Annotated in this window: 48 protein-coding genes and 1 pseudogene (1 of these 49 only partly in view); 32 read left to right on the top strand and 17 right to left on the bottom strand. The window is 72.7% G+C overall.

Going from position 1 to position 56619, the window contains the following annotated elements; genetic code table 11:
- On the top strand, window positions 1-359 hold the 3' portion of the coding sequence (locus tag ACIQU6_RS23855) for a hypothetical protein (RefSeq protein WP_403483698.1). The gene continues 187 nt to the left of window position 1, outside the view; 359 of the gene's 546 nt are visible here — the last part of the coding sequence; its start codon lies off the left edge, out of view; the stop codon is at window positions 357-359.
- A 78-nt stretch (window positions 360-437) separates the two neighbouring features.
- Here the strand turns inward: ACIQU6_RS23855 and ACIQU6_RS23850 are convergent, their stop codons facing one another.
- On the bottom strand, window positions 438-767 hold the full coding sequence (locus tag ACIQU6_RS23850; RefSeq protein WP_403483697.1) for an SHOCT domain-containing protein: 330 nt from the start codon (window positions 765-767) through the stop codon (window positions 438-440).
- Between the two features lie 176 nt (window positions 768-943).
- On the opposite strand from ACIQU6_RS23850, the gene ACIQU6_RS23845 reads away from it, so the two are divergent.
- Window positions 944-2050: a hypothetical protein gene (locus ACIQU6_RS23845; protein WP_403483696.1), complete on the top strand. Its 1107-nt coding sequence runs from the start codon at window positions 944-946 to the stop codon at window positions 2048-2050.
- Window positions 2051-2057: 7 nt separating this feature from the next.
- Here ACIQU6_RS23845 and ftsH read toward each other — a convergent pair whose 3' ends face one another.
- Complete coding sequence (gene ftsH, locus ACIQU6_RS23840) at window positions 2058-3989, bottom strand: ATP-dependent zinc metalloprotease FtsH (protein WP_403483695.1); 1932 nt, start codon at window positions 3987-3989, stop codon at window positions 2058-2060.
- Window positions 3990-4253: 264 nt separating this feature from the next.
- On the opposite strand from ftsH, the gene ACIQU6_RS23835 reads away from it, so the two are divergent.
- Complete coding sequence (locus tag ACIQU6_RS23835; RefSeq protein ID WP_403483694.1) at window positions 4254-4772, top strand: hypothetical protein; 519 nt, start codon at window positions 4254-4256, stop codon at window positions 4770-4772.
- Between the two features lie 84 nt (window positions 4773-4856).
- Here the strand turns inward: ACIQU6_RS23835 and ACIQU6_RS23830 are convergent, their stop codons facing one another.
- The gene (locus ACIQU6_RS23830; protein WP_403483693.1) at window positions 4857-5495 is read right to left on the bottom strand and encodes a TetR/AcrR family transcriptional regulator; all 639 of its coding nucleotides are present in this window, start codon (window positions 5493-5495) and stop codon (window positions 4857-4859) included.
- Window positions 5496-5618: 123 nt separating this feature from the next.
- Here ACIQU6_RS23830 and ACIQU6_RS23825 point away from each other — a divergent pair, with 123 nt between their 5' ends.
- Complete coding sequence (locus ACIQU6_RS23825) at window positions 5619-6548, top strand: alpha/beta fold hydrolase (RefSeq protein WP_403483692.1); 930 nt, start codon at window positions 5619-5621, stop codon at window positions 6546-6548.
- Window positions 6549-6620: 72 nt separating this feature from the next.
- On the opposite strand, the gene ACIQU6_RS23820 is transcribed toward ACIQU6_RS23825, so the two are convergent.
- From ACIQU6_RS23820 to ACIQU6_RS23810, 3 genes are all read right to left on the bottom strand, one after another.
- Window positions 6621-7376, bottom strand: a complete 756-nt coding sequence (locus tag ACIQU6_RS23820) for an SDR family oxidoreductase (protein WP_403483691.1) — start codon at window positions 7374-7376, stop codon at window positions 6621-6623.
- A 345-nt stretch (window positions 7377-7721) separates the two neighbouring features.
- Window positions 7722-8588 carry an NAD-dependent epimerase/dehydratase family protein gene (locus ACIQU6_RS23815; RefSeq protein ID WP_403483690.1) on the bottom strand — a complete coding sequence of 289 codons (867 nt, stop codon included), beginning with the start codon at window positions 8586-8588 and terminating at the stop codon, window positions 7722-7724.
- Window positions 8585-9028 carry a nuclear transport factor 2 family protein gene (locus tag ACIQU6_RS23810; protein WP_403483689.1) on the bottom strand — a complete coding sequence of 148 codons (444 nt, stop codon included), beginning with the start codon at window positions 9026-9028 and terminating at the stop codon, window positions 8585-8587. Before ACIQU6_RS23810 ends, ACIQU6_RS23815 begins: the two co-directional genes overlap by 4 nt.
- A gap of 132 nt (window positions 9029-9160) precedes the next feature.
- Here ACIQU6_RS23810 and ACIQU6_RS23805 point away from each other — a divergent pair, with 132 nt between their 5' ends.
- Window positions 9161-10000: a helix-turn-helix transcriptional regulator gene (locus tag ACIQU6_RS23805; RefSeq protein WP_403483688.1), complete on the top strand. Its 840-nt coding sequence runs from the start codon at window positions 9161-9163 to the stop codon at window positions 9998-10000.
- A gap of 8 nt (window positions 10001-10008) precedes the next feature.
- On the opposite strand, the gene ACIQU6_RS23800 is transcribed toward ACIQU6_RS23805, so the two are convergent.
- On the bottom strand, window positions 10009-11253 hold the full coding sequence (locus tag ACIQU6_RS23800; protein WP_403483687.1) for a HEAT repeat domain-containing protein: 1245 nt from the start codon (window positions 11251-11253) through the stop codon (window positions 10009-10011).
- 587 nt (window positions 11254-11840) lie between these two features.
- Between ACIQU6_RS23800 and ACIQU6_RS23795 the strand changes: the two genes are divergently transcribed.
- The gene (locus tag ACIQU6_RS23795) at window positions 11841-13520 is read left to right on the top strand and encodes an APC family permease (RefSeq protein ID WP_403483686.1); all 1680 of its coding nucleotides are present in this window, start codon (window positions 11841-11843) and stop codon (window positions 13518-13520) included.
- 206 nt (window positions 13521-13726) lie between these two features.
- On the opposite strand, the gene ACIQU6_RS23790 is transcribed toward ACIQU6_RS23795, so the two are convergent.
- The 3 genes from ACIQU6_RS23790 to ACIQU6_RS23780 all read right to left on the bottom strand — a co-directional run bounded on the left by ACIQU6_RS23790 (window position 13727) and on the right by ACIQU6_RS23780 (window position 19106).
- Window positions 13727-15148, bottom strand: a complete 1422-nt coding sequence (locus tag ACIQU6_RS23790; protein WP_403483685.1) for an FAD/NAD(P)-binding protein — start codon at window positions 15146-15148, stop codon at window positions 13727-13729.
- A gap of 453 nt (window positions 15149-15601) precedes the next feature.
- On the bottom strand, window positions 15602-15955 hold the full coding sequence (locus ACIQU6_RS23785; RefSeq protein WP_403483684.1) for a beta/gamma crystallin domain-containing protein: 354 nt from the start codon (window positions 15953-15955) through the stop codon (window positions 15602-15604).
- Window positions 15956-16304: 349 nt separating this feature from the next.
- A complete protein-coding gene (locus ACIQU6_RS23780; RefSeq protein ID WP_403483683.1) occupies window positions 16305-19106 on the bottom strand; it encodes an AAA family ATPase in 2802 nt (933 codons plus the stop codon).
- 249 nt (window positions 19107-19355) lie between these two features.
- Between ACIQU6_RS23780 and ACIQU6_RS23775 the strand changes: the two genes are divergently transcribed.
- From ACIQU6_RS23775 to ACIQU6_RS23735, 9 genes are all read left to right on the top strand, one after another.
- On the top strand, window positions 19356-20459 hold the full coding sequence (locus tag ACIQU6_RS23775) for an LLM class flavin-dependent oxidoreductase (RefSeq protein ID WP_403483682.1): 1104 nt from the start codon (window positions 19356-19358) through the stop codon (window positions 20457-20459).
- A gap of 214 nt (window positions 20460-20673) precedes the next feature.
- Window positions 20674-20880 (top strand): hypothetical protein, encoded by a 207-nt coding sequence (locus ACIQU6_RS23770; protein ID WP_403483681.1) that lies wholly within the window; start codon window positions 20674-20676, stop codon window positions 20878-20880.
- On the top strand, window positions 20853-23075 hold the full coding sequence (locus ACIQU6_RS23765; protein WP_403483680.1) for a hypothetical protein: 2223 nt from the start codon (window positions 20853-20855) through the stop codon (window positions 23073-23075). Before ACIQU6_RS23770 ends, ACIQU6_RS23765 begins: the two co-directional genes overlap by 28 nt.
- A complete protein-coding gene (locus ACIQU6_RS23760) occupies window positions 23068-25074 on the top strand; it encodes a TOMM precursor leader peptide-binding protein (protein ID WP_403483679.1) in 2007 nt (668 codons plus the stop codon). The genes ACIQU6_RS23765 and ACIQU6_RS23760 overlap by 8 nt, the downstream gene beginning before the upstream one ends.
- Window positions 25075-25133: 59 nt before the next feature.
- A complete protein-coding gene (locus ACIQU6_RS23755) occupies window positions 25134-26855 on the top strand; it encodes a hypothetical protein (protein ID WP_403483678.1) in 1722 nt (573 codons plus the stop codon).
- 134 nt (window positions 26856-26989) lie between these two features.
- A complete protein-coding gene (locus ACIQU6_RS23750) occupies window positions 26990-27913 on the top strand; it encodes a hypothetical protein (RefSeq protein ID WP_403483677.1) in 924 nt (307 codons plus the stop codon).
- Complete coding sequence (locus ACIQU6_RS23745; RefSeq protein WP_403483676.1) at window positions 27910-29532, top strand: nitroreductase family protein; 1623 nt, start codon at window positions 27910-27912, stop codon at window positions 29530-29532. Before ACIQU6_RS23750 ends, ACIQU6_RS23745 begins: the two co-directional genes overlap by 4 nt.
- A gap of 20 nt (window positions 29533-29552) precedes the next feature.
- Window positions 29553-30443, top strand: coding sequence for an ABC transporter ATP-binding protein (locus ACIQU6_RS23740; protein ID WP_403483675.1), 891 nt, complete (start codon window positions 29553-29555; stop codon window positions 30441-30443).
- Window positions 30440-31288 (top strand): ABC transporter permease, encoded by an 849-nt coding sequence (locus ACIQU6_RS23735; protein WP_403483674.1) that lies wholly within the window; start codon window positions 30440-30442, stop codon window positions 31286-31288. Before ACIQU6_RS23740 ends, ACIQU6_RS23735 begins: the two co-directional genes overlap by 4 nt.
- A 348-nt stretch (window positions 31289-31636) precedes the next feature.
- Here the strand turns inward: ACIQU6_RS23735 and ACIQU6_RS23730 are convergent, their stop codons facing one another.
- Together ACIQU6_RS23730 and ACIQU6_RS23725 are read right to left on the bottom strand one after the other, a co-directional pair.
- Window positions 31637-31879: a hypothetical protein gene (locus ACIQU6_RS23730; RefSeq protein WP_403483673.1), complete on the bottom strand. Its 243-nt coding sequence runs from the start codon at window positions 31877-31879 to the stop codon at window positions 31637-31639.
- A gap of 163 nt (window positions 31880-32042) precedes the next feature.
- The gene (locus tag ACIQU6_RS23725; RefSeq protein ID WP_403483672.1) at window positions 32043-32615 is read right to left on the bottom strand and encodes an RNA polymerase sigma factor; all 573 of its coding nucleotides are present in this window, start codon (window positions 32613-32615) and stop codon (window positions 32043-32045) included.
- A gap of 130 nt (window positions 32616-32745) precedes the next feature.
- Between ACIQU6_RS23725 and ACIQU6_RS23720 the strand changes: the two genes are divergently transcribed.
- The 3 genes from ACIQU6_RS23720 to ACIQU6_RS23710 all read left to right on the top strand — a co-directional run bounded on the left by ACIQU6_RS23720 (window position 32746) and on the right by ACIQU6_RS23710 (window position 34284).
- On the top strand, window positions 32746-32889 hold the full coding sequence (locus ACIQU6_RS23720) for a hypothetical protein (protein ID WP_403483671.1): 144 nt from the start codon (window positions 32746-32748) through the stop codon (window positions 32887-32889).
- Between the two features lie 586 nt (window positions 32890-33475).
- The gene (locus ACIQU6_RS23715) at window positions 33476-33661 is read left to right on the top strand and encodes a hypothetical protein (RefSeq protein WP_403483670.1); all 186 of its coding nucleotides are present in this window, start codon (window positions 33476-33478) and stop codon (window positions 33659-33661) included.
- The gene (locus tag ACIQU6_RS23710) at window positions 33658-34284 is read left to right on the top strand and encodes a hypothetical protein (protein ID WP_403483669.1); all 627 of its coding nucleotides are present in this window, start codon (window positions 33658-33660) and stop codon (window positions 34282-34284) included. The genes ACIQU6_RS23715 and ACIQU6_RS23710 overlap by 4 nt, the downstream gene beginning before the upstream one ends.
- Window positions 34285-34518: 234 nt before the next feature.
- Here the strand turns inward: ACIQU6_RS23710 and ACIQU6_RS23705 are convergent, their stop codons facing one another.
- Entirely contained in the window at window positions 34519-34872 is a 354-nt protein-coding gene (locus tag ACIQU6_RS23705) for a DoxX family protein (protein WP_403483668.1), read from the bottom strand.
- A 108-nt stretch (window positions 34873-34980) separates the two neighbouring features.
- On the opposite strand from ACIQU6_RS23705, the gene ACIQU6_RS23700 reads away from it, so the two are divergent.
- From ACIQU6_RS23700 to ACIQU6_RS23690, 3 genes and pseudogenes are all read left to right on the top strand, one after another.
- Entirely contained in the window at window positions 34981-35952 is a 972-nt protein-coding gene (locus ACIQU6_RS23700; RefSeq protein WP_403483667.1) for a LysR family transcriptional regulator, read from the top strand.
- Window positions 35953-36106: 154 nt separating this feature from the next.
- Window positions 36107-36440: pseudogene (locus ACIQU6_RS23695) on the top strand (GNAT family N-acetyltransferase).
- 171 nt (window positions 36441-36611) lie between these two features.
- Window positions 36612-37340, top strand: a complete 729-nt coding sequence (locus ACIQU6_RS23690) for a 1,4-alpha-glucan branching protein (protein ID WP_403483666.1) — start codon at window positions 36612-36614, stop codon at window positions 37338-37340.
- 327 nt (window positions 37341-37667) lie between these two features.
- On the opposite strand, the gene ACIQU6_RS23685 is transcribed toward ACIQU6_RS23690, so the two are convergent.
- On the bottom strand, window positions 37668-39014 hold the full coding sequence (locus ACIQU6_RS23685) for a hypothetical protein (RefSeq protein ID WP_403483665.1): 1347 nt from the start codon (window positions 39012-39014) through the stop codon (window positions 37668-37670).
- A 427-nt stretch (window positions 39015-39441) separates the two neighbouring features.
- Between ACIQU6_RS23685 and ACIQU6_RS23680 the strand changes: the two genes are divergently transcribed.
- The 9 genes from ACIQU6_RS23680 to ACIQU6_RS23640 all read left to right on the top strand — a co-directional run bounded on the left by ACIQU6_RS23680 (window position 39442) and on the right by ACIQU6_RS23640 (window position 49632).
- Window positions 39442-40806 carry a hypothetical protein gene (locus tag ACIQU6_RS23680; RefSeq protein WP_403483664.1) on the top strand — a complete coding sequence of 455 codons (1365 nt, stop codon included), beginning with the start codon at window positions 39442-39444 and terminating at the stop codon, window positions 40804-40806.
- A gap of 127 nt (window positions 40807-40933) precedes the next feature.
- The gene (locus tag ACIQU6_RS23675; RefSeq protein WP_403483663.1) at window positions 40934-42022 is read left to right on the top strand and encodes an acyltransferase domain-containing protein; all 1089 of its coding nucleotides are present in this window, start codon (window positions 40934-40936) and stop codon (window positions 42020-42022) included.
- Window positions 41994-43847: an acyl-CoA dehydrogenase gene (locus ACIQU6_RS23670; protein WP_403483662.1), complete on the top strand. Its 1854-nt coding sequence runs from the start codon at window positions 41994-41996 to the stop codon at window positions 43845-43847. Before ACIQU6_RS23675 ends, ACIQU6_RS23670 begins: the two co-directional genes overlap by 29 nt.
- Entirely contained in the window at window positions 43844-44953 is a 1110-nt protein-coding gene (locus ACIQU6_RS23665) for a 3-oxoacyl-ACP synthase III family protein (protein ID WP_403483661.1), read from the top strand. The genes ACIQU6_RS23670 and ACIQU6_RS23665 overlap by 4 nt, the downstream gene beginning before the upstream one ends.
- Window positions 44950-45792, top strand: coding sequence for an SDR family NAD(P)-dependent oxidoreductase (locus tag ACIQU6_RS23660; RefSeq protein WP_403483660.1), 843 nt, complete (start codon window positions 44950-44952; stop codon window positions 45790-45792). Before ACIQU6_RS23665 ends, ACIQU6_RS23660 begins: the two co-directional genes overlap by 4 nt.
- Window positions 45793-45817: 25 nt before the next feature.
- Window positions 45818-46921 (top strand): beta-ketoacyl-ACP synthase III, encoded by a 1104-nt coding sequence (locus ACIQU6_RS23655; protein WP_403483659.1) that lies wholly within the window; start codon window positions 45818-45820, stop codon window positions 46919-46921.
- Window positions 46894-47163: an acyl carrier protein gene (locus ACIQU6_RS23650; protein WP_403483658.1), complete on the top strand. Its 270-nt coding sequence runs from the start codon at window positions 46894-46896 to the stop codon at window positions 47161-47163. Before ACIQU6_RS23655 ends, ACIQU6_RS23650 begins: the two co-directional genes overlap by 28 nt.
- Window positions 47160-48404 (top strand): beta-ketoacyl-[acyl-carrier-protein] synthase family protein, encoded by a 1245-nt coding sequence (locus ACIQU6_RS23645; protein ID WP_403483657.1) that lies wholly within the window; start codon window positions 47160-47162, stop codon window positions 48402-48404. The genes ACIQU6_RS23650 and ACIQU6_RS23645 overlap by 4 nt, the downstream gene beginning before the upstream one ends.
- 124 nt (window positions 48405-48528) lie before the next feature.
- The gene (locus ACIQU6_RS23640; protein WP_403483656.1) at window positions 48529-49632 is read left to right on the top strand and encodes an NAD(P)-dependent alcohol dehydrogenase; all 1104 of its coding nucleotides are present in this window, start codon (window positions 48529-48531) and stop codon (window positions 49630-49632) included.
- Window positions 49633-49691: 59 nt separating this feature from the next.
- Here ACIQU6_RS23640 and ACIQU6_RS23635 read toward each other — a convergent pair whose 3' ends face one another.
- Entirely contained in the window at window positions 49692-50534 is an 843-nt protein-coding gene (locus tag ACIQU6_RS23635) for an IS5 family transposase (RefSeq protein ID WP_403483655.1), read from the bottom strand.
- Window positions 50535-50621: 87 nt separating this feature from the next.
- Window positions 50622-51650, bottom strand: a complete 1029-nt coding sequence (locus ACIQU6_RS23630) for a phosphotransferase family protein (RefSeq protein ID WP_403483654.1) — start codon at window positions 51648-51650, stop codon at window positions 50622-50624.
- A gap of 915 nt (window positions 51651-52565) precedes the next feature.
- On the opposite strand from ACIQU6_RS23630, the gene rph reads away from it, so the two are divergent.
- Complete coding sequence (rph, locus tag ACIQU6_RS23625) at window positions 52566-55163, top strand: rifamycin-inactivating phosphotransferase (protein WP_403483653.1); 2598 nt, start codon at window positions 52566-52568, stop codon at window positions 55161-55163.
- Window positions 55164-55408: 245 nt separating this feature from the next.
- Complete coding sequence (locus ACIQU6_RS23620; RefSeq protein WP_403483652.1) at window positions 55409-55765, top strand: hypothetical protein; 357 nt, start codon at window positions 55409-55411, stop codon at window positions 55763-55765.
- 185 nt (window positions 55766-55950) lie between these two features.
- Here the strand turns inward: ACIQU6_RS23620 and ACIQU6_RS23615 are convergent, their stop codons facing one another.
- Window positions 55951-56289, bottom strand: coding sequence for a hypothetical protein (locus tag ACIQU6_RS23615; protein WP_403483741.1), 339 nt, complete (start codon window positions 56287-56289; stop codon window positions 55951-55953).
- Between the last annotated feature and the right edge of the window lie 330 nt (window positions 56290-56619).

Raw genomic sequence — 56619 nt, 5'->3', positions numbered from 1 at the left:
TGCTGGTCGTCACCGGCCTGGTCTTCTGGATCGCGCACGTCTACGCCCGGCTCGTCGGCGAACTGGCCTCGTACCGGCATCTGACCTGGACCAGGGTTTCGCAGGTGGCAGGCCATGAGTGGCCGATCGCGCAGGCCGCGCTGGGGCCGGCGATCGCCGTGGCGATCAGCCCGCTGCTGGGGCTGGACCTGCCCGGTACCGCGTGGTTCGCGCTCGCGGTGGCCGTGGCCGAGCAGATCGGCTGGGCGAGCACGGCCGCGATCCGCGCCGGCGCCTCGCGCCGCCTGGTGGTGGCCTCGGCCCTGGTGAACCTCGTGCTCGGCCTGGTGATCGTGGTCCTCAAGGCGGAGTTGCACTGAGGAAGGTCGGCCACGGGGAGGTGCAGGACGGGCCCCGGTCGTCGGTGGGCGCGAGCGGCGTCGGTGCGTACCGCCGCCTCACCCGCCCGGTGCCTCCGGTGGCGTCGGGCCGCCGTGAGGTGCGCGGAGCACTGCCAGTCTCCGCTGGTACTCCTCGTCCTCGATCTCGCCGCGGGCGTACCGCTCGGCGAGGATCTGCTCCGCCCCGGCCGGCCCACCGGGCGACGGACCGCCCGGGCGCCAATCGGGGTGGCCACGGCTCTCCCCGCCCCTGCCGTACGCCCCTGGGCGGACCAGGGCGCGGAAGATCAGTACGGCGACCGTGACCACCAGCGCCCAGAACAAGACCATGCCGACCGTGACGGCGAGCCACCCCAAGGCGCCGCCACCGTGCCCGTACCAGAACATCGTGGGACCTCACTTCCGGCTCGAAGCGGAGCGCGGGCCCGTACGAGGACCCACGCGCGCACGGATGCCCTCACCTCAATTCTCACTCGCGACGGCGGACCGGGGCGCATGCTGGAGACGAGGGGCGGGGCCCGCCGCGGCGCCGCTCCCTCGGGCCGGCCGTCGTGGTGGTGGCGATGCGACTTACCTTCCTCGAACCGCTCTACGAACAGCCGGGCCCGTTCGCCTCCGTATACCTGGACACCTCCCGGGACGGCGCCGTCGCCGATCCGGAGGCCGCCCTCGCGCTGCGGTGGCGGCGACTGCGCGACGCCTTGGTGGCCGAGGGCGCCGATGCGGCATCGATCACCGCGGTGGCCGGCACGGTGGGGTCCGACGCCGAGGTGCCCGGCACGCACGGACAGGCCCTGTTCACCGCGCACGGCACGCTGGTGCTCCACGACGAGCTCCCGGCCCCGCCCGCCCAGGACACCGCGCACTTCGGGGCGTTGCCCGACGCCATGCCCCTGATCGCCCAACACGCGCCGGAGATACCGTACTTGGCCGCGTACGTCCACTACACGGGGCGGCACTCCACCGATGCCGACGCGACCGTCCACGTCGAGTGCGAGGCGGGTCGGTGGCCGATGACCAGGGTGACGCCCGGCGAACGGCTCGACGAGCGCGTCCCGGTGGCCGATTGGCCGCGCGTCGCGTGCCGGATCGGTCGACGACTGGCGGCCCAGGCCCAACGACTGGACGCCGAGACGCTGGTGCTCGCCGGCGACACCTGGGCGCGGGGCATCCTGGCCCACCGGCTCCCCGCGCGGCTGCGCGACCGGGTCACGACGGTCGAGGCGGGCGGCGCGCCGCGGCCCGGGCGGGCCCTCCTGGAGCGCCCGCTCGACCGGCTGTTCAGCGGGTGCCTGGCCGCCCACGACCGGGCCCTGGTGGGGGCGTTCCTCGCCGAACGGGCGCGCGGCGGGGCGGCCGTCGAGGGGGTGTCGGGCACCGTTGCGGCGCTCCAACGCGGCCAGGTCAGGGCGCTGTTCCTCGACGACCGGCGCCGCTCGGCGTCCTCGCTGCGCCTGTGGGCGGGGCCGGATCCGGCTCAACTGGCGCTGACCGAGGGCGAGTTGCGGTCGTACGGCGTGCGGGCGGTCCGCCGGGAGCGCGCGGAGGCCGCGCTGGTCCGCGCCCTGGTGGGGACGGGCGCTGAGCTGGTCCTCGTCCCCGCGCGGCTGCTCCGACTGCGGGGCGGCGCGGGCGCGTTGCTGCGGTACGCGGACCCCCGTCGGCGGTAGGCCCGCCTTACGGGATGCCGCTGCCCGTCCCCGTCCCTGGCTGCTGCCGCAGTACGTCGAGGACGACCGCGCCGTCGACGGTCTCGCGGGTGGTGAGCAGGTCGGCGAGGTGGTCCAGGGCCGAGCGGTGGTCGCGGAGGAGGGCGACGGCGCGTTCCTCGGCCTCCCGGACCAGGCGGGCGACCTCCTCGTCGATCAGGCGCTGGGTCTGCTCGGAGTAGGGGCGGTGCAGGCCCTCGCCGGGGCTCTCCTCGCCGAGCCGGTGGACGACGCCGGTGGTGGCGTAGCCGACCGGGCCGAGGGCCGGCGAGAGGCCGAAGTCGCGGACCATGCGGCCGGCGATCTGGGTGGCCCCGGCCAGGTCGTCGGCGGCGCCGGTCGAGCCCTCGCCGAAGACCACGAGCTCGGCGGCCCGACCGCCGAGCCGGACGGCCAACAGGTCGGTGAGATAGCCCTCGCTGTAGAGGTGCCGTTCGGCTTCCGGGAGTTGTTCGGTGGCGCCGAGCGCGGGGCCGGAGGGCAGGATGGTGACCTTGGCGACCGGGTCGGCGTACGGGCACAGCGCGGCCACGAGGGCGTGCCCGGACTCGTGGACGGCGACGGCCTGGCGCTCCTCCGGGAGCAGGGCGTTGGAGGTCTCCCGGCGTCCGAGCAGTACCCGGTCCCGGGCGCTGTCCAGGTCGTGGGCGGTGATGGCGGTGGCGCTCGCGCGCACGGCGTGGATGGCGGCCTCGTTGAGGAGGTTGGCGAGGTCGGCGCCGGAGAAGCCGGGGGTGGCGCGGGCGATGATGTTCCAGTCGACGTCGGGCGCCAGTTTCTTGCCGCGGGCGTGGACGGCGAGGATCGCCGCGCGTTCGGTCTGGTTGGGCAGCGGGACGGTGACGTGCCGGTCGAAGCGGCCGGGCCGCAGCAGCGCCGGGTCGAGGGCCTCGGGGCGGTTGGTGGCGGCCAGCACCACGATGCCGCTGCTCTGGTCGAAGCCGTCCATCTCGGCCAGGAGTTGGTTGAGGGTCTGCTCGCGCTCGTCGTTGCCGCCGAGCCGGATGCCGCCGCGGCGGCTGCCGACGGCGTCGATCTCGTCGATGAAGATGATCGACGGCGCGCGCTTGCGGGCCTCGTCGAAGAGGTCGCGGACGCGGGAGGCGCCGACCCCGACGAACATCTCCACGAACGCCGATCCGGTCACCGACAGGAACGGCACCGCCGCCTCACCGGCGACGGCCCGGGCGATCAGCGTCTTGCCGGTGCCGGGCGGGCCGACCATGAGCACCCCGCGCGGGCCCTGGGCGCCGACCACCGCATACCGCTCGGGGCGGCGCAGGAAGTCGACGACCTCGCTGATCTCCTGTTTGACGCCCTCGTAGCCGGCGACGTCGTCGAAGCGGGTGGTGGGCCGCTCGGCCTCGATGATCTTGGCGCGGGAGCGGCCGATGCCGCCGAGCCCGCCGCTCAGTGTGCGCGCGGCCTGCCGCCCGGTCCACAGGAACAGCGCGCCGAGGAGGAACAGCGGCAGCAGTACGAACGCCAGCGGCCCCACCCAACTGGCGCCGCCGCTGCTGCTGGCCGCGTTGATGTCGATGTTCTTGTCGCGCAGTTGGTTCTCCAGCCCGGTGTTGCCGAGCGCGGTGGGAATCCGGGTGGTGAACTCCCGGCCGTCCTTGAGCTTCCCGGCGACGCCGCCCTTGTCGTCGATGTCGACGGTCTTGACCTGCCCGGCGCTCACCTTGCCGAGGAAGGCGCTGTAGGAGAGGGCGGCGCCCGTGGGCTGGTGCAGCCGGCTCAGCAGCAGGACGAACACCGCGATCAGGATGATCGGCAGCAGCCACGGCCGCCAGGCAGGGGTCCGTGGCCCGGCGGGGGGCTTGGGCGGCTCCCGCGGCGGCCCCGGCTTCGCCGAACGCGTGGCATGGCGCCTCGGCAGGCGCACTGCGGTGATCACGACGGCTTCCCTACGGCTCCCGCTTCCATCGTGCTCCGGGATCGCGAGGACCGTTCCCGGCCTGCGCATGTTTCCCCTGTCCACTTTCCACGATCGGGCGTTCCGCCCCGTTCCGCAGGGCGGGCCGGCGACCGCGGTCCGTCGTGGTGTGGGAGGTGGCGCCCAGGTGTGGGACGCTCGAAGAGCAGGCGAAGGGGGTGCGTGATGCCTCTTGCTAAGCCCCGCCCGCCCTGGCGCCGAGCTCCTCTCCGGCGCGGCACGGACGTGGCGCAATCCTGGTTGGTGCTGGCCACGGGGGTGCTCATCGCCGTCGCGGCGCCGGCCGCGGGGGTGGCGGCCGGCAATGCGGTGGACGCGGCGGCGAACCGGCAGAGCGTCGGTTGGCACGCGGCCTCCGCGGTGATCGCGCGGGAGCCCGCGACCCGGATCAGCGGCATCGACAGCGGGAGCGCCACCGGCGACCGGGTGCGGACGACGGTGCGCTGGACGGCCCCGGACCACACCGTGCGGACCGGCGAGACCAACGTGCCGCCCGGCGTCCACGTCGGGGACCGGACGACCGTGTGGTTGGACCGGAACGGGATGTTGGTGCGCAACCCCAGCACCCCGACGGACTCCCTGGCCGAGAGCGTCGTGGCCGGCACGGTGGTCGCGTCCGGCACCGGGTTGCTGCTCTTCGGCGCGGAGAAGACCGGCGTCCGGCTGATCGACCGCCGGCGCTACGCGCAGTGGGAGAAGGAGTGGGCGGAACTGGACGCCCGATGGCGCCACCACCAGCAGTGACTCGACGCGAACCGGCCTGCGCCGCCGCCTACCCGGCGGCCGCGGACCGCCGCTGCCAGCCGACGTGACGCGACCGCCCCCGCCTCACTCCCCCACCCGCTCCGCCAGCGCACGCCCGCCGCCCGCCCGGAAGATCCGGTCCAGGTGCCGGTCCAGGATCCCCGCGGCGGACCGCGCGCTGCGCTGGCCGACGAGGACGCTGGTGCCGAGCCCCGCGGACAGCGCGAGCAGGCTGACGGCCTCCGCGCGGGCCTCGATGCCGGGTCGCGTGAGGTCCGACTCCCGGGCCCGCTCCAGGAGTTCGGTCAGGGTGTCCTCGGCGGCGTCGGGGTTGCGGATGAACGGCTGGGCGGCGAGCGCCTGGTCGGTGACGGACAGCACGGCGTACGAGGTGTAGACGAGGTGGAAGGTGCGGCTCGGCTCGTCGGTGGGCAGCGACGCCATCAACAGCGCCTCGATGGTCGCCCGCGGCCCGGGGTCGTCCCCCGCGGCCCGGACCTGGGCGGCGACCCGCTCCCCGAACCCCTCGGCCAGCCGCTGGAGGCCGTAGAGCAGCAACTTCTCCTTGGTCTCGAAGTAGTACTGCACCAGCCGCAGCGAGACGCCGGCCTCCGCGGCCACCTCCCGCATCCCCACGGCGTGCAGCCCGCGCCGCCCGGCCACCCGCAGCAGCGCCTCGGCGATCTCGGTACGGCGTTCGGCATGGTCCACGCGCTTCGGCATCGGTCGCGTCTCCCCTGGTCGACTGCATGGTCCTGGGCCGGCGGCCCCGGGCCGGCCAGCTTGATGATACCGCCGTACCAACAACGTGGTACGTTCGTATCACGAAGATCCGACCCCGTGGAGGTGGCCGTGTCCGAGACCATGACCCGCACCCAGGCCGACGTCGGCCGCTATGTCAGCGACGCCCTGCGCGAGCGTTACTTCGCGGCCTGCGACGCGCTTTACGCCCTGGGGGAACCCGCGAGCGCCCAGACCGACGTGGAGACCTCCTTCGGCACCACACACGTCTACCGGTACGACCCCGCGGACCCCGCCGCCGCGTCCCGCACCCCGATCGTCCTCGTGCACGGCGCCGGCTCCTGCTCCGCCATCTGGTACCCCAACACCCCCGCTCTCAGCGCCGAACGCCCGGTGTACGCGCTCGACACCCCCGGCGACCCCGGCCGCAGCACCCAGCGCGCCCCCATCCACCAACCCGATCGCGCTGCCCGGTGGTTGGACGAGGCTCTCGACGAACTCGGCCTGGACCGCGTCCACTTGGTCGGCACCTCGTACGGCGGCTGGCTCGCCCTGAACCAGGCACACCGCCGACCGGACCGCCTCGCCTCGGCCACACTCCTCGACCCGGGCGGGCTGGAGAAGGTGGGCCCGCGCTTCTTCGCCTGGATCTTCGCCAGCCTCTTCGCGACGTTCGCACCGAAGGCACTGCGGCCGCGACTGGCCTCCTGGCTGGAGCAACCGGTGCTCGTCGTCCCGGAGTTGCGCACCATGGTCCACCTGGCCGTGCGCGCCTACCGCATCCGCCGCCCGGCCCCGCTCCCCCTGTCCGACGACGAGCTGACCACCATTCGCACCCCGCTCTACCTCGTACTCGGCAAGCGGAGCCTCCTGGTGCACCCGCGGCGACAGGTCGAGCGCGTGCCGCGCCTGATACCGGGCGCCCGCGCCGAGATCGTCGCCAAGACCGGCCACGGACCGCAGATCGACCACGCCGACGAGGTCAACCGCCGCATGCTGGACTTCATGAACACGGTCGACGAGCCGGTCGCCTGACCGCCACCCCGACCGACGCCCCAGGGGCCGGCCCCCACACCGGCCCCAACCCCCGCCCTCCCCCGATCCCGCTCAGCGCGTCGTGTAGCCGCCGTTGACGAAGAGGGTCTGCCCGTTGAGCCACCAGCCCTCGGTCATCAGGAAGACCACATAGGGCGCGATCTCCTCGATCTTCGTCAACTCACCGTTCATGGACGAGGACTTGTGGAACGCGACGGAGTCGTCGGTCTCGGCCGGATAGAAGAACGAGGTGTCCATCGAGCCCGGGGCGATGTTGTTGACGCTGATGTTGCGCCCGAAGAGCTCCTTGGACAGCGCGCGGGTGAAGTGCTCGACCGGCGCCTTGCTGCCGGCGTAGACCGAGTACAGACCGGTGTAGGCGGCCAGCAGCGAGGTGACGACGGTGATGATCGAGCCGTCGCGGTCGATGCGCTTGGCGGCCTCGCGCATCATGAAGTAGGCGGCCTTGGAGTTCACCGCGAACATCCGGTCGTACTCGGCCTCCGAGGTCTCGGTCATCGGCTTCTTGACCACCATGCCCGCGGTGTTCACGCTCGCGTCCACCCGCCCGAACGCGTCGATCGCGGCGTCGAAGAGCCCCTCGACGCCGGCCACCTTCGTCAGGTCCGCCTGGTGGGTCACCGCGTCCCCGCCCGCCTGCTTGACCGCGGCGGCGGTCTCCTCCGCGTCGGCACGGGACGAGTCGCTGTTGTAGTGCACCACGACCTTCGCGCCGTGCTCGCCGAGATGCCGGCTGATCAGGCCACCCAGATTCCTGGAGGCCCCGCCGACCACGACGACCTTGTCCTTGAGCGTACGAGCGGGCATGACACATCTCCTCAGCGCAACGATGTCCGGCCCCACGCGCGCATGCCGGCGCACACCCGCGCCCGCACGCCCCGCGCTCCCCTCCCGCGGACGACGCGCGGCCACGCGGACGACGCTATGCAGGCACCCCGGTGATCGCATCCGCAGCCATCACCCGAGGTCACCCGCCCGGACCCCTCGACGCCCGGGCCGCCGGCCGGACTCCTCAGACGGGACGGCACCGGCGATCAGGCCGCGCGGGCGGACCGAGCGACCCTGAGGAGCTCCGAGAGGACCCTGACGCGACCGACCACAGCCAGCGCCCCGTTCTTCCTCGTGACGCGATCCATACCTTTTCCGTCATCATCAGCCCCCAGGCAACCCGCCGTTGGCCCACTGCGTCGCGTGGTCGCGGACGAACTCGGCGAAGGGGCGGGGCGGGCGGCCGGTCAGGTCGAGGACCGCGGTGCTGACCGCGTCCTCCCGGCCGCCCCTGATGTCGGCGTCCACCGCGGCGAGGGCGGCGGCGAACTCGGCCGGCATGCCGGATGCCCGCAGGCGGTGCGCCAACTCGTCGACCTCGACGTGCAGTACGCGGACCGGCCGACCGGTGTGGGCGGTCAGGATCGACGCGGCGTCCTGGTAGCTCAGCGCCTTCGGCCCGGTGAGCAGGTGGTCGTGCCGGTCGTCGGACTCCGGGTCGGGGTCGGTCAGCAGGGCGGAGGCGGCGGCCGCGATGTCCCGCGCGTCGATCCAGCCGAGCCGACCGCCGCCGGCGGCGGTGCGGATCTCGCCGTGCCGCCGGATCCGCTCGCCCAACGGGTGCGGGCTGAGGAAGTTCTGCATGAACCCGGAAGGCCGCAGCACGACCCACCCGGGCCGGGTCCGCATCCGGTCGGCCAGCTCCAACGGGCCGGGGGCGTCCGGCAGTACGGCGGCGGAGCCGAGCAGCACCACCCGGCGCACACCGAGCCGTTCCGCCTCGGCCAGGAACGGCCCCACCAGTGGCATCGGATCCACGGTGAGCAGCGGAGGCACCAGGTAGACCCGGTCCGTCCCGCGCAGCGCGGCCCGGTGGGTGGCCGGGTCGTTCCAGTCGAACCGCACCGCGTCGGGGGCGTCGGCCGACGGGTGGCGACTGGCCACCCGGACCGGTACGCCGTTGCCGCGCAGCAGTTCCGCCAGCGCGCTCCCGGTCTTGCCGGTGCCTCCGGTGATCAGTACGCCGGTCATCGCGTGGCCTTCGAGCGCAGCGAGTCGAGCAGTTCGGGCAGGCGGCCGGCCGCGGAGGCGGCGGCCAACGGGTTCCAGTAGTCCCGGTAGTGGGCGATCAGGCCGTCCCGGACGGTGATCACCGCGATGTAGTCCAGCCGGTGGGGCGCGCCGGTGCGCACCGTGAGCCCGTCGGCGGTGAACTCCACCACGATGGTGTCCGGCCGTTCCCGTGCGATGGACGGCGACCACGGGTACGGCCTGCACGTCCATCCGTTCCGGGTAGCCGGCCAGATAGGCGCGGATCCCCTCCCGTCCGGCCAACTGCCGTGGCGCGGCCCCCACGGCGAACGGGAACGCGGCGGTGCCGTCCTCCGCCCACAGGTCGGCGACGGCGTCATGTCCTTGGCCAGCAGCAGGTCCAGCAGCCGGCGGAAGGTCTCCTCGGGGGTGCCTGGCACGGTGGTCCTCCGGTGTTCGGCGGGATGTGACCGTTCCAGGCTGAGCGCGCGCCCGCCGCTGGGGAACGGACGGTTGATCCCCGGACTGCCGGTCCCTGGTTAAGCCGCGCGCCGCTGTGCCAACCTGACCCGGTGAGCAGAGGTGAACTGGCCGACTTCCTGCGCCGCCGGCGGGAGGACCTGCGCCCGGAGCAGATGCCGGCAACCGCCGTCCATCCGCCGGGCCGGCGCGCCCGACGCACGCCCGGACTCCGCCGCGAGGAGGTCGCCACCCTGGCCGGCGTCTCCACCAACTACTACGAACGCCTGGAACAGGCCCGCGCACCGCACCCGTCCCCGCGGGTGTTGGCCGCACTGGGCACGGCGCTGCGGCTCACCGCCGAGGAACGCGACCACCTGGCACGCCTGGCCGGCCAGACCCCGCCGGGCACGGGCACAGCCACGGACATCGATGAGACACCGGTGCCCGCCGACGCCCGTCAACTGCTCGACCGGCTCGGGCCGATGCCCGGCTACCTGGTCAACGAGCGACAGGACATCCTCGCCTGGAACGCCGCCGCGGCCGCCTTGCTCACCGACTTCGGGCGGCTGCCCGCCGAGGAACGCAACACCGTGCGGCTGTCCCTCCGGCTGGGCGGCACGCGCTGCTCGGCACCGGCCGGCGCGGAGGGCGAGTTCGCCAGGCAGTCCGCCGCCCAACTGCGCGCGGCCAGCGCCCGGCACCCCGGTGAGCGCGTACTCGGCGAGCTCGTCAACGAGTTCGCCGCGCACAGCCCGGACTTCGCCGCCAGTTGGCGCGACCACGAGGTACGCCCCGTACCGACGCTGCGCAAGCTCCTGCACCACCCCGAGCTGGGCGACCTCGACCTCGACTGCCAGACCCTGCTCCTGCCGGGCACCGACCTGCGCCTGGTCCTCTACACCGCGGAACCAGGCACCCCGAGCGCGGCCGCCCTCGCCCGACTCGGGTGACGGGCACCTCAGTCGGCGGTTCCCTGCGCCCGGCGGTGACGCCATACGTCAAGCAGGTCCCAGCGGTACGGCGAGTCCTCGTCGGTGGTGTCGAGGCCGCGCAACACTTCGTCGCCGCGGGGGTCGTCGCGGAGGGCGAGCTGGACTGCCGCTCGGACCCGTACGGCTTCGTCGTCATCGTCCAGGCACGCGGCAAGGGCATCCGACGGGCCGGGGAATTCCTCGGGGGCCTTGCCGAGCGCCCGGCAGGCTCCCTCGCGCACCGTGGCCTCCGCATCCCGCGTGCGGGCCGTGACCGCGGTCAGCGCCTCGGGGTTCCCTCGCCCCACCGCCCAGTGAAGTCCGGAGACGGCCCATCTCCGGACTTCGCGATCGTGGTGCCGGGTGAGCTCCGGCAGCGGCTGCTCGGCCCGGAGATCCACCGCCTCAGCCAGGCCTGCGGCCAGGGCCCGCATGACCCGCGAGTCCGCTTCGCGCGCCACCCAGGGGAGGAAGAGGTCGACGAGCGGGCCGTCGAAGGGCGCGTCGTCGCTCTCGTCGAAGAGGTTGACCAGGCGGAGTATCTCGGCGCCGAAGTGGCGTTCCAGCGGGTCGGGACGGTTCCGCAGGGCGGCTGCCTGAGCCCACACCGACGGGTCCTGCCGGGTGGAGAGCGCGAGCGTCGTTGCCGACCACACGGGCTGGTCGATGTCCGGCTCGGCCAGAGCGCGGTCCCTCAGCTCTCCGAAGGACCGCCTGATCCCGTGTTTGGGCTCCAACTCGGTGAGGATCGAGGTGTGCCCGTTGCGGACAGTCAGGCCGCCGAGCGACAGCTCTGTGCAGTCGTTCCCCCACCCGTCCCGGACCGCCTCGCGCTCGACCGGTTCGGACGCGCCGCTCCTGCGACGGAGTTCCGCCTCGGCACCCGTCACATGCCAATACCGGGCCAGGTCCAGGGCGTTACGCCCCTCGGCGTCGGCGAGGCGCAGGTCTGCTCCGTTGGCGACGAGCACGGATGCGATCTCGCAGGCGCCGCCGTCGATCGCACGCAGCAGAGCGGTACGGCCGTCGGCGGCGGCGCGGTTCAGGTCGACCGGGCGGGGCGCCGACAGTAGCGCCTCGACGACCGGCAGGTCGAAGGCGTCCACCGCCAGGCACAGAGCCGGAGTCCCGGCCCCGTCGACGGTGTCGGGGTCGGCCCCCGCATCGAGCAGCGCCAACGCTGCCTTGGCGTCCCCGCTCCGCACCGCGGCGACGAACGCATCCGCACCCATGCCTCTGTACCCACCCACAACTCGCCCCAGGGACAACGACGGCATCGCACCGGTGATGACGTGCTGGATCAGCATGCCGGACCCGAACGGGCAAGATCCAATCAGCGGGGCACTCGGCGGCGCAGCGGGCCCAACGGGGCGCTCGGCCAGGCAACCGAACCGCTCAGGGGCCGCCCCGGGCGCTCGGTCGCAACTCGTGTGTCCGAGCGGGACAGTTGGTCCCGTCTGCGGCTTGCGGAGCGGTGCAGCCAGGCGTCGCACCTCGCGCTCCGGGCCTGGCAGCGGCTCACGAGGAGGCTCGCGGCGGGCCACATTTCCCATAAATCGAATCTTTGAGCGATTTCCGGCCACCTCGACACCGCCGGATCCAGGCAGCGGGACAGCCTGCCATTTACGGGGTGAATCGGCGACACCGCCCCAGGAAAGCAGGCCAAAACGCCACCTGGCCAGCCAGGCAGTGACTGGGGTTCTGAGTTTTGATCGATAATCGATAATCGCTAGTGGTGCAACGCACGAACGGAAATGCGAAAAAGTTCATTTAAGGTGTGTCTGGATCTCTTCGCACAGCAGAACGGACGTAGCCCGCCATGGACATGAGCGCGGCCAACAAGAAAAACCTCAGTCTCTTCGCCCTGATCATGATCGGGCTGGGGTCGATCTTCGGCTCCGGTTGGCTCTTCGGAGCCGGACAGGCCGCACAGGTCGCCGGCCCCGCGGCGCTGGTCGCCTGGGTGATCGGCGCCGTCTTCATCGGCATGATCGCCATGTCGTACGCCGAGGTCGGCGCCGCCTACCCGTTGCCGGGTGCGATGGCGCGCTTCGGTTCGATCACGCACGGCCCGGTGCTGGGCTTCGTCAGCGGTTGGGCGGTGTGGATCGCGATCGCCTCCCTGATCCCCATCGAGTCGATCGCGGGCACCCAGTACATGTCCTCCTGGAGCTTCGGGTGGGCCAAGGGTCTGGTCTCCGACGGCAGCCTCACGGCCACCGGCACGCTGATGGCCCTGTTCCTGACCTTCGCCCTGTGGTTCGCCTGCTACTGGTCGGTGGCCCTGCTGGCCAAGGCCAACACGATGCTGACCCTGGTGAAGTTCGCCATCCCGGTGCTCGCGGTCATCGCACTGCTCGCCTCCGGCTTCCACACCGGCAACTTCACCAACCACGGCGGCTTCGCCCCCAACGGCTGGTCGGCCGTGCTGACGGCCGTCACCACCTCCGGCGTCATCTTCGCCTTCAACGGCTTCCAGGCAGTCGTCAACCTCGGCGGTGCCGCCCGGAACCCGGGCCGGGCCATCCCCCTCGCCCTGGTCGGCGCGCTCTCCCTGGGCCTGGTGATCTACCTCGCCCTCCAGGTCGCGTTCCTCGGCTCGGTCCCGCCGGAGAAGCTGGCCGAGGCCGCCGGGTGGCACGGGATCAACTTCGCCTCCCCCTTCGCCGACCTGGCCAAGCTGCTGATGCTGCACTGGGTCGTCACCCTGCTCCAGTTCGGCGCGTTCATCTCGCCGTGCGGCGCCAACATCGCCAACGTCGCCTCGGCCTCGTACATGGCGCAGAACCTCGCCGAGACCGGCTTCTTCCCCAAGAAGATCGCCGAGGTGCACCCCCGCTACGGCACCGCCCGCCCCGCGATGTGGGTCAACCTGGGCGTCTCCGTGCTCCTGCTGCTCACCATCGGCCACAGTTGGGAGGCGCTGGCCAGCGTCGTCTCGGCCGCCATGGTCGTCTCGTACCTGATCGGCCCCATCGCGGTGGGCGTGCTGCGCCGGACCAAGCCGGAGCTGCCGCGACCGTTCCGCCTGCCGGCCGCTTCGGTGCTCTGCCCGATCACCTTCGCCTTCGCCGCCTGCGCCCTGTACTGGTCGAAGTGGCCCAACACCGGCAAGGTGACCCTGCTCGTGCTGGTCTCGGTGCCGATCGCGGCCCTGGTGCTGCGTCGCCGGGGCGAGCGGAACCTGGCCCGGCAGTTCGCCGCGGCCTGGTGGCTGATCGGTTTCCTGGTGTGGCTGTCGGCGCTGTCGGCCCTGGGCAGCACCGAGTTCGGCGGCCGCGGCGTGATTCCCGGCGGCGTGGACATCGCGCTGGTCGGGGTGTCGGCACTGGGCTTCTACTTCTGGGCGGTGCGCGCCGGCGTTCAGGCCCATCGCGAGGGTCTGACGGCCCCCGATCCCGTAATCGGCGGCGAGGCCGGAGCGGGCTCGGATGCGGAGTCGGAGTCGACCGGGTTGCCGGGGCAGCGGTCTGAGGAACAAGGGGCGCTCGTCTCCTGAGCCACTCCCGTCCGCTCGGCAGCCGGTAGTCGACGAGCAGCCGCCAGACAGGTCACGACCTGGTCTGGCGGCTGTTTCTTTTGTGCCTGTGTCTGGGACGGTGTCTGTGTCTGGGACGGTGCCTGTGTCTGGGACGGTGTCTGTGGCTTTGCCGGTACCGGCTCTTGGTGCGGAATATCGGCGGGCCCGTTTCAACTGTTCCGGTTTCAGGGGGAGGCGAAGAGGCCCCGGTGGCGTTGCGGGTGCTCGTCCCGCTTCAGGAGGGCGACCGCCGATGCGGCAATCCCGTCTGCCTGGACCCGGATTTCCGGGATGGCCGTGGTCTCCAGGAGCTCGCCCCGCAGCAGGGAGCCGAGCGCCCAGAGGGGCGCCCTGACGTCGCCCCGGCCCGGGGCGGACAGCAGTCGGCCGTCCCGGGTCGCGCCGAGGCCCAGGCCGGTGGCGTGCGGGCGGGCGAGCCCGGTCTTGAAGAGGCTGTGCAGGAACGGGTCGTCGAGCGAGCCCACGTCCGACCGGGACCCGGTGCAGTTGACCACCGCGCCCACGTCGAGCGTGGTGCCGGTGCTCAGGCGTACGCGGACGCCCTCGCCGGTCACCGCGGCGTCCGTCAAATGGCCTGAAACGATCCGGAGTTGGCCGAGCTCGCGTGCCTGGCGGACGGCGGCCGCGGTCGGGGGTGGCATGCGGTGGCGGTGCACCTCCCACAGGCGCAGGTGCTCCTTGAGGAAACGGGTGCGGTCCGCCGGCGGCAGTCGGCGCCACAGGTCGGTGGTGAGGGGGCGCAGGCTGTCGAAGCCCGGCCGCCAGTCACCGTGCGCGCGCCGGCTCCGGGAGAGGTGCGTGAGGACCGTCCGGCGGAACGCGTCGAGCCCGGGAGGGCCGGCGACGACGGGCGGTGGGGACTGCGGCAGGGGCTCCGAGGCGTGTGGCTGCGGGAGCAGGCCGCTTCTGGAGACGGCGATCACCGTGCGGCCGGGCCGTTGGAGGCTGAGCGTCATGTCGGCCATGGTGAGTCCGGTGCCGACGAGCAGGACGTCGGCACCGGGCGGTACGGCGCAGAGCGCGTCGGGAGACCACGGCGAGGCGACGAAGCGGTGCGACGTGCGCAGGGTCTCGGGAGCCCATCGGCAGTCCGCGGCGAAGTTGCCCAGGGCGAGGACGGCGGCGTCGACGCGGAGGGTCCGGCCCGAGCTGAGGAGGAAGGACAGGGTGGAATCGTCGTGGTGCGCGGTCCCGATGGCCCTGGCCTGCACGCGATGCAGGCGGGCGCCGGCGCTGCGGCGCGCGGTGTCGTCCAGGACGTGCGCGAGGTAGCGCCCGTAGAGCACGCGCGGCACGAAGGCGTCGTGGTCGGCGTGTTGGGGGTGCCGGTCGGCGAGCCAGTGGACGAAGTGGTCGGGGTCCTCGGCGAATGCGGTCATCCGGGCGGCCGGGACGTTGAGCAGATGGCGGGCGTCATCGGTGCCGTAGGCGGGGCCCCGGCCGTTCTCGCGGGCGGGGTCGATGAGCCAGACGTCGAGCCGGAGTCGGTGGCGGTCGGCGTGTTGGAGCAATCGCGTGGCCGTCAGTGAGCCGGCGGCACCGGCTCCGATCACCGCGATGTCGCTGCCCGACTGATAGCTCTTCACCCGTCACCACTTCTGTGCCCGCTGGGTTGGCTGTCGTCCTCGTATGCGCCGTGTTCGCCCGGCCGCCTACGCCGCGGCCGCACGGATTGGACGGAGAATTCTGCCTCATGAAGCGGTGGGAGTCGAACCACCGGGGCCGGGCGAACGGGCCGTCTGGCGCGATTCGTTCGACGGTCGGACAGGCGCATGTGAGAGACGTGGAGTCCGGCCTTTGCGGGGTGCGCGCCCGCGGCTCCGCGCTCCGTCAATTTCCCCGGCCGATGCCGGCCGTGCCCGGAAAGGCGTGGCCGACATCGGCGGGTCGGGCGGGGCGAGCGGAATTCGCGTGGGCGGAATGCGGAAAACCGGCGCCCGCCCAGGAGGCAAACGGTGTCCAGGAATGGACGATCGGCGGGAGTGGCCATTCCTGACGATCGGCCCGTGGTCCCGTCAGCTCGTCGGCGCGCGGGCCGGTCAGAGGATTTCGATGGCGGTTACCTTCGGCGGGCGGTTGGGGAAGGTGATCTCGTGCCAGCGCTCGACCTTCACCGAGTCGCCGTTCTCGTCGTAGTAGATCAGGTCGTTGTTGCCCGTGGAGATCTTGTCGACCCACCAGCCGCCGAAGTTGGTCCTGCCGGCGTTGGCGTAGCAGTCCACGCTCTGGCTACCGCCGTTGTGCGACCAGATCTTCAGGAAGTTCACCCCGCCGCGGCAGGTGACGTGGTCGATGGCGAAGGCGTTGCCGGTCGGCACCGCGAGGGTGAGCGCGGCGGCCGCGGCAAAGGCCACGCCCACGGAACGCGCGGCCTTCTTCGTCTTTGAGATCACGTTTTCTCCCGTTCCCTTTCATACGGGCGTCGCGCCTACGGCCGCTTTACCGCAACCCCGGTCATCACGTGGAAATCGCGCGGGAACCACCTGCCATCGCGTGGCGATCGCAGGGGAACTCCCGTGGGAATCAAGGTGGTTGGCGCGGTGCGGGAAAGGGGCTTCGGTGACCTCTCGGTGCGGTCGTCACTTCGTGTCGGATCGGCCCGTCTCGCACTTACAGGACGACCATGCTTTAAAGATCCTTTACGCCGCAATCCGATCAGCCACCCCTGGCCGGAACGTGCCCCCGAATGTCCAGATCGGGGCCAGTTGGGGAATTTGAGCCAGTTCGCGGCTGGTTTTCCCTTCAATCGAACGTCTTGCCGTGGAGTTGGGTGCGGGAGGTGATGCCCAACTTGGGGAAGAGCTTGTACAGGTGGTAGCCGACGGTGCGGGGGCTGAGGAAGAGCCGGGCGGCGATGTCCCGGTTGCTCATGCCCTCGGCGGCCAGGCGGGCTATCTGGAGCTCCCGTGAGGTGAGTCGGCTGAGGTCGGTGGCCGGCTCGGCTGCCCGCTGGTCCGGGGCCCGGTCGCCGGCGGCGCGCAGTTCGCGGCGGGTCAACTCCGCCCAGGGATGGGCGCCGAGCATGCACAGATACGTCTCGGCCTGGTGCAGATGGTCCCGGGCGGGCTTGATCCGGCGGTTGCGGCGCAGCCACTCGCCATAGAGGAGGTGCGTCCGGCCGATGTCGAAGGCCGAGGGGTGCGAAGCCTCCAGGGCCTCGGTGAACAGCGCGTCCGCGTCCTCACCCGACGCCAGCAGGGCCCGGCACCTGAGCCACATGGCGCGCAGGTGCGGGAGTTGGTCGGGCACGGCCCGTTCCTCGAAGCTGTGCAGCGCGGCCCGGGCCGGTTCCGGGTCCCCGGCCCGCACCGACGCCTCGACCAGGTCCGGCAGCACCAACCAGCTCACCATGAAGTGTTCGGTGGGCCCACCCGGTGAGGCCACCTCGCCCAGCATGCGGGCGGCCCGGTCCGGCTGCCCCTCGGCCAGCGCCTGGAGCCCCAGCGCCCATTGCGCCAGCCCGATGGCCGAGTTGATGCGGCGCGGCGCCGACAGCGCCAGGGATTCCGAGGCCAGGGCACGACAGCGGTCGCCGTTGCCCTGGACGGCGGCGACCCAGGCCAGCATGGCGCGCAGATGACTGGCGGCGCCGAGCTGACCGGTGTCGTCGGCGAGGATGAGCGCCTCGGTGGCGTGGGAAGCCGCCGCGGCCCACTGGCCGGTGACGAGTTGCAGCGCCACCAACGGGGCGAGGGACATCGGCAGCGCACCGAAGGCGCCGACCTTGCGCAGCTCGTCGACGGCGCGCTGGTGCGCGTGCAGCATCTCCTCGGTCGTCCCGGTCAGGTACGGGAGGAACACCGGCGGCCACACCCACGGCCGGGGGTGCGCGGGGGACAGCCAGGCCATCCCGGAGACCGGAATATCGGGCGGGGAGGAGTGGCCCGTTGGGCGGGAGCCGTGGCCGAGACCGCCCAAGTAGTGGAAGTGGCGGGAGAAGTAGGCGCTGGCGGCGGCGCGTTCCTCACTGAGGCCGGGCAGGGCGTCCCCGCCGGTGGCGTCGTCGGCCTGCGCGACGGGACCGTGCGGCAGGCGGCCGATCGCGTCACCGATCTCCGTCAGCCGCGCCGGGTCGCCCGCCACCCAGGCCGAGCGGGCCGCCATCACCAGGAGCTCCCCGGCCAGTTCCGCATCGGTGGCCCCCACCAGGCGGGCGCCGTCCAGCAGCATCCGGCAGGCCAGGGCGGGATCGCTGCTGGCGTGCGTGATGGCGCCGCGCACCCGGGCGGTGCGCGCCCGCAGCGCCGGGTCGTCCGTCAACGTCTCGGCGCGGTCCAACAGCGACTCGGCCTGGGTGGTCTTCGCCGCCGTCCAGGCGCACTCGGCCGCCTCCACCATCCAACGGGCCCGGCGGCCGGGGTCGGAGGCCAGCGTGGCGGCCCGGCACAACGCCTGGGCCGCGGTGGCCACCCCGCCGGTGCGCCGGGTGCGTTCGGCGAGCGCGGCCAGCCGCTCGGCCACGGTGTCGTCGGTGCCGAGCGCGGCCGCTGCCGCGTGCCAGACGTACCGGTCGTCCTCCTCACCGACGGCGTCGGCCAGCGCCAGGTGGGCCGCGCGCCGGTCGTTGAGCGGGGCACCCTGGTAGAGCGCGGAGCGCACCAACGGGTGCCGGAACCGGACGTGTTGCTGGTCGAGGTGGAGCAGCCCTTGCGACGCGGCGGCGCTGAGCACGTCCATGGCCGCCTCGGCGTCGCCGGCGGCACCGAGGACGGTGGCCAGGTCCCCGTCGCTCTCCGCCGCGGTGAGCAGCAGCACCCGGTGGTGGTCGGCGGGCAGGCTCAGCGCGCGGTGCCGGAAGAGCTGGTGCAACCGCTCGCTGAGCGGCAGGTGTTCGGGCAGCGCGGCGCTGCCGTCCAAATGGTCCGGGCGCAGCGCGGTGGGCAGCTCCATGAGGGCCAGCGGGTTGCCACCGGCCTCGCGCAGCAGCCGTTCGCGGACGGTCGGCGTGGCCCGCGGCAGATGCCGGGCCAACAGGTCCGAGGCCGCCGGCGTCGACAACGGCCGGACGAGCAACTGGCGCAGGCCCGGGGCCGGGAAGGGCCGGGAGGCGTCGTCGCGGACCGCGAGGATCATGGCGATGCTCTCCCGCTCCATCCGCCGGGCCACGAACATCAGCGCGTCCGCCGTCGCCCCGTCCAGCCAGTGCGCGTCGTCCACGACCAGTAGCAGCGTCACGTCCTCGGAGGCGTCCGAGAGCAGGGTCAGCACGGCCAGCGCCACCAGGAACGGCTCGGCGGGGGCGCCGGCCAGCCCGAACGCCCCGCGCAGCGCGGCGGCTTGGGGCTCCGGCAGCCGCGCCACGTACGGCATCAGCGGCAGCAGCAGTTGGTGCAGCGCGGCGAACGGCAGCTCCACCTCGCCCTCCACCCCCACCGCGCGGAGCACCCACACGTCCGGCTCGGCCCGCTGCACCACGTCCCCCAGCAGCGCGCTCTTGCCGATCCCCGCCGGCCCGTGCAACACCAGCGCCCCGCTGCTCCCCTTGCGCGCGTCGTCGAGGAGCCTGCCCAGCTCATCCCGCTCCAGCTCTCTCCCGACCAGCATCCGACGGTGTCCTCTCTCGCGTTGGTCCCCCGTCGTATGACGAGTGTGTATAACCCCTGGGTTGCATGCCATCGGAGAACTCCGCCGCTGGTCACGGCCGGGTTCGCGGGGTCGGCGTGGCCGGCGGCCCAGTCGGTTGCCAGGTCATGCGACGGATGACCGCCCGATGACCACTCGCCCAGACTGACGATCCGTAATCACCGCACCAGACGGGGGCGTCGGCGGGCGCCCCGCAACAAGGAGCACGTCATGCAGTTCGGAGTGTCCTTTCTCCCGGACTGCCGCGAGGAGTGGAAGTCGGCGGCGGAGTACTACTCCGACGCGTTGGCGCTCTGCACGCTCGCGGAGTCGGCCGGATTCGCCTCGGCCAAAATGACCGAGCACTACCTGACCGACTACGGCGGCTACTGCCCGAGCCCGCTGAACTTCCTCAGCGCCGTCGCGGCCCGCACCACCCGGCTGCGACTGATCACCGGCTGCGTGCTGCCCGCCTTCCACCACCCCGTCCAACTCGCCGCCGAGGCGGCCATGGTGGACGCGATCAGCGGCGGCCGGCTGGAGGTCGGCTTCGCCCGGGCCTACCTGCCCCAGGAGTTCGAGACGTTCGGGGTCTCCCTGGACGAGTCCACCGACCGCTACCGGGAGACCATCCGGGCCGTGCTGCGGCTGTGGACCGAGGAGCGGGTCGACGAGGAGACCCCGTACTTCTCCTACCGGCAGGCCACCGGGCGCCCCTCCCCCGTGCAGCGTCCGCACCCGCCGGTGTGGGGCGCCGCCAGCATGACCCCGGGCAGCTTCCAGTGGTTGGGCGGCAACGGCTTCGGGCTGCTGATGACCCCGTCGCTCAACCCGGCCGCGCGGATGCGGCCGTTGGTGGACCTCTACCGCGACGCCGCGGCGGCCGCCGGACACACCCCGCGGATCGCCACCAGTCTGCCGCTGATCCTCGCCGAGACCGACGCGGAGGCCGAGCGCCTGGCCGACCGGCACATCGCGCGCTATCTGGAGGTGTGGACCGAGGCCGTGGAGTCCTGGAACGGCCGCGAGTCGGGCGACTACCGGGGCTACGGCGACTTCGGCAGCAAGTTGGCCGGCGTCACGCCCGCCTACATCCGGGAGATCAACGGGGCGATCGTCGGCTCCCCCGCCACCGCCGCCGAGCGCATCCTCCGCCTGGTCCGCGACTTCGGCGGGGTGGACCAGATCCTGTGGCAGGTCGACATCGGCGCGATGCCGCTGGCGCAGGCGCGCCGCTCGATCGAGATGTTCCGCGCCTCGGTCGTGCCCCTGCTGCGGGAGAAGCTGGCGGCCCTGCGCACCGGGGCCCGTACCCGGACGACCAACGCGGGCTGAACGGGCGGTGCGCACTGACCCGGCGGCTGCGACCGGCCGGGCGGTCACCGCTGGCCGGGCGGGGCTCCGGCCGGCTCCGGCCGACCGGCGGTTACGGCTGACCCGACGGTTCCGCTCGACCGGACGGCTCCGCCCCACCCCCAGACTTCCGGTCCGTGACGGGGCCGGAGGAGTCAACAACCCATCAGAGAAAACCTTTAGGAGGTGAAGACCGATGTCCAACACTGCTCTGCTCAGCCTGGATCTCGACGGGATCGAGGCCGCGGACTTCGAGGTCGTCGAAGCCAGCGAGTTCTCCTCGGCCGCGGTGCCCGCCATCGGATCGCTGCCGGGCGTCACCGACGGCGGACTTGAGGTGCGCATGGACGACAACGGGCACGGCAACTGCTGCTGTTGCTGCTGCCCCTGCTGCTGCACCTGACAGTGACCGAGGTGGTGGCCCGCGCTGTCCGGCGGGCCACCGCCGCCGGTTCCTCCAGGACCGAACCACTTCCCCGAAACGACGCCGAGGCCACGGAAGAAGAACGTCAAACACGCCGAACCGCGACCGTCCAGACCACCGGTGCGGTGCGCCCGCGACTGCGCGGCGACGTGTACTTCGCCGCGATGCCCGACGGCGCCTTCGTCCGCAGCACCCGCGGCAGCCTGTTCCTCAAGGGCGCCTCGGTACACCGGCTGCTCACCGCCCTCGCCCCGGCCCTGACCGGCGCCGCAACGCTGGACGAGCTGCTGGCCGCCGTACCCGACCCGCAACGCCCCCCGGTACGACGGTTGGTGGGCACGCTGCTGGAGCGTGGCTTCGTCCGCGACACCGGCTCCGACCGGCCGCACACCCTCGATGCCGACGAGGCCGAACGGTACGCCGGGCCCGTCCAGTTCATCGACTACTTCACCGACTCGGCCGAGCGCCGCTTCCAGGACTTCCGCGCCGCCCGCCTGGTCTGCGTCTGCGGCCCCGATGCGGCCCGCGGGTTCCTCAGCGCGTTGACGGACTGCGGGGCCGGGGAGTTGACGTTGGTCCTGCCCGAGGCCGATGACGTGCGGACGGTGCGCCGATTCGCCGACACGTTGCCCGAGGTGCCGGGCCGGTTGGCGATCGTGCCCGCGCCCGGCGGGGCGGATTCCGCGGGCTGGGAGGCGCTGCTGCGACCTGCCGCTGTCGTGCTGCACCTCGCCGATCGCCCCGGGGCCGACGCCCGCGGGGCGGTGGGTGAGTGCTGCGCACGGCGCGAAATCCCGCTGGTCCAGGGGCTCGTGGTCGACGACGCGGTGTGGATCTGGCCGGCGGGCACGCCGGCGGCCGATGCCCCGGATGCGGACGACGACGGGTACCCGTACGGGGGCCTTGCGTGGCGGCGGTTGTTGGCCACCCGTAGTGACGACGAGCGTCGGGCGCTGCGGGCCGGTCCCGGCCCGGACGAGCTCTACCGGGGCCCCGTACCGGAGTTGGCCGCGATCCAGCTCGCGTTCCGGGCGTTCTGCCACCTGACCGGCGTGGCCATGCCAGAGCTGGCCGCGATGGCCCGGCTGGACACCGCGACGCTGGAGATCGACCACCACCCCGTCCTCGCCCCCTCGGGCGCACTCGACTCCGGCTCCGACTCCGACTCCGGCTCCGACGGCATCCGCGACGCGTCGGAAGCCGCCCGCCGCGTCCGCCTCCTGCGCGCCGCCGAGCCCGTACCGGACCCGCTGTTCCTGGAGCGGCTCACGGCGGCCTGCGACCGCCATCTGGGCCCCATCCCGGAGGTTCGGGAGCGCGACTACCCGCAGTTGCCACTGTTCGTCACCGAGGCGAGGGTCGCCGACCCGGGCCTGTGCACCGCGCCGCGGCCCGTTTGGGGCGCGGCGCAGACCGCCCACGGTGCCCGCGCGGACGCGCTGCGCCGGGCCGCGGCCACCGCCCTTGACCTGGCCCGACAGGCGTCGCCGCGGCCCGCGTCCGAGCCGGGCTGGGACCTCGTCGCGGAGCGGGCACGCCCGCTGCCGGTCCCCGGAGCCGGCCGGTACGCGCACGGCATCGCCGCCGAGGCCGACCTGGACCGCTCGGCGCTGGCCGGCATCCTGGCCGCGCTCGCCCGGCTGGTACCGGAACACGCCACCGGGGGCGCGGCCGAAGGGACATCGACTGGAAGCGCGGCCGAGGAGACGTCCGCCGCCCCCGTGCCGCTCGCCGAACTGGCCGCCGCGGACCGGAACTGCGTGGACCTGCTCACGACCACCGAGGCCCGCTGGACGGTCCACCGGGTCGCCTCGCCCGCCGCCGCACTGCCGGCGTACGCGTTCCTGCTCGACGGCGTGACCGTCGCCGTCCAGGTGCACCCCGACGCCCACACCGCGCTGTCGGCCGGCCTGCACGACACCCTGCTGGCCTGGCAACTGGCCCACCACCGGGCGGAGTCCGGCGGGCCGGAGGCGACGGGCGACCACGCGGCGCGCGAGTTGCCGTCCGTACAGCCCCGGTTGGCCGCAACCGACGGGTCGGACCAACTGGCCGCGACGCTCGCCCAGTTGCGCGCCGCCGGACTCTGCGCGGTGCTCCACGTGCTGGACGACGATCCGGCGCTGGCCGAACTGGTCCGCTTCGGCGTCCGGGTGGTGATCGGCGATGCCTGAGCAGGTCGTGGAAACCGTCGAGGCCGTCGCGCAGGCGGCGACCGGGCCCGCGCCGGTCCTGGGCAGCGGCCCGTTGGCCGATGCGCTGCGACGACGCCCGCTCCCCCAGGGGCCGGCGGTCTTCGCGTCCGACACCTGGGACGGCGCGGAGGCCGGTCGACTGGCCCGGCACCGCGGCGGGCCCGTGTTGCCGGTACTGGCCGAGCCCGGCCAGGTGGTCGTCGGCCCGCTGGTCGCCCCCGGGCGAGCCGGCTGCCCCACCTGTGTGGACCGTCGCGCCTGGCGCCGGACCCCGCAGCGGCGGGCCGACGCGGCGGTGCGCGCGCAGGCGTCGCACCCGGCCGCCGGGCGCCCGATACCGTCCGGCGGACTGTTCGGCTCCGTACTGGAACGCGTGGTGGCCACGTGGGACCGCTGGGAGGCGGCGCCAACTCGCACGCCCGACGCGGACGGTGACAGCCACCCGGCAACCCGCCCCGTCGTCGTCCTCGACCGCCGGACCCTGCGGGTGACCACCCACCGGGTGCTGCCCGAACCGGGCTGCCCGGTATGCGGCGACCTCCCCGACGACTCCCCGGAGCGGGCGGTGGTGTCGCTGGCCCCCCGGCCCACCGGACACCCCGGCGGCAGCCGACAGCGCGCCCTGGACCCCGCCCAACTGGTGCGGACCTACCTCGACCCGCTCGCCGGCGTCGTGCCCGAGGTCTCCCTCTCCATGGGCCACGGCCTGCCGTTCGCCGAGGCCCCGGTGGTCGTCCCCGGGACGCACGACCTCGCCGACGGCCCGATGGCCGAATTCGGGTACGCGCGGACCACCACCTTCGACTCCTGCCGCGACGTCGCCGTCACCGAGGGACTGGAGCGCCTCGCCGGCCAACTCCCGCGTGGCAAGCGGACGGTGGTGCACGGCTCGTACCGCGAGCTGGCCGAGCGCGCCCTGGACCCGCGCCGGCTCGGGCTGCCCCCACAGGGCGAGCTGACCGACGACGGCCCCTTCCACCGCTACCACCCCGAACTCGCCCTCCCCTGGGTCTGGGGCTACTCGCTCACCGCCCGGCGCCCCGTCCTGGTGCCCGAGCAGTTCGCCTACTACGGACGGCACCGCCTCCCTGGTGCCGGCCCCCGCATCGCCTACGAGATCTCCAACGGGTGTGCGCTGGGCGCCAGTTTGGAGGAGGCCGCGCTGCACGGCCTGTTGGAGGTGGCCGAGCGGGACGCGTTCCTGCTGACCTGGTACGCCAGGATGACCCCGCCCCGCATCGACCTGACCCGCTGCGGCCGGGACGTCCGGCTGATCGAGGCCAGGATCCGGCACCGGCACGGCTGTCGGGTGCACGCCTTCGCCACCACGGTGGACAACGGCGTCCCCACGTTCTGGGTGATGGCCGAGGACACCACCGGCGACCCGGACCGGCCGCGGGTGGTCTGCACCGGCGGCTCGTCGCTGGTCCCCGAGGACGGCCTGCTGGGCGCGCTGCACGAACTGTCCCAGACGGTCGACTACATCGCCCGCCAGTACGCCGCCGAGCGCGACCGGGCGCGGGAGCTGACCCGCGACCCGGACCAGGTCATGACGCTGCTGGACCACGTCCTCGCCTCCGCCACCCCCGAGGCCCGGCCCCGTTTCGACTTCCTCTTCGAGCGCGGCGAGGAGCACGGGGAAGGCCGCACGGAACCGGTCGCGCCACAGGAGTTGGCGGGGCTGTGGTGGCGTTCCGGGGAGCGCGATCTGACCGCCTCGCTGACCGCGCTGGTCGCCCGCTTCGCCGAATGCGGCCAGGAGGTCGTGGTCGTCGACCAGAGCAGCGCCGAGCACCTGGCCGGCGGATTCCGGGCGGTGAAGGTCCTGGTCACCGGCGCCCTGCCGATGGTCTTCGGGCATCGACGACAGCGCTTCGCCGACCTGCCGAGACTGGCCACCGTCCCGGTCGCCCTGGGCCGCCGGGCCGCCCCGCTCACCCGCGACGACATCAACCCGCACCCGCATCCCTTCCCATGAGTCCGCGTCGGCTCCACGGCCCTTCGGGCACCCACCCCCACACACCGAGCAGGAGGCACATGATGACGGCGGTCGAGGCCCCGGCCAGCCAGTTAGCCGGCGGACCTGCGGACCAGGACCCCCTGGCCGCCTTCTGGGACTTCAGCCTGGAGAACCTCGCCGACGGGATCGCCGGCCGTCAGGAGATGCCCAACAACCCGCTCGCCCCGCCGCAGTTCCCCAAGCGGCTGCGCGCCCGGCCGGTGCCGCTCAGCCGCCCCGGCCGGTTGGGCACCGGGCGCCCGACGCTCGGCGAGAGCCTCGACGACGGATGCGACGAGCGGACCTGGTCCACCCTCCTCGCCCACGCCAACGGCCTGATCCGCTACGAGCCGATGCCCAACCCACAGAGCCGGGCCCTGCACCGCACCGTCGCCTCACCCCGATGCCTGTTCCCCACCCAGCTCCACCTCGCCCTGCGCGCCCCGTCCTGCGCACCGCTGCGCCCCGGCCTCTACACCCATGACCCGGCCCACCACGCCCTGATCCCGCTCCGGCAGGGCGACGGAGCTGACGGTGGGAAGGGTGCCGGCGACCTGGTGTCGTACCTGGTCGGCCTGGTGGGCGCGGAGGAGGCGGGGGACGGCGCCGGCGATCTGGGAGGCGATGTCGACGACGTGGTCGGCGTCGCCGTGCTGACCAGCCGGTTCTGGCAGACCGCGTTCGTCTACCGGGACTACGCCTACCGCCTCTGCTCCCAGGAGGCGGGCCTGGTCACCGGCAGCCTCACCGTCGTCGCCGCGGCGCTGGGACTCTCCGCGGACGTCCACCACCTCTTCCCGGACGGGGAGTTGACGCGGCTCCTGGGCCTGACGCCGGGCGAGGAGGCGCCGTACGCCGTGGTCGTGCTGCGCGACGGGCGGGGCCGCGGCGCCCGGTCGCCGGTGCCCCGGCCCACCGCGGCACCCGTTCCCCTGCCCCCGCCGGAGGACGCGGCCAGGCCGGTGGCCGTGCACTGCCCGCGCCTGGTGGCCATGGAGCGGGCGGTGGTGTGGGAGGAGACCGCGGGGGTGGACTGGTCCGAGGGCGCGACCGAGCCGGCGCCGGTACCGGAGACGGTCGGGCCGCCCGTGGACTGCACCCCCGCGGGCGAGCCGGACCTGGACGCCCTGGTCATCGCCCGGAATTCGGGGCCCGGCTTCTTCGCTCCCCTCCGCCGGCCGCTGCCGCGCACCACACTGCACGAACTCTTCCGCTTCGCGGCCCAGCACGGCATGAGCTCGGGTCTCGATACGGGCACGGGCGCAGCCGCCGACACCGGCATCGGCACCGACCTCACTCACGACACCTTTTCCCCCTCCGCTGCCCCGCTCCGCATCTACACCCAACTCCGCACCGTCGAGGGCGTCGAGCCCGGTTCCTACCGGCTCGCCGACGACGGCCGTTCCCTGCTGCGGCACCGCCACCAACCGCCGGTGGGGCCGGAGGTGGGCGGCTGGCTGCAGCCCCACTACGCGGACGTCAACGCCGTGGTGTACGTCATCGGCGACCGCACCTGGGCCGACCGGCGGTTCGGCACCCGCGGCTACCGCATCCTCAACGCGCTCGCCGGCGAGGCCGCGCACCGCATCTGCCTGGGCGCCGCGGGCTGCCGGGCGGCGGCGCGGATCACCAACTCGTACCACGCGGACGCCGTCCGGGCGCAGTTCGACCTCGCCGACCGCCGGCACGTCCCACTGTTCCAGATCTCCGTGGCCCGCAGCAGACCGGGCCCGAACCTGATGTCCCGGATCCACGGATAGGGCGACCGGGCCAACAGGACGACACACCACGGCCGTTGGGCCATCCCACCGACGGGACGAGCGGGCGGAGCGGGGCCGCACGCGCAACCCCGCGGAAGAGGAGAGACAACCATGCAGACATCGGGAGGGACGACATGACTCCGGAGGAGACGGCGGACTGGGTGGCACTCGACCTGGACGCGGCGCCCGACCTCGGGGTCGCCGTCCGGGACGTACTGGCCCCCGCCGTCGAGCAGTTGGCGATGGCCGGGGCCGCGCACCGCTTCGTCTACCAGAAGGTCGGGACCGCCGGCCGGCTGCGCACCTGGTTCCACGTCACCGAACCGGGGGCCGGCGAGGCCGTGCGGCATCAACTGCACCGCCGGCTGACCGCCCCCGGCCAGGCGCTGCTCAACCCGCCGCCCGACCGGCAGCGTCCCCCCGTGCTGGTCTCCGGCCCGCCCCCGGTCGTCCGGTGGCAGGAACAGCACCTCGCCTCCGCCAGCGCCGTGGCCGTGCGGATGCTGCTCGACGGGCCCGACGCGGCCGATCGCGACACCGAGGTGCTCTCCTTCCTCCTCGCCAACCGCGCCCACGAGTTGCGCCGCCCGGCCGACCTGCGCGCGCGGTCCGAGGCCCTGGTCGCCGCCGGCAACCTGGCGGGCGTGCTGGACTCCGCGGAGCTGACCGAGGAGTTCGCGGCCGGCCGGCGGGAGTTCGTCGCACTGCTGCGGGGCATCTGGATGCTGCCCAGGGGCTGGGACGGGGCCGCCACCACCCCCTACCAGTGCGTGCCGGGCGCGCCACCGCCGCGCGACGAGGAGTTCTGGGCGCTCGGCGGCTGGATGGACGCCACCCACCCGCTCCTGGCGAAGCTGACCAGCGCGGTCCGCGCCGCCCAGTTACCGGCCTCCGGGGCCGCGGAGGTGCAACTGCTGCGCGTCCTCGACGAGTACACGGCGCTGATGGGCAACCGGCTGGGCGTGCCGGGCCGCCGCCACCGGATGCTGCTGGCCCTGGCGGCCGCCTCGGTCCGGGCACTGGTCCCGTCCCCGAAGACGGGAGATCCCGGCCGATGAGCCCCCGTGGGGACGCGGTCGCCCCTCGCCTCCACCCCGAGCCGGCCGCCGTCGACTACCTGGCTCCGCAGGTCGTCCCGGCGCCCGTGCGACTGCCGGATGCCGCACCGGACGTGCGCCCTGGGCCGGACTCGGGCACGGGCAGCGCCCCAACCGGCAAGCCCGAGGCCCGTCTTGCCGCGGTCCCACTGCCCTGGCCACCGCTCCCCGGCTCCGGCCCCGACCCCCGGCCCGACCTGGGCGCGCTCCTGCACGCCGTCTACGGCCTCACCCGCGCCCAGTGGCTGACCGGCCTGGACCGGTTGCCGCTGGTCGGCGACCTCGGCGCGCTGGCCGGGGAGCCCGGCGGCGGGCCCGTCCCCCGCCGCCCGGTGCCGTCCGCGGGCGCCCTGTACTGCGTCGACCTCTCCTGCGTACTGCCGGAGGGCTGCTACCGCTACGACCCGCTGCACCACCGCCTGCTGCCCGTCCGGGCCGGCGACCACCGGGCGGCCCTCGGCAGCTCGCCGACGGCCGCGTTCGGCTGGGTGTGCACGGTGTCGCTGCGCACGATCGCCGCGCGCTACGGCGAGTTCGGCTACCGCTACGGCTGCGTGGAGACCGGCGTCGTCACCGCGCAGTGCGAGGTCGTCGCCCCCTCCGCCGGGCTGCGGGCGGTGCGCGTCACGCCGTTCGATCCCGCCCTCGCGGCCGACCTGCTGTGCCTGGACCCGCTCGCCGAGCCGGTCACCGAGGTCGTCGCCTTCCACCCCATGGCATCCACCGCACCCCCAACACCGCACTCCGAACCCCCACCCGCCGCTCCCCGCCACCCCCCGGATCCACCCCCCGGCCCGGTGGACGCGCTGCTCCCCCGGACGGCCGCGCTGCTCCGCGCCCTCCACCGCGGCCCGGCCACCCCAACCGCAGGAAGTACCGCCCAACAGGCGCCCGTAGCGACGACTCCCCTCCCGGACCCCGAGCACCCCGCCCTCGACCTCCCCCGCCCCCATCCCCTCGACCTGCCCCAGGGCCTCTCCCACCGTCGCGCCGCCCTGCGCGGATTCGCCCGACTGCCCATCGAGGCCGTCGACTTCGCCACCGTGCTGGCCGCCGCCGCGCCCGACGAGGGCCTGTTGTTCTGCTATGTCAACGACGTGGCCGGGCTGCCCCGCGGCCTGTTCCGCTATCTGCCCGACCCTCACCACCACCGCCTCCTTCCGGTCTCCCTCGGCAGCCCCGGTCCGGCGCTGGCCGCCTGCGCCGTCCAGGACTTCGTCCGCGAGGGGTTCCTCAACGCCGCGGCGGGGCTGGTCTGGGCCGCCGACCCGGCCCACGCGCTGCGCGACCACGGCGCGGACGGGGTCCGCCTCCGCTACACCCGCGTCGGCACCGCCGCCCAACGCGCCGGCCTGGCCGCCGCCGCCCGCGGCCTGGCCTCCCGCATCAACGCCGACGTACTGGCCGACAAGCTGGACGAACTGCTCGGCCTCCACACCGAGTTGCCGGCGAGCACCCTGCTGCTGCAACTCGGCCACCCGGCCCACGGAACCACCCGCCCCGAACACCGCCTGGGCCCGCCCGAGACCCAACCGCACCGAACCGCCCTCCCCTCATCACACCGATCCGCAGCACGCTGATCCACCCGAAGGACACCGCCATGCCCGCGCCCGCCCCGCCCCGGTCCCTCAACCACCCCCGGGAGGAGGGAAGTTCCGCGATCCGCGTCCGCGGACTGACCAAGCGCTACCGCTCCGTCACCGCCCTGGACGGCATCGACCTGGACGTCCACACCGGGGAGATCGTCGCCCTCCTCGGCCCGAACGGCGCCGGCAAGACCACCACGATGGAGATCCTGGAGGGGCACCGCCGGGCGGACGGCGGCGAGGTCAGCGTCCTGGGCACCGATCCCAGACACCCCACGCCCGCCTGGCGCGACCGGATCGGCATCGTCCTCCAGGGCGCCGCCGACTTCGGCACCCTCACCGTCCGCGAGGTCGTCGACCTCTTCGGCGGCTACTACTCCCACCCCCTCCCCGTCGACGAGGCCCTCGACCTGGCCGAGCTCACGGAGGAGGCGGACCGCCGGCTGAACAAGCTCTCCGGCGGCAAGCGCCGCCGCCTGGAGATCGCCCTGGGCATCGTCGGCCGCCCCCAACTCCTCTTCCTCGACGAGCCGACCACCGGCTTCGACCCCGAGGTGCGCCGCCGCTTCTGGTCCCTGATCCGCACCCTGCGGGACCAGGGCACCACGATCCTGCTGACCACGCACTACCTGGACGAGGCCGAGAACCTCGCCGACCGGGTCGCCGTGATCAACAAGGGCCGGGTGATCGCCGTCGACACCCCGGCGCGACTGGGCGGCCGGGAGACCGGCACCGCCGAGGTCCACTGGCGCGGCCCCGACGGACCCCAGACCGTCCGCACCACCACCCCCACCGCGCTGGTGCGCCGACTCGCCACCCAGTTCACCGACGAGATCCCCGAACTGACCGTCACCCGCCTGTCGTTGGAGGACATCTACCTCGACATGATCGGAGAGCGCGCATGACCGAGACCACCACCCCGCCCGCCTCCTCGACCACCACGCACGTTCCCGCCACCCGCCGCCGGCCGCTGGTCTCCCTGTGTCTGCGCCAGGGCCGGATGGAGCTGCGGCAGTTCGCCAGGCAACGCGAGAGCATGATCTTCACCTTCTGCTTCCCGCTGATCATGTTCACCGTGTTCGGCTCCGCGTTCGCCCAACACCTCACACCCGACGTGCAGTTCAGCCAGTACCTGCTCGCCGGCATCGTGGCCTCCGGCCTGATGAGCACCGGTTTCCAGAGCCTGGCCATCACCGTCCCCATCGAACGCGACAACCTCGCCCTCAAGCGGTTCGCCGGCACCCCCATGCCCCGGACCGTCTACTTCGCCGGCAAGATCATCCTCGTCGTGGCGACCTCGGCCGCGCAGATCACCCTGCTCTTCCTCATCGCCGGCCTGTGCTACGGCGTCCCGCTGCCCACCAGCCCGGAGCGCTGGCTGACCTTCGCCTGGGTCAGCATCCTGGGCTGCGCCGCCTGTGCCACCGTCGGCATCGCCCTCTCCAACCTCATCCGCAGCGGCCGCAGCGCCTCGGCCGTGGTCGCCCCCTTCGCCGTGCTCCTGCAGTTCATCTCCGGCGTGTACTTCGTCTACGGCAACGTCCCCGGCTGGCTCCGCTACGTGGCAGAGGTCTTCCCGGTCAAGTGGATGGCCCAGGGCATGCGCTCGGCCCTGCTCCCCGACTCCTTCGCCAGCCAGGAGGTCGGCGGCGGCTGGCAACACCCGCAAACCGCCCTGGTCCTGGCCGCCTGGCTCCTCCTCGGCATCCTCTTCTCCGCCCGCCGCTTCCGCTGGTCCAGCGACGGCTGACACCCCACGACCCACCTCACGCACCCCACGGCCATGTCGATGGCGGTGCACATGCGGTCGGGCGACGCGGCCAATCCCCCGAGTGGGCCGCGTCGCCCGTTCTCCGTGCCAGCCGGTCAACCCAACGGCCCTTGCCGTTCGCCCTGTTGCCCGTGCCAGGCAGGATGAACGTCCCCGACGCACCAGGACTTCCCATCAGTCCGATGGATGCCATCGGCCCAATGGATGCCATCGGCCCGACGACTGCCCTCGGTCCGATGACCCCCGTGGGTCCGACGGTTCCCATGCGTCTGATGGTTCCCGTGGGCAACGCCCGCAGCGCCTGCACGTTGTCTGGATGTCACCGCTTCACCACCTCACTACCGATCGCCCGAGCGCCGCCTCGTCGAGGCCGTCCCGGTACCAGGCTTCCGGCGAGGGATCGGGGGACTCGGGGGAGTGCGCGGTCGCGGGTTCCCCCGCCGCGGCAGACATCGTGGCGTATCGAGCCGGCCAGTCGGGCACGCCGGACACCGCCGGCGGCACGAGCTGCTCCCCTTCCCGGAGGTACGCCAACATCCTCTCGTGCGGAGAGGTTGGGGTGTTGCTCATGGTCACCCTTCCAGTTCCAGGAATGGCGGGATCGGTCCCACCCTGGGGGCCACGGATCGGTCGCCTCCGCGCCATGGCCTCCAGGCAAGGTCCGATCCGGCACTCTAGGTGGGGCCCGGGCGCGGCGGTCGCCCGCGGCGACCGCCGGGAGCCCAGGACCCTCCTACACAGATGCCGGCTCCTCGTCGTCCCGGCAGCGCTTCGCCTTGGCCTCGGCCGCCGCCAGTTCGCGACTGACCGTCGCCGAGGAGACCTCCAACTGCGCGGCGATCTCGATGCCCTTGAGGCCCCACACGTGCGTGAGTTCCCACACGGCCGACTGGCGCTCGTCGGCGATCGCCGCCTTCACCGCTTCCAGCAGTTCGAGGTATTCCAGTCCGACGCACAGACCGGTGGCGAATTGCCGGGCGCCTTCGGGGGGTTCGTCAAAGAGCCGCTCTCCCGAGGACGCCTTGCGCCAGTGGTCCCGGAGCTTGTTGCGGGCCACGACGGTCGCGAAGACGATCATCGGCTTCTGGAAGTTGGTGCCGCGGCGGAACTCCTGGAGGACCGCGATGCAGGTCTCCTGGGTGATGTCCTGGGCCAGGTGGTAGTCGTGCGTCACCCGCGTGATTGACGAGATCAACCGCGGTTCGATGGCCCGCAGCGCCTCCGCCATGAGCTCGGCCTCGCGTTCCTTCGACAGTGGGCACTGCGCCTCCCCGGAGCCGTCGCCGTCCCCTGAGAGCTGCGTCATGCGTCGTCCTCTCCCCTGACCGGGTACCACGGCGGCGGCCCCGGGCTCGATAGAAGGACGTGCCGGCCGCCGACTTCTTTTCACGTCGACCCCGACGAAATTTCCCGGCGCCCCACCGGGACCTCAAGGCATGGAGACTCGGACTGCACTCGTGCTCGTACTCGGCGGCCTGGCCGTCTACCTGGCCTACGTCAACCCGGTGCTCGGCGCCGCCATCGGCGTCGGCGTCGTCGTGATCACGCTGCTGCTGACGCTGTTGGAGAAGGAGAAGTAGGGGCCGGGCGGGGTACGGCTCTTTCACGTCAACTCACCGCCCGTACAAGGATGTTCAGGCCGACTGCCCCATCGGCGACAGTGCCGGCGGTGTCCACCCCCGCGCCCCGCAAAAGCGGGCAACGAAACACCTAAGCAGCCTCTTGAGGTGTTAAAGCCCCGCCAAAAACGGTCCGTTGTTCGGACGGAGCCTGGGCAGCCTGGCCTCACACCGCATCCCCACAACGCGGGGATGACGGCAACAGGCACGCGGATGAGGTCACGGGGTTGCGTCCACGGGGGACGGTGACAGTGCGACCGGCGGGGTGTTCGCCCCCGCCTGCCATCGCCCCTGGGACCGCTGGCCCGACGTCACTTGGGGGAGATTCATGTCGGGATTCCAAGCGCCCTGGCAGGACGAGTCCCCTCAGCACGCCGACCACCACTGCGGCAAGGACGATGGCCTGGAGGGCCCGCCGCTGCCGCGCTGCCTGCGGCCTAGCCCGGGGCGACCGCCCATCCCCATTCGCCCCTTCCCTTCCCCCTTCTTCCCTTCCGTCCCCACGAGCCCCATCCACCCACCCCTGACGACCTTTTGGAGGGCGCCAATGTCGTCGCACCGACCCGTCCATCCCCCGTACCCCGAGCACCCGGCCTCGCCGCTGGCCCCCGCCGACGAGGCACGTCTCGCGGCCACGGCCCAGATCGGGGCCGAGTTGCCGGAGCGCAGGACCGCGCGCCGGGGCGCCGCCGAGCGGTCGAGCGGCCCGCGTTCCGGGGACGGCCGGCCGTGACCCAGTCACCCGACCCGTTCGCCTCGTTCGACGCGCTCGACTCCTTCACCGTCACCGTGGAATACGCCCGCTCACGCACCACCTTCCTGGCGCGCGTCAACGGGCGGCAGGACCCGGTGGTCCGCGCGCACAAGGAGACGCACTACGGGGGCGCCCGCTTGTACACCGTGACCGCCGGACCGGCCCTCACCCAGTGCGTCGGTTACGTCAACGAGTGGGAGGCGTGGCTGCCGGACCGGGCTCCGGTGGGCAGCGTCGAGCGCAAGAGCCGGACGGACGGCGCGGACCACTGGACCTTCGCCCAACGCGGCCTGGGCGAGCTGACCGGCGAGCCGGTGGGCGCCGCGAACCGGCTGCGCCTCGCCTCCCCCACGCGGACGGCGTTCGACACCGCGCAGGTGAACAACATCCTCTCGCACCGCCTGCGGTTCGGGTCGGACGCGTCCGAGGGCTTCGAGTTCGCCCGCCCCGCCGGAATCCGCTCCCACTACGAGGTCACCGTGCACGACCCGCGCGTCAGCCGGCTCCTGCTGTTCTCCTGCCTCACCCAGTTCAACCGCTTCGTCGCCTCCGACCCCCGCAAGAACCTGGTGGACCTGGCGTCCAACCCCCTCAAGGACTAGGGCGCTTCTGACGGATCTCCGTGGAGGAAGGAGCGGCGTCTGGTGCGTGCGATCGCAAGGCGCCGGGATGTCTTCATAGCGGAGCTATGGGGACATTTCGGCAACGCCGCAGGGGGTCCCCCCGCGCCCTTAAAGCGTGGGGGAGTGCGTGCCAGACGCCCCGACGCCGCGGAGATCCGTCAGAAGCGCCCTGGGACCCGCCCGGCGGGGCCAGGGCTGGGCCGCGCGTCTCGCCTACCCGACGGCGAGGGCGAGGCCGAGCGAGGCCGCGGCCAGCGCCAAGTAGCCGGCCGGAAATGCCACGTTGTGGTAGACGCGCCTGGTCAGGTGCGCGGCGACGGCGCCGAGGAAGAACAGCACGAGGCCCACCGCGGCCGCGACGCCGAGGGGGCGGGCGCCCAGCAGCCCCAACAGGAGCCCGATCGCACCGGCGGCCTTGAGCGCACCGAGCCAAGGCAGCCAGGACAACGGGACGCCCACTTCGGCGGAGTTGGCGAGGACGAACGGGGCCCTCGCGAAGTCCGCGACGGCGATCGCGCCGTTCGCCACCAGGGTGAGAACGGTGATGATCACGTAGGCCGGTTCCATCTCCCGACGCCTCCTGCTCCACTCTCGCTCCGCCCCGCCCGTCCCTACGGGGCAAGCCTCGTCGTGCCGGCGGCCGGCGTCCAATACCTGCGGCGATAACCTGGCGGCATGGACGTCGACACCCGGCTGTTGCGGTATTTCGTCGCCGTGGCGGAGGAGGGGAACCTGACCCGCGCCGCGCAGCGCCTGTATGTGTCCCAGCCCGCGCTGACCAAGCAGATCAAGCAACTGGAGTCGCAACTCGGGGTACCGCTGTTCACCCGGTCCCGGTCCGGTATGGCGCTGACGGCGGCGGGGCGGACCCTGGCCGAGCGGGTGCCGGAACTGCTGGCCGACTGGGACCGCACGTTGCGGGAGACCAAGGGCACGGCGAGCCGTGCGCAGCACGTGCTACGCGTCGGCTTCGTGGCCAGTGGCGCCAACGAGGCGACGCCGCGGATCGTCGCGGAGTTCGCCCGGCGCCGCCCGGGCTGGCGGGCCGAGATGCGCCAGGCCGCCTGGTCCAACCCCTCGGCGGGGCTGGCCGATTCGGAGGCCGACGTCGCCCTGGTGCGGCTGCCGTTCCCCGGCCAGGACGCGCTGCGCGTCGCGCCGCTCTTCACCGAACCGCGCTGCGTGGCGCTGGCCGAAGGGCACCCGTTGGCCGCCCACGAGGTGATCCCGTTCCGGGAGTTGTGGGACGAGCCGTTCGTGGCCGCCCCGCCGGAGACGGGCCGGTGGCGCGACTACTGGTTGGCCACCGACGCGCGCGAGGGGCGCCCGGTGCGCATCGGTGCCGTCACCAACCAGCCGGACGACTGGCTCAGCGCGATCGCCAACGGCTACGGCATCGCCCTCGCCCCCGAGTCCGCGGCCCGCTTCTACGCCCGCCCCGGTATCACCTACCGCGCGGTCACCGGCGTCAGCCCCAGTCAGGTGGGCGTCGCCTGGGCTCCGGCCGACGACGCCAACCCCGTCGTGCGGGAGTTCGTCCGATGCTGCGAGCAGCTCGTGGGAGAGGGAGGAGGTAGCGAGCGAGAACGGCCAGGCACAGCGGGCGAGTTGCAGGCGTCGGACGATCGGAGCGGTCCGCCCACGTAATGACTGCAATCCGCGAACGCTCCTAATACTTCCGCGCATGCAGACCACGAGGATCCGGCGTGCCGTCGCGGGTGACGCCGAGCAACTGACCGCCCTGATGCACGCGTCCGGCGCCTATCGCGGTGCCTACTCCTCGATCCTCGCGGGCTAACGGGTGACCGCCGACTACCTCGACCGACACCGCGTCTTCGTCGCCGTCGACGAGGGCGAACGGCCGGTGGGCTCCTCCTCCCTCGTGCTCGATCCGCCGGAGCTGGACCTGGCGTTCGTCGCCGACGAGGCGCAGGGCACCGGCGTCGGGCGGCTGCTGATGACGCACATGATCGGCGAGGCGAGGGGAGGCCGGTCTGGCCGCGGTCCGGGTCGTCTCGCACCCGCCGGCCGAGGCGTTCTACCGGCGGATGGGCGCCGAGCGCGTGGGAACGGTCGCCCCGACCCTGCCCAAGGTCGCCTGGGAACGCCCCGAGCTGCGGTTCGCCGTGGCCTGAGCCTCGCCCCGGCCACACGGCCCGACCGCGGCAGACCGGAGTCAGCTGCATCAATCGGGGTCGAGGCCGGGGGCGCTGGGCTCCTTGGGGCTGTCGAGGTTGCTGAGGTGCACTGTCCCGGGGATGGGGTTGGCCCGGGAGGGTATTGACAGCGCGGTTAGATTTCGGCGCATGGCTGTCATTCACAACACCACCCTGAAGCCCACCAAGTTGGAGCTCCTCACCACCTGGCTGCCGGGCCAGCCTTGGTACGCCGGATCCGCCCGGACGCCGGAGTTGGCCAAGGCGGGCGGCTTCCGGCTCGACGACCCGCAGGGCGAGGTGGGCATCGAGTTCATGGTGGTCACCGACCGGTCCGGCGACCTTCCGCGCGCGTACCTCGTCCCGTTCACCTACCGCGGGGCTCCCCTGGACGGTGCCGAGGCCGGCCTCGTCGGCACCATGGAGCACGGGGTGCTGGGCCCGCGCTGGGTCTACGACGGTACGCACGACCCCGTGCTCGTCGCCCAGTTGCTCGCCTTCGTCCAGGGCCGGGTCGAGGCACAGGCGCAGAGCAGCAGCGACGCCCGCGACGACTCCGTGGTCCGGTGGCTGAGCGAGGCCGCGGGGATCGGCTCGGCGGCGATGGTGGGGGCGCCGAGGCCCGTCAGCGGGCCGCGCGGGACGGAGATCACCGTGGAGACGGCGGCGGAGGGCGCGGCGCCCGGCGGGTCGGTGAGCGCGGGACCGGTCGTCGGGATCCACGTGCGGCGCGTTCTGGAACCGTTGGTCGAGGGCGACGGCCCTGGCGGGGCGGCGGTGCCTGAGGGGTGCCTGGGATCGGTCACCGCTGTCTGGCGGGCGGTCGACGGCACCGAGCAGCGGGGCGTGTTCGCCACCGTCAGCGCCGGCGCGCGCTGAGGGAGCCGTCAACCACCGCCGGTTCGGCGGTGGTTGTGGCCCTGCCGCGGGAGAGTTCCCGGGGGCGGGTGGCGGCGCCCGCTCTCGCCGGAGCGTGCTCCGGTGGGGCGGGTGGGTTGCGTGCTTCTGGGTGAAGGTGCGGTCGGGTGGGCGTGCCGGGAATCGAAATGGGGCAGTCCCTCCCTCTTTATTGGCTTGTGACTGATCCTGTGGACATGGCGATGGTGTTGCTGGGCGGCTTCCTCCCAGTGGGCACGGACGGCGAGCAGGCGGAGCCCCGGCCGGCGACCGTGCGGCAGGGCGAGCCGGAGGGGCCGCGGGACGGCCTCACCGGGCCGGGGCCCGAAGCCGCTCCCGGAATGCCTTGACGCGGGGGTTGCGCTGGTGGGGCGCGAGGCGGTGGGCCAGGCGCGGCAGGGTGCCGTGCACGGACCCGGCGGCGAGCTGACGGTGGTGACGCAGGGCGTGGAGGGAGTGGTCCACGGCCGCGTCGACCTCGTTCAGCGCGAGCAGGGTGTGCGCGAGGTGGGCGTGCAGCAGGGTGTGGGCCTTGTGGTGGTCGGCGGGCCGGCAGGCCAGGGAGCTCTCCAGCTCGCCCAGGGCGGCCTTGTGATCGCCCAGGCATGACAGCATCTCGGCGCGCTGGTAGCGCAGCGCGGTCTCCGGATAGCTGGTGAACGGGCCCTCGGGACCGGTGGCCCGGGACAGATGCTGCTCGGCGGTCAGCAGGTCGGCCGCGGCGGCGCGGGCCTGGCCCGCGCCGGCCAGGACGACGGCGCGGCCCGCGTGCAGGAAGGCCCGCACGGCCCTGGGGACCGCGGACCCCGCGATCTCGGTGGCGGCCTCACCGAGGGCGATCGCCTGGGCGTGGTCGCCGAGTTGGTGCGCCTGCATGCTCAGGCACCGCAGCACGATCGCGTGGGTGCCGCGGTCGCCGGCGGCGTGCGCGAGTTCGAGGGCGATGTCGTAGTAGTGCTGGGCGAGGGCGGGGTGCCCGGTCTCGCTGGTGCGGCCGGCCAGCAGGAGCGTGAGATGGGCGGCGCCGGTGAGTAGGGCGCGCCGGACCGCGGGGTGCGCCGGGGCGGTGAGCAGCGGCACCACCTCCGTGGTGAGGTATCCCGCCAGCGCCGACCGGCCTTGCGCGCCGCCGTACCGCTCCCCCAACAGGGCGCTGCGCACGGCCACCGCCTCCAGCCGGGCCGGGGCCGCGGCGGACGCCTGGGGCGCGCGCGGGTCGGCCGGCGGCAGGACCGGGGGCCGGCTCTCCCAGCCGGTGACCACCGGCGGCGGGGCGGAGAGAACCGTACGGGCGAGGTCCGCGCGGCGCACCGGGTCGGTCTCGGCGCGGCAGAGGAGCGCCAGCCGCTGAACGGGGTCGCCGGCACGCCAGGCCGGCGACAGCACTCCTATCGTGGCCGGGTCGGTGAGACCGGTCTCCCTCGCCGTCAGCCGCCGACCCAGGCGCCGGCCCAGCGCCTCGCCGATCAGTTCGCCGACCGGGGGCCGGGGGCGCGCCCCGTTGAGCCACCGGGCCACCGAAGTGCGGTCGTAACGCAGTTGCAAACCCCGCGCGGCGCCGAGGGCGTTGACGGCGCGGGAGAGGTCCGTGGCGGTCCAGTCTGCCTCGGCCAACAGGGCCGCGAGCAGGCGGTTGGGACGGCGCGGGGGCGTCATGTCTGGGTGCCTCGCTCTACTCGTCGGGGATTCCGGCTCGGGTAACGTCCGGTGTCAGAGTGCCTTTCAACACGTTCACGCTCCCGACCACGGTCGGGCGTTCCGCCCTAGCTCGTTTCATGGTTCCGTTGATGAACGGTTGTTGGCTACGGGGCAGTGATCCGTAGGGCGCCTTTCAGGCCACCGTAAGGCTGCCCCGGAAGAATTCCGTAGACACCCCCGAGGAACCGGCGGCCGAACAAAAGAAAGAGAACACGTGCAACAGCGTTACCACGTACCGACATCACTTCCCATGAACTGCTTCCGCCCCTTCCGCTTCTCCGGTTCCCCCCGCCCACACCGCCGTGGAGCAACCGCACAATCGATGCGGAATGCCGTGGGCCGGCCGACCGGACCGAAATCCGAACCGCCGTGCCGGGAGCCCTAGATGCCCCCGTCACGCCGCCCCAACGAGAATCTACGGGCCCTGTTGGCGGAGGCCCGCTGGACGCAGGCGGCGCTGGCGCGCACGGTCAACGTCCTCGCCACTGAGATCGACCTCGACCTCAACTACGACCGCACCGCCGTCGCCCACTGGCTCAGCGGAACCCACCCGGCGCCCCCGGTGCCGGAGTTGATAGCCGAGGCCCTCACCCGCCGTCTTGGCCGAGCGGTCTCCCCGGCGGCTGCGGGCCTCTCAGGGGAGCCGTCCGGTCCGGCGGCCGGACGGCTCCCCGCCTCCGACACCCCGATCGGCACCGCGCTGACCGACCTGTGCAGCATGGAGAACGAACCGGCGCGCCGGGCCGCCGCCCGGATGCTGCCGTACCGCGAGGCGGAGTTGGCGAAGCTGGCGACCGAGGCCGGGGACCGCGTGCCGTTGCCGCGCCCGCCGCGCGGGGAGCCCGGTGACCCGGACGACCTCGCCGTCGTCCGCCTCGCGGTGCGCTTCTACTCGACCTCGTTCGACGCCCACGGGGGCCGCACCGCCCGCTCGTCGCTGGCCGCCTACCTCGCCGACGACATCGCCCCGCGGCTACGGGAGCACCCGGGCCGCGCGCCGCGCCGCGGGCTGTTGGTCGAGGCGTCCCGGCTGTCGTTCCTGCTCGCCCGGATGTATCAGGACGCCTCCGTCCACGGGCTCGCACAGCGCCACTTCACCACCGCCCTCCGGCTCGCCGACGAGTCCGGCGACCCCACCGCCCGCGCCGTCGTGCTACGCGGGTTGAGCGCGCAGGGGCTCGCGCTGGGACACCGGCGGATCGCCCTGCGCGCCGCCGAGGCCGCCGCGGCCGCCCGCACACCCGAGGGGCCGGCGCGGGCCTTCCTGCTCTCCCAACTCGCCGTGACCCAGGCGGCCTGCGGGCGCCACCGGGCGGCGCGGGAGTCCCTGGGCCGGGCCGAGCGAGCCATGGCCAAGGGTGTCCGGGCCGGCCCAACGGGGCCGTTCACCGCGTATTCGCCCGGGTCGATGGAATTCCAGAGCGCCGAGGTGCTGCGGTACACCGGCGACCTGTCGGCCGCGCGCACCGCCCTGGTGAACTCGCTGGCGCACCGGTCCGTCGAGGACCACCGGGCGCTGGCGTTGAGCCATGCCCAGCACGCGGAAATCCTCGTCGGGCTGGGCCACGTGGAAGAGGCCAGCGCCTCCTGGAATTCCTTTCTCGACCACTACGGGCATCTGCGCTCCGGGGCGGCGGACTTGGCCGCGGCCCGGCTGCGGCAAATGCTGACGCCGTTCCGCAAACTCCCGGCGGCGAGCGCGGTGTTGCACCGGGCGTTGGCGGTCACGTCACCTTCGCAGCACCCCTGAGACACCCGCGCCGCCTGCGCGTTCACCCCCTTCAACAGCCCCGGACCGGAAACCCCGGCCATCGGCGGAACAACCGATGTTGAATGGCACGACACCGCACAGAATCCGTCCGAAATGAGATGAGCAAATGCGTCAAGGTGTCGCGTCCGCTCGGGGAAAACGCGAATCGGCCGCCCTCAGGATCGTCCATGTCTTTCCCGGGCAGGGCGACTTCGCGGTCAGCCCGCTCATCCGGGCACTGCGCGCCCACCCGGCCGTACGACATACCGTGCGCGAGGTATTCGAGGAATCCGAAGAAGTGGCCGGGGAATTCGGCATCGCGCCGATGGCCAAGGCATTGCTGAGCGATGCGCCGCCCAGCGGCCGCGACCTCGCGGCCGGACCGGTGGGCACCCCCCAACTGGCCCTGTTCTGCTCCTCGATGGCCGTGCACCGGGCGCTGTGCGCCGCCGGGCTGGCACCGGACGAGGTGCTGGGGGTGAGCTTCGGGGAGATCGCCGCCCTCACCGCGGCCGGCGTGTTCGAGGTCGCCGAGGGCGCCCGCATCGCCTGCCTGTTGGCCCATCAACTGGCCCGCTGCCCCGGCGGATTGACCCTGCTGGCCACCGGCGAGGCTGGCGCCGCGGCCCTGCTGCGCCGCACCGGCTCCCCCGAGCTGGCCCTGGCCTGCATCAACGGGCCCGACGAGACCATCGTCAGCGGCCCCCTGCCGCAACTGCGCGCCCTGGAGGAACACGCCAAGCGGCAGGGCGTCCCGGCCGCCCGCCTGCGGCTGCCCTTCTCCTCCCACCACCCGTCCCTCACCGGCCCCGCGGACGCCTTCGCCGCCGCGACCGCCCCCATCGACGGCCGCCCCGCCCGCGTCCCGGTCCGCTCCGCCGTCCGCGGCGGCCTCTACGGACCCGGCGACGACGTCCACCGGGGCCTGGCCGACTGCCTGATCCGCCCCGTGCGACTGCCACCGGTGCTGCGCCAGGTGACCGCCGGCGGCGACCGCGCGCTGTTCTTCGAGGCGGGCACCGGCCAGGCACTGACCCGCAGCATCCGGGAGATCCTGCCGCCGGACGCGGCCGGCGCCCATGCCCCGCTCGCCGACCCCGACTTCCCCTGGCCCGGCCCCGACGACCCGACCCCCCGCCCGCCACACGACGCCCTCGCCACCCGCACCGCCCTCTGGAGCCAGCACGATGACCACGCGCACGCAACCGCTCGATGAGCTCGGCGAGATCGTCAACGGCTCCCGCCCCTACACCCTGCGCAGCCGCCTGCTGACCGTCCTGGCCGCCGACCGCGCCGCGCCCCCGGACCCCACCGAGGACCGGGCCCACCGCATCCACCGACAACTGCGCCTGCTCGCCAGGAACCTCCCGCCGGCGGGCGAACTGTTCCGCGATCCGGAGCAACTCTCCGTACTCAGCGAATGCGTGGCCCTCACCGACCCGCCCCTCTACATGGCCGTCCTCAACCACTACGCACTCTGCCTGGGCTCCATGGCCACCCTCGCCGAGGACCCGACGCGGATCGGCCGCCCCTGGCAGGCACTGACCACCGGCCGCACCAAGGGCGTCTTCCTGGTCACCGAGATCGGGGACGCCAGTAGCCACCTGGGCACCCGCACCGTCGCCCGACTCGACCCCGACACAAGGGAGTTCGTGCTCGACACGCCGGTGCCGGGCGCGGCCAAGTTCTCCAGCGTCGGCGGGACCGGGGGGCCACAGACCGCCGTGGTGTGCGCCCGCGTCCTGGTCGACGACACCGACCACGGGGTGTTCTCGTTCGTGGTCGAACTCACCGACAACGCCGGCCCGTTGCCGGGTGTGGAGATCTCGCGGAGCATCGAGGCGCCGTCACTGCCGCTGGACTACGCGCTGGTGCGCTTCCGCGGCGTGCGGGTGCCGCACCGCCAGTGGCTGTCCGACCGGGCGCACGTCGACGCGGACGGCGTCCTGCACGACCCGCTCGGCGACCGCGACGCCCGGCTCCAGCGGACCCTGTCCGTCGGCCAACTCCTGTGGGCCACCCTGCCGTCGGCGGTCGCCGCCATGACCCGCCAGAGCGCCGTCCAGGCACTCCGCTTCTCCGCCCACCGCCGCGCCCACGGCCGACTGGCCCCCGGTGCCTGGGTGTTGGACCTGCGCAACCAGCAACACGCGCTGCTCGGCGCGCTGGCCGAGGCGTTCGCACTGACCTGCGCCGGCCGGACCGCACGGGAGATCTGGGCCCGCTCACGGACCGCCCACCACACCCCGGCACGCACCCCGGACGGCATGACGTTCTCCCCCTGGACCGCCGTGGACCGCCCGCTGGCGGTACTCAAGGCCGCCACGGTACGACGCGCCGCGCAGGTCGCCGCCGAATGCCAACACCGCTGCGGGCTCGCCGGGTTCCTGCACCCCAACCTCCTCGACGGGTACCACGGCTTCGCGCACGCCTTCGACACCGCCGGCGGCGACAGCCAACTGATCCTGCTGGACGCCGGCCGAGCGCTCGCCCAGACCGGCGGCGGGGCCGGCGGCACGGTGCCGCGCGCCGAGGCCACCCCGGACCACCCGGGCTGGTGGCCGGCGGTCGCCCGGGCCCACGAGCAGCGACTGCGGGACACCCTCCGGCGCACCCTCCAACGCCGCACCCGGGCCGGCCGGACCGGACTCGACCTGTGGAACCCCCTGCTGGACGCCGCCCACGAACTCGGCGCCGCCTACGGCGCCCGACTGATCGCGGACGCGGTCGCCGCCGCCGTCGAGGCCGTCCACGACCCCGAACTACGCGCCATACTGCACCCATTGGCCGCGCTGCACGGCGCCGTCGAGGCCCGCCGCGCCGCCGGCAGTCTGCTCGCCGCCGGCACCCTCTCCCCCGCCACCGCACGCGCACTCCCCACCGTGATCGACGGCCTGTGCGACCGGCTACTGCCCCATCTCCCGCTGCTGTGCGGGGCGATGGGCGCGCCGCCCGGCGCGGTCCCGGCCCCCTTGGGCGCCGACGACTACGCCGCGGCCCTGTACGACACCCTCGACCGGTCACCGGAAAGGCCGTCATGAGCCCGCACCCCTCCCCCGCCCCACGCATCGGCATTCACGGCATGGGCACCTACCTCCCGCACCACACCCGCTCCAACGACGACATCGCGGCCGCGGCCGGCGTCACCCCCGAATGGATCACCCAGCGCACCGGCGTGCACACCCGACACGTCGCCGGCCCCGACGAGGCCGCATCCGACCTGGCCGCGGCCGCCGTGCGCGCCGCGGTGGCCGCTGCCGGCATCGACATCGAACAACTCGACGTCCTGATCGTCGCCACCTCCACCCCCGACGAGCTCGGCCCCTCCACCGCCTGCCGCGTCCAGGCTCTGACCGGCGCCCGGCACGCGGTCGCCCTCGACGTCAGCGCGGCCTGCGCCGGTTGGCTGTTCGCCGCCCGGGTCGCCCACGACTGGCTGCGCGGCCAGGGCGGCGCCCGCTACGCGGCGGTGGTCGGCGTCGAGGCGTACTCCAAGTTCCTCGACCCCACCGACCGGGGCACCGCGGTGCTCTTCGCCGACGGAGCGGCCGCCGCGGTGTTGGGCCCCGTCCCCGACGACGCCGGCTTCACCGACTTCCGGCTCGGCTCCGACGGCACCGGCGCCCACCACGTCCTGATCCCGGCCGGCGGCAGCCGCATCCCGGCCAGCCCGGCCACCCTCGGTGCGCGCCAACACCACGTCTACATGGACGGCCGCGCGGTACGGGACTTCATCGTCGACGTCTTCCCCCGCCTGGTCCGCGAGAGCCTGGCCGGCAACGCCCTGCAACTGACCGACATCGACGCCTACATCACCCATCAGCCCAACCCCGTCCTGCTGCGCGACCTGGGCGAGCGCATTGGCATCCCCCCGGGCCGCCTGGTCATCGTCGGCGACGAGGTCGGCAACATCGGCGCCGCCAGCGCCCCCTACGCCCTGGCCGGCGCGGCCTCCCGAGGACTGCTGCCGCGCGGCGGCCGAATCCTCCTGGCCGTCTTCGGCGCCGGCGTCACCTGGGGCAGCGCCTTGCTGACCTGGACCGGCGCGCCGGTCATCCGCATCGCCCCCACCCGCACCACACAGACGGCCCCCTCCCCCGTCAAGCCGCTCGTCAACACCCCTGCCCTGCAAAGGAGTTCCTCATGACCGCAGCACCCGATCCGTTCCGGCTCGACGGCGCCCGCGCCCTGGTCACCGGCGCCTCCCGCGGCATCGGCAAGGCCACCGCCGTGGCCCTGGCCCGGGCCGGCGCCGACCTCGCGCTGTCCGCCCGCACCTCGACGGCGCTGAAGGAGACCGCCGCCCTGGTGGAGGACGCCGGGCGCACCGCGGCCCTCGTCCCCGGCGACCTCGCCGAACCGGGCGTCGCCGAGGAGGTGGTGGACGAGGCGGCCACCGCGCTCGACGGGCTCGACGTCATCGTCCACAACGCCGGTGTGCTGCCCTCCCAGGAGGACGGCACCCCCACCCTGGTCCCCCTCCAGGACTCCCAACAGGCTGACTGGGACCACGTGATGGCGGTCAACCTCAACGCCACCGCGGCGCTCTGCCGGCGCGCCCACCGCCACCTCACGGCCTCCTCCCGCGCCAGCGTGGTGCTGATGTCCTCACTGGCCGGTGTCGCCGGCACCCCGCGGATGGAGGCGTACGGCGCGTCCAAGGCGGCACAGATCGCACTGGCCCGCAGCCTGGCGGTCGGCTGGGCGCGCCAGGGCATCCGCGTCAACGCGCTCTGCCCCGGCTGGACCCGCACCGACATGACGGCCTTCGCCTACTCCCTGGCACCGCTGTCGGACTGGCTCACCGCACACGTCCCGCTGGGGCGCTGGGCGGAACCCGAAGAGATCGCCCGGGTCGCCCTGTTCCTGGCCTCCCCCGCCGCCTCCTACCTCACCGGACAGGCCCTCGTCCTCGACGGCGGGGTGTCGGTGCCCGACGGCGGACTGGCCGGCATCCCCAAACCGCCCTCCCCCTTCGCCGCCTGACCGCCCACGAATCGAGGAACCCACCATGACAAGGGTGAGCCCCACCGCCGTGCTCGACGGCATCGGCAGTTGTCTGCCACCGCGGGTGCTGACCAATGACGACGTCCGGCGCCGCGGCGTACTGGAGACCACCGACGAGTGGATCCGCACCCGCACCGGCATCGCCCGGCGCCGGGAGGCCGATGAGGACACCAGCACCGGCGACCTCGCGGTCGCCGCGGGCCGGGCCGCGCAGCAATCCGCCGGCGCCCGCGCCGACCTGGTGCTGGTCGCCACCACCACCCCGGACCGGCGCTGCCCGGCCACCGCACCGGAGGTCGCCCAACGACTGGGCCTGGGCACCGTTCCCGCCTTCGACCTGTCCGCGGTCTGCTCCGGCTTCCTGTACGGCCTCGCGGTCGCCACCGCACTGATCCGCACCGGCGTCTGCACCCGACCGCTGGTGATCGGCGCCGAGACCTACTCCCGGATCATCGACCCACTGGACCGGGACACCGCGGTGATCTTCGGCGACGGCGCCGGCGCGGTACTGCTGCGCGCCGGCGACCGCGGCGAGCCGGGCGCCGTCGCCGCCACCGACTGGGGCTCCGACGGCACCGGCAGCGACCTCATCGCGATCGCCGCCGGCGGCTCCCGACAGCCCGACCCGGCACACCGGCAGAGCCGCGAGCAGCACTACTTCCGGATGCGCGGCCGCGAGGTGTACGGCCAGGCGGTGCGCCGGATGACCGCCTCCTCCAACGCCGTGCTGGCCAAGACCGGTTGGCAGCCCGCCACCATCGGGGCGTTCATCGGCCACCAGGCCAACCAACGGATCCTCGACTCGGTCGCCGACCGGATCGGCATCCCGCCCAAGCACCGCTACGGCAACCTCCGCGAGGTCGGCAACACCGCCGCCGCCTCCATCCCGCTGGCCCTCGCCGACGCGGCCGCCCACCGGCGCATCCGCCCCGGCACCCCCACCCTCCTGACCGCCTTCGGCGGCGGCCTCACCTGGGCGTCCGCCGCCCTGACCTGGCCCTCCGCCCGCCCCTTCGCGCACCCGCCGGAGCCCCGAGCCCCCCAACCCACCACCCGCCCCACGCACCGGAGGAACCCCTCATGGAACCTGTCTACGACCACCTCGTGACCACCCTCACCGACAAGTTCGAGGTCGACGCCAAGGAAGTCCACCCCGACCGCACCCTCGGCGACCTGGACCTCGACTCCCTCGCCGTCGTCGAGCTCTTCGTCACCCTCCAGGAACACTGGGGCATCCCGCTCGACGAGGACGGCGCCACCGCCGAACTCACCCTGGAACAACTGACGCAGACCGTCACCGCACAACTGTCCGCCGACGGCACCGCCGAGCGGGGAGGAGCCCCGCGGTGAGTGGCCCGGGCGACGACACGGGTCTCGCGGTCACCGGAATCGGCCTGGTCACCCCGGCCGGTTCCGGCACCGCGGCCACCTGGCAAGGCGTCTGCGCCGGCCGGGGCACCGCCACCCCGGACCCCGAACTGGCCGGCCTACCCGTCACGTTCTCCTGCCGCGTCCCCGACTTCGACCCGCGCACCCAAGTGCCGGGCCCCCGGCCCTGGCAACACGACCGCGCCACCCAGTTCGCACTGGCCGCCGCCCACGAGGCGGTCACCGACGCCGGACTGGACCCCACCACCTGGGACGGCGCCCGGGTCGCGGTGATCCTGGGCTCCGCGGCCGGCGGCATCGGCACCTACGAACAACAGCTCCACAAGCTCGCCGACACCGGCCCCCGGGCCGTCTCCCCCCTGACCCTGCCCGCCTTCCTCCCCAACATGGCCGCCGGGCAGTTGGCCATCGCCCTCGGGGCCCGCGGCCCGGTCCTGCACACCGCGACCGCCTGCGCCTCCGGCGCCACCGCCCTGGCCCTGGCCGCGCTGCTGCTGTCCTCCCACACCTGCGACATCGCGGTGGCCGGCGGCGCCGACGCCATGATCACCCCGCTCTGCGCCACCGCCTTCGCCCGCATGGGCGCCCTCTCCCGCCGCCACGACGCCCCCGCCCACGCCTCCCGCCCCTTCGACGCCGACCGGGACGGCTTCGTGCTCGGCGAGGGCGCGGGCATCCTCGTCCTGGAACGCGCCACCGACGCCACCGCCCGCCGCGCCCCCGTCCAGGCACACCTCGCCGGCCACGGCATCTCCGCCGACGCCCACCACCCGGTCGCCCCCGACCCCGAAGGCCGGGGCCTGCTACAGGCCACCCGGGAAGCGCTCCGCACCGCCGGCGCCACCCCGACGGAGATCGACCACATCAACGCCCACGGCACCAGCACCCCCCTCAACGACCGCACCGAAGCAACCCTCGTGGACCGCCAGTTCGGCGCCACCGCGCCCTCAGTCACCTCGACCAAGGGCGTCCTCGGCCACACCATGGGCGCCGCCGGCGCGATCGAAGCCGCCCTCACCGCACTCACCCTCAAACACCAACTCGTCCCACCCACCGCCAACTTCCACCACCCCGACCCCGACGCCCCCACCCTCAACCTGGTCACCGACCACGCCCGCCCCCAACCCCTCCGCCTCGCCCTCAGCAACTCCCTCGGCTTCGGCGGCCACACCACCGTCCTCGCCTTCCGCCCCGCCGGCTGAAAAGACAACCCCATTCCCGGCAACACACCCACCGGTTGAGTAGGCTCAACCCACCAACACCACGCGCCGCCGCGGCCCTACCAACGGCCAACACCACCAACCAAACAGGAATGCAACCGCCCTCATGCGCATCCAAGCAGCCGTCGTAGAAACCCCCGGCGGGCCCTTCACCCTCCGCGACGACCTCGTGATCGACGCACCCCGACCCGACGAGGTCCTGGTCAAGATCACGGCGGCCGGCATCTGCCACACCGACCTGAGCACCCGCCAGAAGTGGCCGGCACAGCTCAGCCCCATGGTCTTCGGCCACGAGGGAGCCGGCGTGGTGACGGCCGTGGGCGACCAGGTCACCACCGTCCGCCCCGGCGACACCGTATGCCTGAGCTACCGCAGTTGCACGACCTGCCGCCAGTGCACAGCGGGCCACCCCGCCTACTGCGATACCGGCATCTTCGCACTCAACGCCACCGGCACCCGCCCCGACGGCACCACCCCACTCTCCCGGGCCGGCGACGGAAGCCCCGTCTACGGCAACTTCTTCGGCCAGTCCTCCTTCGCCACCCACGCCCTGGCGCACACCAGCAACGTCGTCAAGGTCCCCGCGGACCTCCCGCCCGCGCTGGCCGCACCACTCGGCTGCGGCGTGCAGACCGGCGCCGGCACCATCCTCAACGTCCTGCGCCCGCCCCGCGGTTCCTCCCTCGTCGTCTTCGGCGCCGGCAGCGTAGGACTCAGCGCCGTGATGACCGCCGTCGCCGAGGGCTGCCACGTCGTCGCCGTCGACCCGCTCCCGGCCCGCCGCGCCACGGCCCTCAAGCTCGGCGCGACGACGGCCGTCGCCCCCGACACCGTCGCCGACGTCGCCGCCGAGATCCGCCAACACACCGACGGCGGCGCCCACTTCGCCCTCGACACCACCGGTCGACCCGACGTGATCGCCCAGGCCATCGACGCCCTCGCCCAACGCGGCACGCTGGCCCTGGTCGGCGTCGGCGGCCGGGCCGAGTTCGACATCATGACCGTCCTGACCAAGGGCATCCGCATCCGCGGCATCATCGAAGGAGACGCGACGCCCGCCGACTTCATCCCCCACCTCGTCACCCGCTACCGCCAGGGCCTGCTCCCCCTCGACGAGATCATCACCGAATTCCCCTTCCACGACATCGAACACGCCGCCCAGGCAGCAACCACCGGCGAGGTCATCAAGCCGGTACTCCGCCTCCCCTGAGCCCGAGCCCCCGCCCTTCCCCCACGTCACCTGAGGAGGTCGCGCGGATAGGCGCGCGGTCATGGTCGGCGGTTCGGTCGTTCGTCCCAGCGGTGAGTGCTCCATGCCCGCCGGATCAGGCTACGCACGGTGATGATCGTGTCGGCGAGGTCGAAGAAGGCACCGATGACGGTGGTGCGCCGCTCATAGCAGCGGGAGAGCCGGTAGAAGGCGTTCTGCCAGGCATGGGTACGCTCCACGTGCCAACGCCGACTGGCCTGGATCGGTGCCTTCTCGCCCTTGTGCGCGATGCGGCCGTGGAAGCCGCGTTCGTTGAGCAGCGCGCGGGTCTTGTCCGAGTCGTAGCCGGCGTCCAGGTGCACGGTGATGTCTTCGGGCATCGGGCCGAGGTCGTCCAGGCGGTCCAGGGTGGGGGCGAGCAGCGGGGAGTCGTGGCGGTTGGCACCGGCCAGAACACGCCCCAAGGGAATGCCGTATCCGTCTGTCATGCCCGAGCGTTTGAGGCCCTGTTTGCCGCGGTCGACCAGGGAGCGTCCGGCAGCCTCACCACCGCCAGGAGCCTTGGTGATGGAGCCGTCGACGGCGATCTGGTCGAGGACGAGGCCGACGATCCGGTCGTAGGATTCCATCGCGATCTGCTTGAGCCGGGCGAAGACGCCCAGTTGTATCCACTCGTCGCGGCGGTTGCGGATCGTGGTGGCCGAGCAGGCCGTGTCGGCGATCGCCTCGTAAGAACAGCCGAAGCGCAGCAGTTGCAGGAGCTTGTCGAAGATGACCCGGTCGCTGATGCGCCGGCGGTGGCAGCCGAGCGGATGGTCCGGGCGGAACTCCGGCCGCTCGGGCAACAAGGCCGCGAATTGGTCCCAGAGCGGTTTGGTCAGCCATGATGGAAGCGCGGGCATAGATCTCTCCGGTAATCACAGAGCGTCGCAACTCCATGGCATGTGGTTTCGAGGCCACGTCGTAGGCCAGGTTGCGGGCAGGCGCCCTTACGGCCTTTGCAGGGGCAGTGGTTGAAGCGCGGGCCATCGGGTAAGCATGGCTCCCTTGATGGCCGCGGCGAGTTGCCCCAGGCCGTTGAGCTCACTTCCATCAACGGCCATCTGGCTGACGATTCCGAGACGGTGGACGAGTCGTTGCCGGGCCGTTGCCGTGCCCCATTTCCAGTCCCGGTTCGGGGTCTCTGCCAAGTGATCGACGGTTCCACGTTCGGCTCGCTGGACCAGTGCGTCGCCTCGTAGCAGCCAGGCAGCACATGCATCGGTGAGATCATCTTGGGCATCGGTGCTCGTCGCGTCGCGCCAGGTCGCGCGATAGGCGGTCTCCGCTGCGTGCAGCAGAGACTGCGCCGGGGCCGTGACGCACCAGCAGGTCGGGAAACCGATGCGCAGGTAGGCGAGTTCCACGAGCCCATTGCCCAGCGCGGCCTGCTCAAAGTCGATGAACCTGACTCCGCTGCTGGTGTGCATGTCGTTGCCGGGACAGGGGTCGCCATGCAGCAGGGCATGGCCCTGTGTGCCAGCCAGGCGGTTCACCAGGTCGTCCAGCTCGGCTCTGACTCCGGTCGGAACCGCGATGCCGAGCGCTCCGGCAAGTCCGAGGAAGGAGTCGATGTCGCCTTGGGCTGGGCCGGACCAGCCGGGGAGCGTGCCTGTGTCGTCGGTGCTGGTGGCCGCATGGAGTCTGGCCAATGCTGCGGCGTAGTCAACCGCCCAGCCCTCGCGGGGCGGCTGGTGATCCAAGTGCTCAAGGACCAGTAGACGTTCGCCGGGATCAGTGCCGAGAAGCATCGGCACCACGGGCGGGTCAACCCGGGACGCGAGCTTCAGCGCCGCCACTTCGCGGGCATACCTCTCAGCCGCCTCCGGAGCGTCGATGAGTTGCTTGACCACAACGGGTGTGCCAGACAGCTCGGCCCGCCATACCCGAGATCGCGGGCTGCTTCCCAGTCGGCGAGCCCGACGAGGTGAGCCTAGCTCGGACCGCAGCTCGTCCCCGAATGGCAGTCGTGACCACATGGACTCATGCTCGCACGCACGCATGCGCGCGATCTGCGGTTTACGCCAGGGCATTGCCCCGCCTATCCGCGTGGCCCCTAATACCTGCGACGAAGCGATTCAAGGCAGAGCAAGCCAACGGCGTCCGACGCATGATCATCTTCGCGCAACACACCCGCGATTTGAACAAACGATGACCTCGTCTTGACGTCCAGCCGGTGTGAGCATCGGCCGAATCGTGCACCCGGCACACTTTCCGTGCCGAGGGAATGGGCGTCCGTCGATGCCGTCGCCATGGGCGGACGCGGGCGATCCGCTCCACGAGGACCTGAGATGCTGCAACAAACCGCGCGGGTCGCGACCGAAATGAGCGCCGTCAAGGGGAAGTTGAGGATCCCGCAATCCTGGACGGGACGAGCCTGTACGCGGAGGAACGGGAACAACAGGACGCGGCGGCCCCTACGCAGCGGCGCCCCACCGCTGCACGAGGAACTGCACCCCCGGCACTCAGCAACAGCGGAGCGGACAGCAAAGAGAAAAGGCAAGGAGACACCTCTCCCTGCCACTCTCAACATATAGCGCACTGGGGGGCTTGCGGCAAGGCCCCGGGGGTGACGCAGAATCGTCGGCCTGGACCACAACCTGCGGAAATGAGGGGCACACCGTGCGTGTGTTGTTGTCGACGGGCGAAAGACGCGGTGACTCCGACCAATTGATCGCGCCGGCGGTACGGCCGCGGGCGTTCGGGGCGGGAATGCGGGTGTGCGCTCCGGCCAGCGTCGCCGAGCGGCCGGCCGACGCGTCGGAGGAAGAGCGGCAGAAGGCAAGGGCGAGGACGTGGCCGGCAGCAGGTTCGGCGGAGACGGTCGCGCCGTTGGTTCGATCAGTCACGGCCAGTGCAGTGCAGCAAAATCAGACTGCCTGGGAGGCGTCGCAGTGAACGAGCAGTACGTGTTGGACCTTCAGGAGATCGACGCGTCTCAGGGCGCGGTCGTCGGTGGCAAGGGTGCGCACCTGGGCGCGCTGTCGCGGATCGAGGGTATCGGCGTACCGGCCGGCTTCTGCGTGACGACGGACGCCTTCCGGCGGACCCTGGCGCAGGCGCCGTCGATCAACGACCGGCTTGATCAACTGTCGTGCCTGGGCCCGGACGACGGGGAGGCGATCCGCACACTCAGCGCGGAGATCCGAAGGACCATCGAGGGCATCGTCATTCCGGGCGATCTCGCGTCGGCGATCACCGGCGCGCTCGCCCGGCTCGACGACCAGGCAGCCTACGCCGTCCGATCCAGCGCCACGGCAGAGGACCTGCCGACGGCCTCCTTCGCCGGCCAGCAGGACACGTATCTCAACGTCGTGGGGCCGACCGCGATCCTCCACCACATCAGCCGGTGTTGGGCCTCGCTCTTCACCGAGCGGGCCGTGATCTACCGCCAGCGGAACGGCATCGACCACCGTGCGGTCCACATGGCCGTGGTCGTGCAGCAGATGGTCCTCCCCGATGCGGCCGGCATCCTGTTCACGGCCGATCCCGTCACGGGCAACCGGAAGGTCGCCACCGTGGACGCCGGCTTCGGCCTCGGCGAGGCCCTGGTCTCCGGCCTGGTGAACCCGGACGTCTTCACGGTGCGCAACGGCGAGGTCGTCGCCAAGGCAATCGCCGCCAAACAGCGCGCCGTTCACGCCCTGCCGACCGGCGGTACGCGGGAAGTGGCGATCGCCCCACAGCGGCAGGAGCAGCCGGCGCTGTCGGACGCACAGGTCGTGCGGCTCGTGCAGCTCGGGCGCCGGATCGAAGCGCACTTCGGCCGCCCGCAGGACATCGAATGGTGCCTGGTCGACGACGGCTTCCAGATCGTGCAGAGCCGACCGATCACCACGCTGTTCCCCGTCCCCGAGGCCGACGACCAGGAGAACCACGTCTACGTCTCCGTCGGACATCAGCAGATGATGACCGACCCCATGAAGCCGCTGGGGCTCTCCATGTGGCGACTGACGGCCATGGTGCCGATGCACGAGGCCGGCGGGAGGCTGTTCGTCGACGCCACCCGGCGCCTGGCCTCGCCGGCGAGTCGCGCCAGCCTCCTGGACATGATGGGGAGGGGCGATCCGCTGGTCAGAGATGCCCTGGAGACCGTCCTCGACCGCGAGGATTTCGTCCCGTCGCTCCCGGACGCGGAGCCGGGCAGGCCGACGGCCGGCGGTGCGTCCGCTCCGATCGAGACCGATCCGGCCCTCGTCACCGGCCTGATCGAGCGGAGCCAGGCATCCGTCGCCGCCCTGGAGCGCGGCATCCGGACGAAGACCGGACCGGCGCTGTTCGACTTCCTGTTGGAAGCCTTCGAGGAGCATAAGCGGGTCCTGAGCGACCCGCTGAACCTCCAAGTGATCATGGCGGGGATGGAGGCCACGTGGTGGCTCAACGACAACCTGTGGGAGTGGCTGGGCGAGAAGCACGCGGCTGACACGCTCACGCTGTCCGCCCCCGGCAACGTCACGTCGGAGATGGGACTGGCACTGCTCGACGTCGCGGACGCGATCCGCCCGCATGCGGAGGTCGTGGCGTTCCTGCAAGGCGTTGAGGACGACGGCTTCTTGGCGGATCTGGCGAAGCTCACGGGCGGGGCCGAAGCGCGCGCCGCCATCGAGGGCTACCTCGACCGGTACGGCATGCGCTGCGTCGGCGAGATCGACATCACGAGGCCGCGGTGGCGCGAACGCCCCACGACGCTCGTGCCCGTGATCCTCGACAACGTCCGGAACTTCGAGCCGGGCGCCGCCGAACGACGCTTCGAGGAAGGCCGGCAGGCAGCGCTGAAGAAGGAACAGGACGTGCTGTCGCGCTTGCGGGCCCTGCCTGACGGGGACCGGAAGGCCGACCAGACCAAGCGGATGATCGACCGGGTCCGCACCTTCATCGGGTACCGGGAGTACCCGAAGTACGGCATCATCAGCCGCTACTTCGTCTACAAGCAGGCCCTGCTCGCGGAGGCCGAGCGCCTCGTGCAGGCAGGCGTGCTTCCCGACCAGGACGACGTCTTCTACCTCACGTTCCAGGAACTCCACGACGTCGCGCGCTCGCACCAGGTGGACGACCGGCTCATCCAGCGGCGCAGGGAAGCGTTCCGGTCGTACCGTGCGCTCACACCGCCCCGGGTGCTGACATCGGACGGCGAGGCCCTCACCGGGGCGTACCAGCGCGACGACGTGCCCGCCGGTGCTCTGGTCGGCCTCCCGGTTTCCGCCGGGACCATCGAGGGGCGGGCCCGCGTCATCCTCGACGTGTCGGAGGCCGATATCGAAGCGGGCGACATCCTGGTCACGACCTTCACGGACCCCAGTTGGTCACCGCTGTTCGTCGGGATCGCGGGCCTGGTCACGGAGGTGGGCGGCCTGATGACCCATGGCGCGGTGATCGCCCGGGAGTACGGCTTGCCGGCCGTCGTGGGCGTGGAACAGGCCACTCGGCTGATCCGGGACGGACAGCGCATCCGCGTACACGGGACCGAGGGGTACATCGAGATCCTGCCCTGACCGACCGCACCGGGGGCCGGCGCCTCACCGCACACGCCCGCTGCTCCCTGCCCCCGGTGCCAAGCGGCGCAAAGTAGCCGCACTACGGAATCCCCTCCGCAACAACCGTGCGGCCAGGCGCCTGTTGACGGCCTCGGAATCGGGGACGAGGACGCTGCCGCAACTACAACCAATATGCGAGAATCGGCACGTTTTCGCCACCAAGATCGTTGACCACGATCATGTGAGACGTGCAGGGGGACACCATGAGCGGCAGCAGCACGCCAATCCACAGTCACCAGAGGGCGGACCAAGAAGGCGAGGTGGCCCGCCAACTCGCGGCCGGCAACGTGCGGATCAACAAACGCGATCTCCCCGGCGGCATGCGCGTGGAGGGTTACCTGATCGGCATCTGTGCCGCGCTGGGGTTCCTGCTGTCCGGCATCGGTATCAAGTCGATCGCCTCCCCCGCCAACCACTGGGCCGTCGGCCCCTTCATGCTCATCCCCGGACTCCCGCTCTTTGTCGGAGCCGTCCTGTGGGGCAAGAACTTCCGGCGCCGCGCCATCACCTATGTCCTCAACCAGCGGAACATCGGGGGGACTTCGGCGGCGCGGCAGTAGGTGCGTCGCGGGCACTGCCCGAAGACGTGCCCGCGCGCGGACAACGGGGGCGTCGTGGCGTGGACCGGCGAATCCGCCGACCGGAGGGGCATCATCCCCTCACGATGAACTGGATTGCCGGGGCGGCTGCTTCTGTTCCCTCAGGATGCCCAGGGCAGCCGCACGGCTTCGCTCTCCCACCCCGCTCAGGTGAGGTCGAGGACACGGACGGGTTGCCCGCGCCAGCGCTCCGGGTCAGTGGTCGGGATGATGGCGCCCTCCGGCCGGCCTGCGGTGGGCTGGGCCGTGTGCTGGCAGTGGGCTGCCGCCCACGACGCTTGCCGGGCGACGGCGAGCGCGGCGGGGAGGTCGAGGTCGAGGACGGTGACCCCGGGCAGCGCAGCCAGATGTTCCGCGGTGCCGGGGCGGGTACGGTCGGCTTCGACCAATGCGCAGGCCGGGGCGTACAGGTACCAGCCGGCTTCGGCGTGAGCACGGTGGATGAGCCGGGAGACCAGGACATTGCCTTTGCCGGCCGCGGCCATCGCGGTCTCGTCCAAGACGATGTAATTCGGTGGCGCGCCCGGGTTCGGCGCGCCCGGCGGTGCCCCGCTGCCCGGCCCGCCGGCCGGTCCCCCGCCGCAGATGCCTGGGCAGATGCCTGGCGGGTACCAGGCGCCGAGCACGGGTGGTTACTGATTTTGGCGTTTCGAGGTGAGTGGCTGGTTTGGGTGGCTGACTGGTAGTCAGTGGTGCGCTATGTCGTTGGTATGCGTTATACGGATGGGGGCGGGCTGACGGCGAAGGGCCGCCGGCGTCGCGAAGTGGTGAGGTTGGAGGCGGCTGAACTGTTCGCCGAGGGAGTCAGTGCGTGT

This window comes from Streptomyces sp. NPDC090442 (assembly GCF_044769405.1).
Lineage (GTDB): Bacteria > Actinomycetota > Actinomycetes > Streptomycetales > Streptomycetaceae > Streptomyces.
The sequence above is the reverse complement of the archived record's forward strand: the minus strand, read 5'-3'. Positions and strand labels throughout refer to the sequence as shown.

Bases quoted from the DNA above. Each gene is read 5' to 3' on its own strand.
- ACIQU6_RS23655 (WP_403483659.1), top strand. From the start codon at position 45,818: ATGACAAGGGTGAGCCCCACCGCCGTGCTCGACGGCATCGGCAGTTGT.
- ACIQU6_RS23740 (WP_403483675.1), top strand. From the start codon at position 29,553: ATGCCCGCGCCCGCCCCGCCCCGGTCCCTCAACCACCCCCGGGAGGAG.
- ACIQU6_RS23770 (WP_403483681.1), top strand. From the start codon at position 20,674: ATGTCCAACACTGCTCTGCTCAGCCTGGATCTCGACGGGATCGAGGCC.
- ACIQU6_RS23615 (WP_403483741.1), bottom strand. From the start codon at position 56,289: ATGGCCGCGGCCGGCAAAGGCAATGTCCTGGTCTCCCGGCTCATCCAC.
- ACIQU6_RS23820 (WP_403483691.1), bottom strand. From the start codon at position 7,376: ATGCCCGCTCGTACGCTCAAGGACAAGGTCGTCGTGGTCGGCGGGGCC.
- ACIQU6_RS23745 (WP_403483676.1), top strand. From the start codon at position 27,910: ATGAGCCCCCGTGGGGACGCGGTCGCCCCTCGCCTCCACCCCGAGCCG.
- ACIQU6_RS23830 (WP_403483693.1), bottom strand. From the start codon at position 5,495: ATGCCGAAGCGCGTGGACCATGCCGAACGCCGTACCGAGATCGCCGAG.
- ACIQU6_RS23675 (WP_403483663.1), top strand. From the start codon at position 40,934: ATGCGTCAAGGTGTCGCGTCCGCTCGGGGAAAACGCGAATCGGCCGCC.
- ACIQU6_RS23725 (WP_403483672.1), bottom strand. From the start codon at position 32,615: ATGACGCAGCTCTCAGGGGACGGCGACGGCTCCGGGGAGGCGCAGTGC.
- ACIQU6_RS23760 (WP_403483679.1), top strand. From the start codon at position 23,068: ATGCCTGAGCAGGTCGTGGAAACCGTCGAGGCCGTCGCGCAGGCGGCG.
- ACIQU6_RS23640 (WP_403483656.1), top strand. From the start codon at position 48,529: ATGCGCATCCAAGCAGCCGTCGTAGAAACCCCCGGCGGGCCCTTCACC.
- ACIQU6_RS23685 (WP_403483665.1), bottom strand. From the start codon at position 39,014: ATGACGCCCCCGCGCCGTCCCAACCGCCTGCTCGCGGCCCTGTTGGCC.
- ACIQU6_RS23815 (WP_403483690.1), bottom strand. From the start codon at position 8,588: ATGACCGGCGTACTGATCACCGGAGGCACCGGCAAGACCGGGAGCGCG.
- ACIQU6_RS23700 (WP_403483667.1), top strand. From the start codon at position 34,981: ATGGACGTCGACACCCGGCTGTTGCGGTATTTCGTCGCCGTGGCGGAG.
- ACIQU6_RS23665 (WP_403483661.1), top strand. From the start codon at position 43,844: ATGAGCCCGCACCCCTCCCCCGCCCCACGCATCGGCATTCACGGCATG.
- ACIQU6_RS23720 (WP_403483671.1), top strand. From the start codon at position 32,746: ATGGAGACTCGGACTGCACTCGTGCTCGTACTCGGCGGCCTGGCCGTC.
- ACIQU6_RS23715 (WP_403483670.1), top strand. From the start codon at position 33,476: ATGTCGTCGCACCGACCCGTCCATCCCCCGTACCCCGAGCACCCGGCC.
- ACIQU6_RS23620 (WP_403483652.1), top strand. From the start codon at position 55,409: ATGAGCGGCAGCAGCACGCCAATCCACAGTCACCAGAGGGCGGACCAA.
- ACIQU6_RS23750 (WP_403483677.1), top strand. From the start codon at position 26,990: ATGACTCCGGAGGAGACGGCGGACTGGGTGGCACTCGACCTGGACGCG.
- ACIQU6_RS23780 (WP_403483683.1), bottom strand. From the start codon at position 19,106: ATGCTGGTCGGGAGAGAGCTGGAGCGGGATGAGCTGGGCAGGCTCCTC.
- ACIQU6_RS23670 (WP_403483662.1), top strand. From the start codon at position 41,994: ATGACCACGCGCACGCAACCGCTCGATGAGCTCGGCGAGATCGTCAAC.
- ACIQU6_RS23635 (WP_403483655.1), bottom strand. From the start codon at position 50,534: ATGCCCGCGCTTCCATCATGGCTGACCAAACCGCTCTGGGACCAATTC.
- ACIQU6_RS23735 (WP_403483674.1), top strand. From the start codon at position 30,440: ATGACCGAGACCACCACCCCGCCCGCCTCCTCGACCACCACGCACGTT.
- ACIQU6_RS23800 (WP_403483687.1), bottom strand. From the start codon at position 11,253: ATGGGTGCGGATGCGTTCGTCGCCGCGGTGCGGAGCGGGGACGCCAAG.
- ACIQU6_RS23755 (WP_403483678.1), top strand. From the start codon at position 25,134: ATGATGACGGCGGTCGAGGCCCCGGCCAGCCAGTTAGCCGGCGGACCT.
- ACIQU6_RS23775 (WP_403483682.1), top strand. From the start codon at position 19,356: ATGCAGTTCGGAGTGTCCTTTCTCCCGGACTGCCGCGAGGAGTGGAAG.
- ACIQU6_RS23730 (WP_403483673.1), bottom strand. From the start codon at position 31,879: ATGAGCAACACCCCAACCTCTCCGCACGAGAGGATGTTGGCGTACCTC.
- ACIQU6_RS23650 (WP_403483658.1), top strand. From the start codon at position 46,894: ATGGAACCTGTCTACGACCACCTCGTGACCACCCTCACCGACAAGTTC.
- ACIQU6_RS23630 (WP_403483654.1), bottom strand. From the start codon at position 51,650: ATGTGGTCACGACTGCCATTCGGGGACGAGCTGCGGTCCGAGCTAGGC.
- ACIQU6_RS23845 (WP_403483696.1), top strand. From the start codon at position 944: ATGCGACTTACCTTCCTCGAACCGCTCTACGAACAGCCGGGCCCGTTC.
- ACIQU6_RS23660 (WP_403483660.1), top strand. From the start codon at position 44,950: ATGACCGCAGCACCCGATCCGTTCCGGCTCGACGGCGCCCGCGCCCTG.
- ACIQU6_RS23795 (WP_403483686.1), top strand. From the start codon at position 11,841: ATGGACATGAGCGCGGCCAACAAGAAAAACCTCAGTCTCTTCGCCCTG.
- ACIQU6_RS23680 (WP_403483664.1), top strand. From the start codon at position 39,442: ATGCCCCCGTCACGCCGCCCCAACGAGAATCTACGGGCCCTGTTGGCG.
- ACIQU6_RS23850 (WP_403483697.1), bottom strand. From the start codon at position 767: ATGTTCTGGTACGGGCACGGTGGCGGCGCCTTGGGGTGGCTCGCCGTC.
- ACIQU6_RS23690 (WP_403483666.1), top strand. From the start codon at position 36,612: ATGGCTGTCATTCACAACACCACCCTGAAGCCCACCAAGTTGGAGCTC.
- ACIQU6_RS23705 (WP_403483668.1), bottom strand. From the start codon at position 34,872: ATGGAACCGGCCTACGTGATCATCACCGTTCTCACCCTGGTGGCGAAC.